Raw genomic sequence first — 57,671 nt, 5'->3', positions numbered from 1 at the left:
ATCGTATTCGACGTCGGAAACCAGCGGGGCGTCATTTTGGTAGTACGCGTCGCGGTGGGTGCGGATCTGTTCGACCAGCTGTTCATAGCGGGCCTTGTCAGCTTCCGGCGGAGCATTGGTGGTCTCAACGGGGGTTACGGCATTTTCACTCACGTATCCAATTGTGCCCCACCAGCTGCCAGAATCGCAGGCTTGAAAGCTCAGTTCTCCTCTGCGTCCGGCTCCGGATTTCCGGCAGCAACGACGTCGATCACGATCACCGCGATATTGTCCCGGCCACCGGCTTCCAGGGCCGCCCCGGTCAGTACCCGCACTGCTTCGCTGCGGTCCTTGAAGTTCACCAAGATGGTCTGCAGGATGTCTTCGGTCAGCTCGCCGGATAGCCCATCGCTGCACAACAGGTAGCGGTCGCCGATGCGCGGCTGCAGCACCGTGACATCGGGCTGGCTCTCGGCACCTGCACCCAGGGCACGGGTGATCAGGTTGCGGTGAGGATGATTGCGGGCCTCGGATTCGGTGATCTGCCCGGCGTCCACCATTTCCTGGACGGCCGAGTGGTCCCGGGTCAGCTGCTGCAGGGCTCCATCGCGCAACCGGTAGCCGCGGGAATCGCCCACGTTGACGAGCAACAGGTTGGGTATCTCTTCGGCAACCACCGGCAGGGGCGCCGTGCCCGGAGCGGCCGAGTCCTGGTGGTCCTTGAGCATTTCCGGGGTGATCTTGGCGATCACGTCGGTGTTGACCTTCATGGAAAAGCTGGAGGTCCAAGGTGGCACTGCGGAGATCGGCGCGGTGACATTGTCCCGGCCCTGGTCAGGGGCCTTGATCTGCAGCAGCGCGCACAAGGTGGTGCCTCCGCGGGCTTCCAGGGCATCTCGGATCCGGTCATCGGCCAATTGGACCTGGCGCTGGACTTCGGCGACGGTGGGCAGCTTGCGTACCGAGGTCTTGTTTGCGAAGGTGCAAATTTCCTGCATGGTTTCGACCGCGAGCTGGCTGGCTACTTCCCCGGCCTCGTGCCCGCCCATTCCGTCGGCCACCGCATAAACGATGTCATGCAGCAAGATGCGGTCCTGGTTCTCGGTGCGGCGCCGTCCAACGTCGGTCATTCCGGCGGCAGCCAAGTTGAACGGCACGGGTGTCGGTTCATTATTCATTAGTCAATCACCAGTCCGGCTCCCTCGCCAGGCGAGAGTTCGTAAGGTTGGATGTCGCCAAAGCCGCGCACGGCCGTAATTTCTTGGGCGGTCAGCACAAAGCGGGCATCATTGCGCAGGGTGTTTGCGGTCAGGGCATCGGTGAGCACCGATCCGGGTTCGGCCAGCGAGGTGAGACGGGCGGCCATGTTCACGGTCGGCCCGTAGATGTCGCCGAGCCGGGACAGCACCCGGCCCCAGACCACGGCTCCCCGGGTTTGCGGGAACAGCTCGTCCTTGGCCAGTTCGCGGGAGAGCGACAAGGCAATGAGCGCGCCAGCCTGCGGGGTTTCCGCCACGTAGAGCACTTCATCGCCGATGGTCTTGACCAGGCGCCCGCCGCCAACGGAAATGATTTCCGCGCATTTTGCTTCGAAGCGCTGCACCAGCTGGGCGAGGGTTCGCTCGTTCATGCGGCGCGAGAGCGAAGTGTAGGAGACCAGATCCGCGAAGCCCACGGCTCGGGCCAAGGGCAGCGGCGTTCCACCGTCTGCCTCCGGGCTGTCCTGCTTGTAGGCGGCGACACCGGTTTCCACGCGCAGTGCCATGCGGTGCACTGCCGAGTTCAGCTGCCGGCGCCAGGAGTAGAGGAGCAAATCCTCAATCGCCGGAATGATGTCGGGCAGCATGCTGAACAGCTGGCGGCGGGCCTGGCGGTCGGACATGTTCTGGTTGGCGATCATGTCCTCGACCAGGGCCTCGATTTGCCAGACGACCATGCGGTCGGTCATCTGCCCGACCGAGCGCATCAGCGAGATCGCTGTTTCCTCGGTGAGCTTGCCTTCGCGCACCATGTCCACCATGGTGCCCAGCGCGGCTTTGTCGGCCTTGGTGAAGAACACCTCGTCATCGCCGAGTTCCGGGAAGCCGATGGCGCGCCAGAGCTTGCGGGCGGAGTGCAGGGAAATTCCGGCTTCGGCCGCTACCTCGCGGCGGCGGAACTCGCGCTGGCCGCCGATAAGCCGGTGTTCCAGCGAGGCGACGTTATCGCGCACGGCATCCGGGGTGTGGGCCGGGATGCGCAGCGGGCCCTCCATGGCCTGGGCCAGTTCGAAAATTGGATCGGACTGGTCGGGGCTGTCGGCGGCAGGATGCTGACGAGCTTCGCGGGCGGCCTGCGCGGCCGACTGCGGGGAGTCGGCCCGGGGTGGATTGTTGTGCTCGGTGCTCATGCCCCCATGCCCTCACTATTCGTCGTTTCGGTATGTGCCGCGTCCCGGCTTCCGCGCAGATTAGCCATGGCTTCCATGGCCAGCGAACGGAAAAACGGGACGGATGGAACGTGCGCGATTCGCACATATCCCTGGTTCAAGACGATATCCAAGGTTCCGGCGCGCGTCATCGCATTGTGCTGCTTAGCGTAGGCGACCAGATCGCGAACCGTAAATAATCCTACAGATTGCAGCTGTCCCTGGCTGTAGGCGGACCTGTACATGATCCGTTCGCTGGTCAGCACGATCAGGCTGCGCGTCCAGCGGATCCACGGAACGATGCTCCAGATCAGCACCAAGGCGGCCCAGAGAACCACGGCCACGACCATCCACACCTCGGCGTTGTCGGCCAGCCAATCGGAGAGGTCATCACGCGAGAGGTAGCCAATGGCGAACGTGCACAAGGCGGTGAGGATGAGAAAGGCGCTGATTGGCTGTCGCAATACTCGGGAGTGCTCACGAGTTTTGATAATCACTCGCTCCCGTTCATGTAGCGGCAACTTCATCGCTTAGGTCCTCGCCCCTCCTGTCTGGACACAGTTCTTCGGTCTGTGTATTCAATAATAGTCCCGGTGCTAGGCACGATGCTGGTTAGGCATACTTTCCATCGGCGCGCCGCACGTGGTGCACGTCCCCGGCCAGCACATTGATCCGCTGCCCCGTCCGGTCCTCCAAAACCAGTGCTCCGTCAGGCGCCAGCTGGACTGCGGTGGCTTCCAGGGTCGAGCCGTCAGGGAATTCGACCCGCACCTCGTGGCCCAGGGTGGCCAGTTTTTCACTGACCATTTCGCGCAGGGACCGGCCCTCGAATCCCGGCAGCGGCACCTGAACGGACCCCGAGACCTGGCGGAAACCGCGATCGAGGTTCACCAGTTCCTTGAGGTACTCGGCCAGCAATTGGGTGCGGTCGATGGCGTGCGAACTGGCCAGCCGCAGCGAAGTGGCCGTGGGGACCGGAAGTTCTTCGCGGCTCTGGTCCACGTTCATCCCGGTGCCAACAACCACCCCGTATCCGGAGCCGGCCGGAACCATTTGAGCCAGGATGCCGCAAATCTTGAACTCCCCGGCCAGCAGGTCATTGGGCCATTTGATGCGGACCGGGACTTTGGCGACGCGTTCTGCAGCTCGGCTCCAGGCCAAGGCGGCCAGCATGGTGTACCAGGACAGCGCTTCGGTAGGGACGCTCGCTCCGGGGGCCATCATCACGCTCACGGTGATCGAAGAGCCAGACGGCGTCACCCAGGCGCGGCCGAGCCGGCCTTTCCCTGCTTGCTGGTGCTCCGTGTAGTACACGCTCAGATGGCCAGCCAGGCCCTGGCTGGCCAGATCCGCCAATTCGGCATTCGTTGACCCCGAGGTCTCTTTGAATTCCACCGCTCCGAGCGAAAGCTGCTTCGTAAGCTGGGCAAAACGCGTGGGGTCAATGGCTGCGCGGGCGGCGCCCTGGGAAGTGTCCATAGCTAAAACCCTATGGCACCGGCACGCCGATCCGCTCTTGGCGAAGTTTCCTTAAAGGAATATGTCCTCGACCAGCGGCACGTCGGGGTTGAGCGAATATTTCTCCAGATCCGCCACGCCAGCCAAGTTCAGCACCTGCGAGTCGGTGAAGAAGTTGCCGCTGAACTTTTGGGGATCGCTGCTCAAAATGGCCATGGCGGCATCGGCAACAATTTGCGCATCGCGGGCGCCCTGGATCATTTTCTGCCCACCGGGCAGATTGCGGATTGCCGCGGTATCAATCAGGGTTTCTGGCCACAGCGAATTCACTCCAACGCCTTGATCCTTGAGCTCTTCGGCCAATCCAAGGGTGGTCAGGGACATGCCGTATTTGGCCATCGTGTAGGCCAGGTGCTCCCCTGCCCAGCGCGGGTCCAGATTCAGCGGTGGCGACAGCGTCAGAATATGGGCATGTTGCGAGGCACGAAGGTAGGGCAGCGCGGTTTTGGATAGCAGGAAGGTTCCGCGCACGTTGATGTCCTGCATCAAGTCATAGCGCTTCATGTCCACTTGCTCGGTCTTGGCCAGGTTAATCGCCGAGGCGTTATTCACCACGATGTCGATGCCGCCGAAGGCGGCCACTGCTTCGGCCACTGCGCGTTGCACGTCCTCGTCGATGCGCACGTCGCCCACCACGGCCAGGCCGCGTCCGCCGGCCTGGTTGATTTCTTCAACGGCGGTGTGAATGGTGCCTTCGAGGCTGGGATGCGGGTCGCTGGTTTTCGAGAGCAGCACGACGTTGGCTCCGAGCGCTCCGGCTGCTTTGGCTATGGCCAATCCGATGCCGCGGCTTCCGCCGCTCATCAAGATGGTGCGGTTCTTGAGGCTCGCCGCGACCGGGGCGAGTTCAGTGCGGGGTTCACTAGTCATGTGATACAGGTTACGCGAACTCCCCCGACTAAGCTACTCTTCAGTAACTTATTCTGGCGTGCCACCCACTGGATATTGGCCCATTTTGTAAGTTTCCTACAACCAGAAGTCCTGTTTACCCAGCTAGACTGACTTGGATGGCATTTTTCTTGTGCTATTCCTACACATTAATGACAACTCGAGGGAGTCGAAGGCATGACGCAGGGCAGAACCGAGGCAGACGAAGCAATCGACCTGTCCACCACCGCCGGCAAGCTTGCTGAATTCCGCCGCCGCCAGAAGCTCTCCGAAGCACCTAGCGGCCAGGCAGCAATCGAAAAACAGCACTCCCGCGGAAAGCACACCGCCCGTGAACGCATCGAAATGCTCATGGACGAGGACTCCTTCGTGGAATTCGATGCCCTCGCTGTTCACCGTTCCACTGCCTTCGGCATGGAAAAGAAGAAGCCAATGGGCGATGGCCTGGTTTCCGGCTACGGCACCGTTGATGGCCGCCTTGTCGCCGTCTACTCCCAGGACTTCACCGTCTACGGCGGCTCGCTGTCCCAGGTCAACGGCGAGAAGATCGTCAAGGTCCAGGAATTCGCGCTGCGCAATGGCTGCCCGGTAGTAGGCATCCTCGACGGCGGCGGCGCCCGCATTCAGGAAGGCGTGGCCTCCCTGGCCATGTTCGCCGACATCTTCCGCAACAACGTCCACGCCTCCGGTGTGGTCCCGCAGATCTCGCTGATCATGGGCCCATCGGCCGGTGGAGCCGCGTACTCCCCTGCGCTGACCGACTACGTGATCATGGTTGACAAGACCAGCCACATGTTCATCACCGGGCCAGATGTCATCAAGACCGTCACCGGCGAAGAAATCGACATGGAAACCCTCGGCGGCGCGCGCCAGCACAATGCCAACACCGGTACGGCAACGTACCTGGCCAGTGACGAGGAAGACGCTGTGGAGTTCTGCAAGGAACTGCTGGACTTCCTCCCATCCTCCAACCTTTCCGATGCCTTGATCGCCGAGTTCGATGAAGAGCTGGAAGTCACCGCGGATGACCTGGCATTGGATACCTTGATTCCGGATTCCGCAAACCAGCCTTATGACATGCGCAAGATCATCGAGTCCGTCGTCGATGACGCGCACTTCTTTGAAATGCAGTCGCTGTACGCGCCGAACGTGATGATCGGCTACGCCCGCGTCGAGGGACGCACCGTGGGCATCGTGGCCAACCAGCCAATGCAGTTCGCTGGCACCTTGGACATTGCCGCCTCGGAAAAGGCAGCCCGCTTTGTGCGCAACTGCGATGCCTTCAACATCCCGATCCTCACCTTCGTGGACGTGCCTGGCTTCCTGCCCGGCAAGGACCAGGAATTCCAGGGCATCATCCGCCGCGGCGCGAAGCTGCTCTACGCCTACGCCGAAGCCACCGTGCCGAAGTTGACCGTGATCACCCGCAAGGCCTACGGCGGAGCGTACATCGTGATGGGCTCCAAGAAGCTCGGCGCGGATTTGAACCTGGCCTGGCCAACCGCGCAGATCGGCGTGATGGGCGCGCAGGGCGCAGTGAACATCCTGTACCGCCGCGATCTTGCAGCGGTGGAAGCCGAAGGCGGAGACGTCGAGGCGCGCCGCAAGCAGATCATCGACGACTACGAGGCCGAGCTGCTCAACCCGTACCAGGCCGCCGAGCTGGGCTACGTGGATGCGGTCATCGCCCCGAGCGACACCCGTGTGCAGCTGGTTCGCGGATTGCGCGCACTGCGCGAAAAGCATGCAGTGCTGCCACCGAAGAAGCACGGCAACATCCCGCTGTAACCAGGGCCCGCACCGCCTATTCGAATACTAACGAGGAGCAAAGCCAATGGAACAGGACACCGCGACGCCTGCCGCCCCGCAGATCCAGGTGACCAAGGGCAATCCCAGCGCCGAGGAGCTGGCAGCAGTCACCGCATTGCTGTGCGCCTTGGGCAGTGCTCCTGCCGAGCAGCCCGACGAAGCGGCACCAGCCAAGAAGCGCGTAACGCGCCTGCGCAAACGCCGCGCGCTCACCCCGCGCCTGGGCTGGGCCATCGGGCGCCACTAAGGGCTCTTTGCCGATGTTGCAGACCAAAAGAGATGGCTTGTTGTTCCCCGCTCGGGGAACAACAAGCCATCCTTTTTTGAAGCGCTGCACGCGGCCTATTCGTCGTCCGGGATCCCGGCCTCAAGCATGTCCAGGTCTGCCCGGGTGACCAAATGCGAACTTACCGCATGCTCAACGAGCCGCGCCTTGCGATTGGTGGCCAGTTTCCCTGGCCCGCCACGCAATCCGGCAATGCCGGCTCGGTCCAATTTGTCGCAGACATTATCGAGCTTGCGATTGAACTTGGTGATGCCCCAGCCAAGGCGTTCGGCCGCCGCGGCGCTGGTAGGGATGGCACTGAGCCCAGTCCCGTCGCGTTTCAGCATCGGTTCGCTGAGGGCAACGATCAAGGCCCGTTGCGCTTGGGTCAAAATCACCGGCCCGATGGTGGTCTCCCCATCGCTGTCGCTATCAACATGATCTTGCCGGAACGCCGGCTGGGCCACATGGATGGACAGTTCATAGGTGGTCGGTCCGGCGGTAAAAACCACCGATACCCGGTTCAGCACCAGGGGCAGGCTGGACTGCGGGGAAAGCCAGGCTTGCAGCCCACCGGTCCTATCCGCAATGGTGGCGGTCAGGCGGGTGCCAATATTGTTCAGCCACCACAGGCCAGCATGTTTTGAAATGGTCAGGAACTGGCGGTGAAGGTAGGGGTTTTCATCAATTGCCAAGTCGCCTTCGCGTCCGATGACAAAGGTCTTATCCTCTACTACTGGATAGTACTGGCCGCAATATTCGACGTAGAGCTCGTTCAAGGATTCCGCCTTCTCTCCCGATCATTAACCCGTACAGAACTTTGAAGCATCCGAGATGCGGCCGTCATCGCGAACCAGTTTGACCTCGATGCACGTCTGCCCGCCCTCAGCAATAGCGGTCGTAGCACTGGTTGACTTGGTCTGCTGGACTTCGCCCTTATCCGTTGCCGTGATGGGCGCCCACCGGTAGAAATCACCCTGGTTAGGTTCCGGGTTTTCCCAGCGGAAAGTCACTGTCTCACCCACCGTAGAGTACTTGAAATTTTCCACCATCGGCACGGTGCCGCCCAGCAGGGGATCTTTTGGATCGCCGGAGGCTGTGATGGGAAGTCCGCCTTCGGTGGTTCCTTCATCCTGTGGCAGCAGCCGATTTACCGCCACTGCACCGCCAATCAGCAAAACCAGGATGATCCCGACAACAATAAATATTTTCGGGAAACTCCTAGCTTCATTTTCCGCCACTGGCGCGTCGGCCTGGTCCCCAGCAGGCGATTGCGAGGATTCCGAGGCGTTGCTGGGGGCAGCAACAAATCGCTCGGCAACCTTGGGCTTGGCGGGCCTGCTGCTGCCCGAATCCTTGGGACGCTGCCCCGGAACGAAGGAAATCATCGGGCCTGCCGACAGCGGACGCTGGGCGTCGCTGATCGAGGTGACGCTCCGGACGCGGGTTGCCTCCCCTTCCTCTTCAGGAGCTGCCTCAGCAGCGGGATCTTCCATCACCTCGAACTCGGTGATTGAAAAACCCAATTCCATTTGGATCCGTTGCAAGGTCCGCGCCAGTTCGGCGGCCGTGCCAAATCGGCTTTCTGGATCCTTGGCCATGGCTACCGCCAGGGCCTGATTCAGCGAATCCGGGATGTCGGCCCGGGTCAACGCCCGCAGCTGGGTGTTGCAGATTCGCTCGATGAGGACTGCTTGCGAATTGTCCTGTCCGGGATGCACAAAAGGCGAGTGCCCGGCCAGCACCGTATAGATGGTGGCGCCCAGCGAGTAGACATCCATGCGCACCCCCGGCGGGAGGCCCTCTTCAAAGGCTTCAGGTGCCGACCATGGCACGGACATCCCGGCAGCATGGGACCCCACGGTGCCCGAAATGCCAAAGTCGGTCAACGCCGGACGGTTGTAATCGGTGGTCAGCACGTTGGCCGGCTTGATATCTCGATGCACAATGCCCGCCAAATGCGCCGTGTGCACCGCAGAGCAAAGCTGGATTGCCAGCGTCAGCGCCTCATCAACGCTGAGCACGCCGCGGCGGTACCGGGCATCAAGGGAGGGACGGGAGCAATACTCCATCGCCAGGTACGAGCGGCCATCGTCGGTGGTCTCAGCCTGGTAAATGGTCACAATGTACGGATGCGACGAGAGCTGGGCCATCAAGTTGGCTTCAGTTTCAAAGAGCTTCCGGGCATCGTCCTTGCTGACATCAGCCAGGAGCACCTTGATGGCCACCTTGCGCTGGGGCCGATGCTGTTCGTAGAGGTACACGTCGGAGAAGCCGCCGGTACCCAGTGGCTTGACCAGGGTGAAACCGGGGATCTGCGGCGCGGGCGACGAGGGGCGCCGTGGGCTCACGGCAGATCCTCGAAACGCAGGCTGACACCATCGCCGAGGTCCGCCACATCTCCGCTTTTCAGCATGACTTCCTGGTTCTTCGAGAGGCGTCGCGGTGCCTGGCCCTCACGCAAGAGCATCGTTCCATTGGTCGCGCCCAGGTCAACGAGCTGCACATGCCAGCCTTCCAGGCGCACCAGCAGGTGAGAGCGGGAAATATCGCCGCTCGGGCTGTCAATCTGCAGCAAGCGCGGTGGATTCGGTTCGTTGACCGCCGAGGCGCTGGGCTGGCGGCCCAGCACCACGGAGCGGTTCAGTTCGTGCGAATACTCGCGAATGCCCCCGCGGTCGCGCACCGTCATGCGGCCCATGGCTGGCTTGCGAACCTGGCGCGCCGGACCGGACAGGGTTGCCCCGCAGGTATGGCAGGTGGAGGCCGTCGGCGGGTTGGGGTGGCGCTGTTCGCAGGAGCGCGCCAAGATGTACTCGGTGGGTCCGGAATGGCTGTCATCGCCGGCCTCTGGTTCCGGTCGTGGCGGGGTTTGCGGCTTCATGGCCTTGATCCCGCGAATGATCGTGTGCTCATCCGCCGCGGAAGCCGAGGTGGCGGCAGCACGAGATTTGATGATCGTATCCAGATCGTCGCCGTCACCGGTTTCGTATTCGGTGCCGGTTGCTCCTCGGATGCCCAGCAGCTGGCTAGCCAGCGAGAATTCGGCGGAGTGCAGGTGCTGCTCGTAGTCCTCCGGGTCCTGGGTCTGTTCGTTCACCCCGGAAGCGGTGTGCCCGCGATCCGAAGAGGGAATGAAGGTGTCTTCGTTGTCGGCGTCCTGCGCGGCAACCTTCTTGCCTTTGGCTCCTGCATTCTCTGCGGCAAGCGGCCCCTGGGCAGCGGGCGCCGCTGGCTTTGGAGCCTGGCTCGGGCTTGCGTCGTTGGCGGGTGCAGGCGCCCGGACGGGCGCAGGCATTTGAGCTGCGACGGGAGCGCTAGGCGCATCAGGTGCTTCAGGTTTTGGCTCTTGTGCAGCAATTTCTTCCGTGGCCGGAGCCGGATCTGCTGCTGCCGATGGGGCCGGCTTGCTCTCCGCCACCGGAGCCTTGGCAAGCGCCGGGGCTTCCGGCACCTCAGGCTTCGGAGCCTCGGGAACGCTCTTCTCCTCGGACTGCGCAGGAGCGGCCGTCGGGGCCGGCTTGCTCTCCGCCACCGGAGCACTGGCAGGCACCGGGGCTTCCTGTGGCTCGGGCTTCGAAGAGCTTGCAACACTCTTCTCTTCGGACTGGGCTGGAGCCGCTGGCGCTGGCTTCCGGTCCGTTACTGGAGCACTGGCAGGTGCCTGGACAACCTCTGCCTCGGGCTTCGGGGACTCGGCAACGCTCTTCTCCTCGGACTGGGCTGGAGCCTTGACCGCGCTCGAGGCAGCAGCTGCAGAAGCGGAAGCCGATGCAGTCGCTTCTTGCTTGGCACGATCCGCTGCAGCCGGGGATGGGTCTTGGCCACTATCCCACGACAGTGCTGAAACACGAACAATGCCTTCTTGGATTGGCAACGCCTCGGCCTTGGTGGAAATTTCGGCAGCAGCGCCCAGCGTCCAGCCTTGCGAGTCAGCCAGTTGGCGCTCAGCCCAGGTGGCAATGCCGGTGCCACTAACCAATTCTTCGCCCTTCAGGCTACGCGAGCGCAATTCGAGGCTGCCGCGCAATACAGTGTGCGGTGCGGCTTCCCGAGAGACCAGGGCAAAATTTGGCAGGGATGCGATATTCATCTGGTAAATGGACAGCAGCTCGGAGAGCAACGACTCGACGGTTACGGCATCTTGGAGCTTGTCCCAGAAGTCGGTAACTTGCTCGGTGCTGGTGTCAGCAGGCAGAAGTACGGCATGCTCGTCATTGACCAGGGCGTACCATTCGCCGGGGATGTAACGCAGGCTGTTCATGATGTCTCCTCTGTGTGGCTCATGGTCGATAGTCGCGGGACGGTCACTTCGACGTCGTCTGGATGCCCGTATTGAACATCGGCTACGATCACGCTGATATTATCGCGTCCTCCGGCGGTGAGAGCTGCTTGGACCAATTCTTCGGCAGCCTGTTGCGGGTCCGGGAAGTACGCCAGAATCTCTCCTATTTTTTCATCGCCCACTTCGCTGCTCAAGCCATCTGAGCACACCAGGATCCTTTCCGTGCCCGCAACGGGCAATAGCCAGAAGTCCGGATGGCTATCGGCATTGATGCCAAGGGCACGGGTAATAACGTGGCGGCGCGGGTAATTGGCAGCTTCGTCCGGGCTCAGCTGGCCGCTGTCGACCATTTCCTGGACTTCCGAGTGATCGATGCTGACCTGTTGCAGCTGGTCATGCGACCACAGATAGGTACGCGAGTCGCCGACATTAAAGACCAGGAGCTGGGGCTGCGCCGCTGCTGTGCTGGCCTTTTCATCCACCAGCACCGCCCCGGTGAGGGTCGTTCCGGCCCGGCCAGCTCCCACCTCAATGATCTGCTGATCGGTGCGCTCAAGCAGCGCCCCGAGCTGGTCCGGATCAATGCGCTCAGGCACGGTGCCCAGCCCCTCGCCAAGCAGCTTCAGGCACATGGCGCTGGCTACTTCGCCGGCTTCATGCCCGCCCATGCCATCGGCGATGGCGACCAGCCGGTCGGAGGCCAGCACGCTGTCTTCATTCAGCGCACGGCGCAGCCCGCGATCGGTGGCATAGCCGTATCTGAAGCTCGGGACAGTGCTGGGCGCCGGGCCGTTCAAGGTTGCTCCACGTGGAAGTACCTGTCGCCCAGGTAGACGGTCTGCCCGGCCAGGGCCTGTTCGGGTTTGCCCGGTTCCAGTGCGCGAACCGCGCCCTGTGCGTCAACAATGGATGAGCCATTGGCCGAACCGCGGTCGGTGACCCAAATGCAGCCGGCACCGGGCTGAACAAGCAGGTGGGTTTTGGACACGCTGCGCTCGGGATCATCCAGGACAACCAGTCGCACTCCGATGTCGCCCTCGCCATGCGAGGGGTTGCGACCGAGCAGAATAGTGCCATCGAGCTCGATGCACTTCTGGTCATCAAATTCCAGGTGCAGGCCCGCAGGCGCTGCGGAACGAATTCGGGTGTAGCCTTCTTCTTCATCCGCGTCTGCGCCCGAAACGTGCTGGTCAGAGAGCTCGGCCTGCGGTTGAGGTTCGGGCTGTGGTTCTGGCTGTTGCTCTGGTTCTGGCTGTGGAGCCCGGACGGCCCCTGGAACCGAATCGATGACGGCCACTTCCTTCTCCACCGGACCGTCGGCATTCTGCACCGGGACGCTGGTGACCGCCGGAGCCTGCTCAGCCGCTGGCTGTCGGACATTGGCCACCTCCGAATCCTGCTCTGCAGCTGGCTGCGGGGCAAATGATTCTGGCCCTTGTTTGCCGCCAGTGCTCAATGGGTCACGTCCGGCCTTGATATCCAGAACCAATGTGCCTGCGGCCTTGTCGTGCCATCCCTGCTTTTTTCCATTGGAATCGAACTGGTTGGAAATGACCATCAGGATGGAACCTGCCAGGGGAATGATGCCGGCGACAGCAATCAGCAAGCGCCGGCCAATGGTTTTGCCCCACCCGGGGGCACCGCCTTCGAGGTTCGTAGTGCGCACGCCCAGAACGAGGTTGCCCGGGGTCTTGCCAGCGGTGGCTTCCCACCACCATACGAACACCGTGTAGGCCAAAGCGAGCAGGGCATACGTGGCATAGATTCCCATGATGTCGCCCATGACTTCTGGGACCGTGAGGGCTTGGAGCATCTTGGCTGAGATCATCGGCAAGAAAATCACCGAGAGGATCAGCACCGGCACCATGTCCACCAGCCATGACAGCAGTCGTTGGGTGGTTGTGGCGTCCACCAAGTTCATTTTCACTGCCATGGGAATTTCCTACTCTTCCGTTTGAATGTTCTTGCTGTGATGACCGTCTTGGCCGCCAATTCATGGATCAGCGAACGCGGCGAGAAGTTCACCCGCATCCGCCTGAAGAAGCTCAGCGGCTCTTGCATCTTGCGGGTATGCGCCATCACTTCATCCCAGTACTTCTGTACCTGTTCCTCGGTTGGTTGCTCGCGAGAGAAGTTCGCGGCGTCGGCCTGTTGGGACAAGGTGGCTACCGATGATGCCAGAGCGGGGAATCCGGTGGCAAGCACCGCAGCATTTTCCCTGCGGGTCGCACCGTTGGCCGTGGCTATCCGGTGGTCGGTGGCGTAGCTCAGCAGTTCCTGCCAGCCCCCGCTCATGCGTTCAGCCCGGTTTCCGGTACCTGAGCGTTTTTTGCGGCGTTGAAGTTTCAACAGCGCAATCAGCGCCAGCGGCGAGAGCAGTATCAGCAGGGAGCCAAGCGAAATGCCTGCCACCTTGATCACCATGCCCCAGCGTTCCCAGAAGCTCTTGGGTTCTTCCTCGATTTCCTGGGGCTCGGGTGCAGTCTGCGGAGGCAGATCCGCTTCATCCTGGGCCGGCGGAGGCGGCTGCAGCACCTGGGGCTGCGGCACCGACTTCGGCTCCTGCTCTGGCGGGGTAGGCTGCTCATCCTCATTGGGCGTGGGGTTGAAAGCTACCCAGCCCTCCCCCTCGAAGGCGATCTCCACCCAGGCGTGCACATCGGAACCGGTCAGGTTCACCGCTTGGTCAGGACGGTATTCTTCGGGATAGAAGCCCATGACCACACGCGCTGGCATGCCCTGCTCGCGCGCCATCAAAGCCATGGCCACCGCATACTGCTCATCGTCGCCAATCATCTGGTCGGCATCCAGCAGGCTGGTGATGCGCCCGGCACCGTGTCCGGAAAGGGAAGGGACCTGGTCCTCGGTTCCATTGGAGAAGAATCCGGTTCCTGACAGCGTCGCTTCCAGGCCGCGCGCCCGTTCCAGGTCGCTGCGTGCGGACCCGGTAAAGTCCGCAGCCTTGGCTCCAGCTATCGCTGGGACGTTGGCCAATTCCGGCATGCGCAATTGTGCAAAGTCCAGCTCGGCAAGCTGTTCATCCGTTGACTGGGCCGGGAATTGCACCTTGGCCGTGTAGGAATCGCCCTTGCGCAGTCCCGTGGAACTCAGCACGCTCTCGGAGGTATCGGAGTAGAACAGCGATCGTGCCAGTTCGTCCTCGCGGGCTCCGGTGATGTCCATGCCCAGCAATTTTCCGCCGGCAGGAACCCACACTCCGTCATAGTCTTCGATTTCAATGTCCAGATCGGCCGTTTCGCGCCCATCGGCTGAATCGGTGGAACGGATATCGCTGGCATCGCCTACCGGGGAGAAGCTTCCGCCGGCGGCCGGGTCCACGTTCGACACCATGCCGTTATAGGAATCCAGCGCCGCCAAGCGGATGCGCTGGCCTTTGGGAAGGCCTTTAACGGTCAAGAGGGTGTCATCGGCCATGGTTTTCACATATTTGCGGAAACGGGTCAGCGGGCTGGGGTAATCGTAGAGATCCACCGGGGGTTCCAGCGCATCGCGCAGCACTTGGCGGGGGGTTTCCGGGGCCAGGATCGGGGTGGCTGCCGCGGTGATGGTTCCCGCGCCGGCCAGTACTAGTGCCCCGGCGATCACACGGCGCACCAGCAGCTGCTGGCCGCCGCGTGATTCTCCGTGCCCGGCCTCCAGCCCATTAAAAGCGCCGGTAATCCGCGAAGACATGAAAGTTCGCCACGCCAGCCAGCCCACCAGCACGGCAATCAAGGCCACGCCGCGGGCAATCGGCAACGGCACGTCGCGGGTGCCGAAGGCAATTCCCAGGATGAACATGACCAAAAGCGGGATCAGCGTCCAGTACGGCGAGCGCAGCCGCCAGGCAACGAGTCCGGCCAGCACTGCGGTGAGCAAGGTGGAGAAGAACGCCACAATGAGTACCCCGCCGTAGGTTCCGACCGGCGGGGCGACGGTGAGCATGTCCTTCCAGCTGAAGACCAGTCCGGCCAGCAAGGTGCGCAGTGACGATGCGGTGGGCAGAACGCCGAAGGCCGCTTCACGCGGTGTTGCCAGCGGGGTGCCCAACAGCAGGTAGAGCAGCGCAAAGATTCCGACGGTGCGCCAGGCGCCCCAGCGGAAATAGACATTCGCCCAGGCCAGGGCAAGGCCTGCGAGGATGCCGCCGGCAGCAGCCAGCATGAAATTGGGGCTGGCGCCGTAGGCATCAAGCAGACCTAGGGCGCCGAGCAGCAGCGCCAATGCCAGGCAGGCAGCATCGACGCCAAAACGCCACAGCGGGAGCTTATTCATGCCACCGCCTTTCGCAGCATCAAACCCAGTTCATCAAGTTTTCCCAGGCTGAGAACGGTCAATTCGCCAATATTCGAACGGGTCGGCTCGATCCCCGACTCGCAGCGGATCGCGATGGCCCGCACCCCGACGGGCACGTGCATCCAGGCCGCGCGCAGGGCCTTGGCGCTGGTGCGGGTGCCGGTCAGGAAAAACACCACCGAGGCGCCTGGCACGGTATCGGCGGTATGGCGTACAACGTCCACGAGATTCTCGCGCAGTACCGGGGCGGCTTCAATGCGGGTCAGCCCGTCCATCATCAACCGGCCGCTGTCGGTGCGCACCGGCCCTTCCTGGGTGAGGATGGCCAATTTGCGCTGCTCGGCTACAGCCTGCTGGCCTATGGAGGCAGCCACCGAAACCGCCAGCTCGAAGTCTTCTTCGGCGTGCGCTTCGGAGTACTCCTCCAAATTGGTAGAAAGGCTCAAGGCCAGGTGGGAGCGGCGGGTTTCCTCGAACTGCCGCACCATCAGCTGGCCGGTGCGCGCCGTGGATTTCCAGTGAATGTGCCGGCGGTCATCGCCGGGCTGGTAGTCGCGCAGTGCATGGAAGGAGACGTCCGAGTTGGACAGATCCGAGGTGGGCATGCCTTCGAGGTCGCGGATGAAGCCTGCGGAGGAACCATCGAGCCCGGTGGTTTTCGGGTGGATGAACAGCTCGTAGGTTTCGGTCCACTTCACCTGGCGGCGCAGAATCGCGAAGGGGTCCTGGCGCACCGAGCGCACCGGTCCGACGTTGAGCACCTGGCGCCGTTGGGTGGGAATGGTGAAGAGTTCTTCATGTTCCTGCGCAGTAGCCAGGCGCGGGATCCGGAAGGCGGTGGCGCCATGGCCCACCGGCAGTTCCATCATCACCGGGGCTGCACTGCGCGATGCCTTGTTGGAGACCTGCAGTGCGCCGACGGCGCGGTCCCCTACCGCGACACGGGTGCGGTGGAGATCCAGCTGGACGCTGAAGTCGTTGCGCCCAAGGATGAAGCCGACGGCGGCCAGCAGCAAAATGGTGGCCATGAATGCGCCGAGGACCGCTTCCTGCCAGCCGAAGACGGCGCCGAGGATCCACAGGAGAATCGTGGTTCCCAGCACAGCGAAGCCCAAAGGGGAAATCACCGAGCCCAGCGGGCCGAGGAACCGGTCGCTGTAGGTGCGCGCCTTGGTGGCGGCGGGGCGCAGATATTCGCGCAGGACCTGCAGCGCTTCGCTGGCCATGCTCAGCGATTGGCCTGCCCTGCGGTTCAGTGCGCTGCGCCGGGAGGAACGCCTGGCTTTTCGGTTCATTAATGCGCTTCCTGGCCGGAGCCGGAGTCCTGGTTTTCAGCTGCCGCCACCGAGTCTTCGCTTCCGCGGCGGGTCGGGGCGGGAACCTTGGCGAGCACCGAGGTGATGACCTGGGATGCGGTGGTGCCGGTGAACTCGGCTTCCGGATCCAGGACCAGGCGGTGGGTGAAGATGTGCGGGGCCAGTTCCTTGATGTCATCCGGGAGCACGTAGTTGCGCCCCTGGCTGGCGGCCCAGACCTTCGACGCGCGCACCATCGCCAGCGCGCCACGCACCGAGACGCCCAGGCGGGTTTCGGGTACCTCGCGGGTCAGCTCGCACAGCGCTGCCACATAGTCGAGCACCGCGGCATCCACGTGCACGGTGGTGGCCAGCTGCGCCATTTCCACGACGGCTTCGGTGGTGATCACCGGGCGCAGGTTGGCCGAACGGTCGCGCTGGGCGCTGCCCGAAAGCAGGGCCACGGTGGCGGCGCGATCCGGGTAGCCGATGGAGGTCTTGATCAAGAAGCGGTCCAGCTGCGCTTCGGGCAGCCGGTAGGTGCCGGCCTGCTCGATCGGGTTCTGGGTGGCGATCACCATGAAGGGGCGGGCCTGCGGGTAGGTCACGCCATCGACGGTGACGCGTCCTTCTTCCATGACCTCCAGCAGCGCTGACTGGGTCTTTGGCGAGGCGCGGTTGATTTCATCGGCCAGCACGAGGTTGGCGAAGATCGGGCCATGGTGGAATTCGAACTGGCCGGTGCGCTGGTCGTAGATGGTAATGCCGGTGACATCCGAGGGCAGCAGGTCGGGGGTGAACTGGATGCGCGAGTTGCTGCCCTTCACGGTGGCGGCCAGCGAGCGGGCCAGCATCGTCTTGCCGGTGCCCGGTGCATCTTCGAGCAGCACGTGCCCCTCGGAAAGCATGGCGGCTAGCACCAGCTTGATGGTCTGGTCCTTGCCCAAGACGGACTGGCCCACATTGGAGACCAGGGTGGAGAAGGTGTCGCAGAACCAGCTGGCCTGCTCGGTGCTCATGGTCGTTGGCATAGTGCCCTTTCAGTGCATAGCGCTGCGCTCGCCGCGCGTGGCTAGAAGGTGGTCTTGTTGGATTCGGTTCCGTCAATGACTGCGTAGTACGGCTCGGACCAGCCCGGCTCGATCACGCAAGGCAGGTCCGCGGAGGCCCGGCCATCGCCATTGACGTTGAAGGTCACATTGTTATCGGAGAACATTCCGCCGGAGTGGTAGCACTTGGCCAGATAGGTATGTGTTCCGGGCGCGAAGTTGTAGAGCTCCACGTGGTACTTGTAGCAATCCGGATCGCAGGTGGAATTCGAGTAGCCGTTGTAGTTCGGCCCCTTGGACAGGGTCACCGAACGGGCCGGCTTCGGGTTCGTCGTCTCCGTCTTGGACCAGGAGCGCGACTGGCCTTCGGTATCCGTAGCTGTGACCTGGATGGTGCGGTCGGTCGAGTAGCCCAGCCCGTTCACTTGCTGCGTGCCATCGTTTTCAGTGCCGTTCCCGCCGATGGTGACGGTGTGGCTGACCTTGCGGCCATTGTTTCGGCCGGCGTCCGGATTCCAGTTGAAGGTGATCCAGTCGTTGCCATGCGATGCGGTGATATTCGCGTTATCGCGCAACGGGCCGTAGGCGCTTTCCTTGTTGCTGGCCGGGCTCGGCGACGCCGCGCCGGCAGCGTTGAGCGCCCGGACCCGCCAGGTGTGGGCGTTGCCGTTCGATCCGGTGTCGATCACCGCACCGGGACCGCCAAATGATTTCCATGCCCCGCCGTCGGTGGAGTACTGGTATCCGGTGATCTTCGAGCCGTTGGATCCAGGAGCCTGGAAGTTCAACTGCACCATCCGGTAGGCGCCGGTGGCCTTGGCGGCCACCGATGAGATGGTCTTGGGCCGCCCGTAGGGGGTGACCGCAGCCGAAGGCGAGCTCTGCGCAGAGGCGCCGACCCGGTTGCCCGCGGCGATGGTGAAGGTGTAGGAGCCGGAGGTGCTCAAACCTGTAACGCTCTGGCTGCGCTGGTCGGCGGAGATCGATCCAACGGTCTTGACCAGGGCGCCCGACTTGAACACGCGCAGGGTGTACCCGGTGATCGGCGCACCGTTGTTTCCCGGTGCAGTCCATGCCAAGTTGACCACGCCGCCGTCCACCGCGGATTCCTTGCGGGCCGCGGTCGGGGCCGATGGCTTGAACGGCTTTCCGGCGGGGGTTACCGCCGCAGAATAGGCGCTGAAGGCCGAAGGCTTTGCGGCCTTGTTGACCGCGCGCACCCGGACTTGGTAGTCGGTGCCGTTTTTCAGGCCTTTCCAGATGTAGGAGGTTCCGGTGATTCCGGTGACCTGGGTGATCCCGTTGCCTGGGGCCGGGGAGATTTCCAGCGTGTAGCTCTGGATCGCCGAACCGCGGCTGACCGGCGCGGTCCACTTGAACGCGGCTTGCGTATCGCCGCTGGTGCCGGTCGGCGCAGCAGGCTGCTCCGGCTCGACATCCGGGCGCGCATCAGCGGACTGGGCGGAGGCCGGAGATTCGCCGACCGCATTGGTGGCGGTCACGGTGAAGTTGTAGACCTTGTCGTTGGTCAAGCCGGTGATGGTGCAGGTGGTGGTGGCGCACTGCTGGGTGTGCCCGCCGCCGGTGACGGTGTAGTGCATGATGGCCGAGCCGTTATTGGCTGGCGGATCCCACTGCAGCACGACCTTTTCGTCGCCCGAGGATTGCACGCGTGGCAGTCCCGGTGCTTCCGGAGCGCCCTTGACGTTCAGGGTAACGGTGCCGATGACGTTGCGGGCCACATCCTCGGTGACATCGCCAATGGTGTACTCCACGCGCATCGTGCCCACGAAGTCGTCCTTCGGGGTGATCGCCACCTTGTCCCCCTTGACCTCGACATTCCCGGTGTCCTGCAGCGCGCGGGCATTGATCAGGCGCAGCGGGCCCTGATCGGCGTACGGGTTGTGGTCATTGGCCAGGACCTCGACCACTTCGGTTTTGCCCTGTGCCGCATCGGCGACGTTATCGGCTACTGCCACCGGCAATTCGCGGTTGGATCCTGTGACGGTCACCCTCATATTCGCTGCCACCGGCGGGTTCACCCCGTCGCTGACCGTGACCGAGACGGTGCCGCTGGTGCCCTTGGGCGTGGACGCGTCGGCGCTGACCTTCAGCGTGTGGCCATCCACCAGCTGGGCCTCGACACCCTGGATATCCACCGAGCCGACAGCGAACTTCAGCTTCGGGACATCTTCTTCATTGGCGTCGTTGGCGGCCATGCGAAGATCCAGGAGGGCAGGTTCCTCGCCCTGTCCGACGGACAGCGAGTTGGACTGCAACGTTGGCGCGAAGTTCTTCTCGTCGGGCTGCTTCTCTTCCTCTTCTTCCTCTTCTTCCTTGCTTTTGCCGTCCTCGTTCTGGTCTTCTTCTTCGTCGCTATTGTCCTGGCCCGGGGCCGGGGTGACGTTGACCGGTACGGTGAGCTTGGACTTCAGGCCCTTTTCATCGTCGGGTCCCTCGCCATCGGTCACTTCAAAGCTCACAGTGGCCGAACCGTCGAAATCGACCGGTGCGCGGAAGGTGAGTTCGGTGGCGGATTTGACCAATTCGCCATCGTTTTCGGGCATGGAGGTCACCGATTCTTCGGTGGTCAACCGCGGGCTGCGCCCCTCGCGGACCAGAACGAGGTCTTCGAGGTTCAGCGGCAGGGTTTCACCTGCCTGCACCTCGAGCTTCAGGCCGCTGCGCAGGATCGGCCGGGCACCAGCGGTTCCCGGCACATGCACGAAGGCAGTGGAGGTCAAGCCATCGGCGTCTTCCAATGAGTAGGCGATGACCTGGGGCTGTTCACCGGCGGTGACAGCCAGTCCGTCATCGGTCACCCGGGCGCTGCGCGGGTTATCCGGCAGGCTGACCTTGAGTTCATCTGCGCTGCCATCGGGGTCCTCGTCATTGCGCAGGATATCCACGGTGATCTCATCGTTTTCGATGACTTGCTCCAAGGACACGCGGTCGTCGCGGGCTATGGGAGCAAGCAGCTGAGCTTGCGGATCGGATTTGATGCTCAGCGTTCCGGCCGCGGTGCCGCCACGGCCGTCGGAAATCATGTAGCGCACCGAAATGCTGCCGTCATCCGGTGGCGAGGTCAGCAGGACACGGCCATCTGCAACACTCACATCGGCCCCTGCTTCACTGGAAAGCTCGCTCATCAGCGCGATCGGGTCCCCATCAGGGTCGGTGTCATTGTCCATGACGTCCACGGCCACGGGGCGGTCCGGGCGCACGGTGAGGAAGTCGTTGACCGCGACCGGGGAGTTATTGGTTTCGGCCAGCGGGGCCACGCCAATCTTGATGGTTCCGGTGGCGCGGGCGCCGAGGCGGTCTTCTACGACGTAGCTGAATTCATCCGTGCCCGAGGCATCGGGATTGGCCGTGTAGTCGATGGAGCCATCGCGGATCTTGGCGGTTCCCAGGCGCGGCGAGTCGCCGAACTGCACCAGGGACACCGAGTCGCCATCGGGATCGATGTCGTCGATTGGCACCTGCACGTTGGTGCTGGATCCGGCAAATACGCGGCCGGTGACCGGTTCCGGATTTGGCGGGCTGTTCTTTTCCAAGTCGCTGGCTTCGGCCGCAGGCTGGATATTGAAGGTAACGGTGGCGCTGGTTTCCTGGCCATCGGGGCCAGCGACCGTATATACGGCAGAAACCTGCTTGGCCTTGCCGCCGAAGTCGCCTGCGCGGAAGCGGACAGTGTCATCGGCGACGGAAATGATGGAGCCTTCGCCCAGCCCCTCGGTTTCTTCCAACTTCGGGCGCAGGGTGAGCTCTCCGCCATTGGGGTGTATGTCGTTTTCCAGCACCTTGACGGTGGCCACGTCGTTTTCACGAACGGTCACCGTATCCGGGTTGGCCTGCGGAGGGTCCATGCGTGGGGGCGCGGGAATCGGGATGACCCGGATGGACCCGGTGGCTTCATGGCTGCCGTTGGAGACGGTGTAGCTGATTGTGGTGGGGTCGGTCAGGCCACGCACGTCGGTAATGCGCACAAAGGTATTGCGTTCAATGCTCGTGGAGAACGGCTTGTCCGTGGCGCTTTGCACGCCGGTGGCCACCAGCACGCCGCCGGCCGGGTCGGAATCGTTGCCCAGGACATTGACCAGCACGTCTTGGCCTGCCGGCAGCAAAGCGACATCGCGCACGGCAATCGGGTCGGCGGCCTGCTCTTCGGGTTTCTTCACGTCGATACGGGCCAGGCCCGGAGCACTGGCCGGGCCGTTGGTGGCCATGTATTCCACGTAGTAGGTTCCGGCACGCTCGGCCTTGACGGTGACGGCTCCGGTTTGGGCGTTGGAGGCCAGTTCCAATCCGGGCACGTCATCAACGCCGGCCAGACGCAGTCCATCCCCGGTGGGGTCGGTGTCATTTTCCAGCGGGCTGAAGCTTGCCGATTCACCGATATTGGCGACGACGTGGTCGGTGGCGGTCACTGGCTTGATGGTGGATTCTGCCATCACCTCCACCAGGACGCGGCCCTTGGTGCTTTCCTGTCCGTCGGAGACCTGGATGGCGGCTTCCTTCTGTCCCAGCTTCTTGCCGTCATCCTGGAAGGTCATGGTGCCATCGGGCTGGACGCGGATCACGTCGTCGCCCTCGGAAGTTCCACCCAGCAAACGCAGGTCATCGCCTTCTGCATCGGTCCAGTCGGTGAGCAGGTTGTGGCTCACCGATTCGCCCTGCTGCACGCGCAGCACCGTGGTGCGTTGCTGTTCCGGTGCCTTGTTGGTGTCGTCGCCGACCACGTTGAGCTTCACGGTGGCGGTGTCTTGCCCGCCACGGCCGTCTTTGGTGGTGTAGTTGAAGCTGGCTGATCCCTTGGCATCGTCGGGGACCACAATCTGGAAGCCTGTGCCATCATGCACTGGCTGGATGGAGCCCAATGACGGGGAGGATCCTTCAACGGCAGCGGTCAGCAAGTCGCCGTCCGGATCCACGTCGTTGTAGAGCACCGGCAGCAAGGTGGTGCGCCCGGGGCGCACCGAGTACTGGTCATCTTCGGCGATCGGCTTCTTGTTTTCCTCGGTGCGGTTGGGCAGCTCGATGGCGTCGGTTATTTCCTTGGTTTCTTCTTCCTTGGCTTCGCCTTCTCCTGCCGGTGGTTCCAGGTCGCTCCAGTTGCTGACGATTTCCATGCCTTCGTTGGCCAGCCACACTTGGCCTGAGTGAACATCGTTGAGCACAACTACGTCGCGGTTGACGCGGAAGGCCAGTTCGGCGCCCTCGGTCATTTCTGGAATGAGGGTGCGCTGGTTTCCAGCGGGATCATCGCAGAATCGGACGTATTCGCCACTAGTCTGCCAGGCGGCGTAGGTGCAGGAGCCAACGCGCACTGGTGCAATCGGGGTACCGGCGGTGTCGACTTGTTCGTAGTTGGTGTCCTTTCCGGACAGGGAGACGGTGGCCAGCGATTGGTCCAGGGCAATTGCGACGTTATCGGAGTCCGGTCCCGGGGCCTGGATGCGGGCATTGGCTGCATTCTCCAAGGTGGCCTTGCCGCCCTCGGAGGTGACCAGCTCGCCGCTGGCGTCGTCGAAGACCACAGCGGTGTCTCCCACGGCGGAAAGCTGCGGCTTCTTCATGGACGTCAGCTCGGAGATTTCAAGCTGCTCGCCGGCGACGGCCGTGCCGTCGTTGTCCAGGGTGAAGCTGGAAAGGATGCCTGCGGCATAATCTGCCGCCCAAATGGTGTCGTCGGCGCCCACTACGGCTCCGACTTCGCCTTCGGAGTCAATCAGGGGTTCAGCGCCTTCGCCTTTGAAGTCGCCGATATGTTCCAGGGAGCTGGCTTGCACCGTGCCGTGTTCTGCATCGGTGACCGCGACGACGGATGAGCCGAAGGAGAAGGTCGAGTTCGCGGGCAGGTTGTTGTCGCCGGCAAATTGAACCATGGATGGGTCAATGGTGGTCAGTGATGCCTGCTCCAGATTGCGGACCATCACGTTTTCTTCGTGCTGGACCAGGTCGTAGCTGGCCAGTGGCGTAGCTACGCCGCCATCGATGGTGCGCGACTGGTAATTGACGTGGCCAATTTTGCCTTCGGACTGGTTAACCACCCAGACGCCGCCGTCGTTGAGTTCAACGTCAGCGGTTTCGAAACCGGGGTAGATAATGGCCCCGGTGACGGCGAGGGCCGCAGCTACCGGTATGGCAGTTGCTTTGAAACCGGTGCTTTTCAGCATGCCGGTCCAACCGGATGAGGCAGTTCTGGCCATTAAAGGTCATTCCTTGAATTGCTGGTACGAGTGCGCGCCGGCTGATGGCTTTTAATCACCGATTGCATAGTCAACGCCACCCAATTCTATCGATGCGATAAAAAGCGCGCCATGGTGACTTCTCCCCATGCGGGTGACTAGGCCGTTCGCTCACGAAATATTTTAACGGAACCTGCGGATATCCAGGTTTGGGGGTTCCACGGCAAAACTCTTCAACAAATCTTTCATATCAACTACTCTTAGCTACATGACATCTTCCGCACCGCACCGCGAACCATCAGCGATCGACAAAATCGCCGAAGAGTTCTACTGCAAAAGCCTCGAGCTCACCCCTGAATGGGGTGTCTCCCTTGGCCTTCCCGGCTATGAATCCGCCTATGGCGATTACTCCCCCGCTGGCACCACCGGGCAGATCCGGCTCCTGAGCGACACCCTCAGTTCCCTGGCCAATGCCGTACCCGTTGATTCCGTGGACGAGGTCACCCTCGATGCCATGACTGAGCGCCTCGGGCTCGAATTGGAAATCCTGTTCACCGGCCGCACGGAATTGAATAACATTGCCAGCCCGGCCCAGGAGATCCGCTCGATCATCGATTTGATGCCTCAAGAGTCAGCGGAGGATTTCGCCTTTATCGCCCAGCGGCTCGAAAACCTGCCGGCAGCCATTGACGGATATATTGCATCATTGCGTGATTCGGCAGCCAACTCGATGGTTCCCGCCAAGCGTCAGGTCCGGATTGTCACCACCCAATCGATTGACTACGCCAAGGACGGCGGATTCTTTGATCAGCTCGCTGTCGCTGGCAGTGCCGTTGACCCCGCCTTGGCCCAGCGCCTGGAACGCGGTTCCGAAGGCTCGAAACGCGCCTATCGCCGTTTAGCCGAATATCTGGATGCCGAGCTTCTGCTTCAGGCCCCGGAACAAGACGCAGTGGGGCGCGAATACTATGCCCTCATGTCACGGCGATTCCTTGGCGCAACCGTCGACTTGGAAGAGACCTACGCCTGGGGCATTGCCGAGCTCGATGGCATCATCGCTGAACAGCAGCGTGTCGCCCAGCAAATCAAGCCGGGCTCGACCATCGACGAGGCGAAGCGCGTACTGAACGAGGATCCGGCCCGGAAGCTCAACGGCACCGATGCCTTGCGCGAGTGGATGCAAGGCAAGGCCAACCAGGCCATCGCCGATTTAGCGGGAACGCACTTCGAAATCCCGGCGCCGATGGACCGCATCGAATGCATGATCGCCCCGACTCAGGACGGAGGGGTCTACTACACCGGACCGTCCGAGGATTTCACCCGTCCCGGGCGCATGTGGTGGTCAGTGCCACCAGGAGAGGACCAGTTCACCACTTGGGCCGAGCTGACCACGGTGTACCACGAAGGCGTGCCAGGACATCACTTGCAGATTGGCACGGCACAGCTGCAAGCCGCGACCTTGAACAGCTGGCGCCGGTTGATGTGCTGGGTTTCGGGCCAAGGCGAAGGGTGGGCGCTGTATTCAGAACGGCTCATGCACCAGCTCGGCTATCTCGATGACCCGGGCGACTACATGGGAATGCTCGATGCACAGCGCCTGCGCGCAGCTCGAGTTGTTTTTGATATCGGCGTGCACCTCGGATTGCAGATGCCGCCCCAGTGGGGCAAAGGCGCCTGGGACGCAGTGAAGGGCTACGAATTCCTGGAGCGGAACCTGGATCTTTCCAAGGGCCAGCTGGACTTCGAATACAACCGCTATCTGGGCTGGCCGGGGCAGGCCCCCTCATACAAAATTGGCCAGAGGCTGTGGGAACAAATCCGCGATGAGTACGCAGCCACGGAAGGCGATGCCTTCTCGCTCAAGGATTTCCACACCGCTGCCCTGAAATTGGGATCGGTTGGCTTGGATACACTCAAGCGCGCACTGCTGAAATAACCCGGATGGCAAAAACTGGGCCCGACTCACATCGGGCCCAGTTTTTCATCCCTGGTAGCTGGAAATCTGGATCAGGTTGCCACAGGTATCGTCGAATGTAGCGACAGTGACCGGGCCAGCCTCGGTAGGGTTCTGGGTGAATTCCACTCCCAAGCCGATCAGGCGCTCGTATTCAGCCTGGACATCATCAACTGCAAAGGACGTCACCGGGATCCCGTCGGCTTTTAGCGCTTCGCGATACGGGGCAACGGCTCGGTGTTCAGCCGGCTCAAGCAGAAGCTCCGTTCCGCCTTCTTCCTCGGGTGAAACAAGTGTCAGCCAGCTGAAGGGACCCATGGGGATGTCGTGCTTGACCTTAAAACCTAGAACGCTGGTATAGAACTCTTTGGCTTTCTCTTGGTCGGAGACAAAAACGCTGGTGATGTATACACGCATTGGCAAAAGTCCTTTAAGTTGTTGCCTAGCCGCTAGCGGCGCCGCCAATTGGATTACTTGCGACCATGTCCAACTCTTCCATATCAATTCCGAAGGTCAAGTGGGACTCGGGTCCGGGTTTTAGCGGGAGGAGCACAAATGGGACTTGCATGATTGTCTATTGAAAAACGATAGAAATTGATTGAGAATCAATGCATGTCTAGTTTCGCAATCCCCTTGCTTCGAATAGCCCTAGCCATCATGATCTGCGGATCGGTGCTCGTTCAGCTTCTTGTGCTCCCTATTTACATCGGCGAAGTCGTAGCTCAGCACCCAGAGGCCTCCACCCTGGCTACGCCATACAGATGGGTCGTCACCTTGGGCATCGCATGCTTTCAGGTTTCCTTCGTTGCAATCTGGGCACTGCTGAATAAAGTTCAGAAACAGGAAATTTTCTCCCGGCAGGCACTGCCATGGGTCGATACATTCATCTGGTCCACCACAACGACCAGCCTTCTGGTGATGGCACTGGGGTTCCATCTCTTGAATGTCATCAAGGCTGGCGGACCGGGCGTGGTGCTGGCGGTTGCTGGCGGCGCGGTGATCATGGCTGCCTTGGCCTTGCTCATGCTGGTCATGCGCGGACTCCTGGTTTCGGCAACCAAGCTTGACGCGCAGTCATCGAAGCCGGCCTGATTGCACAACCGGTGCCGCAAGCCGTATGCCATATGTTGCACCCGATAATCCACTTGAAGCGCAGGACCGCATCTTGACGCTGTTCGCCAGAACGTTTTTTGTTGGCGACCGGACATGACGATTCTTTGCGGAATATCACTGAAATCCACCGCTGCCCAGCGCCAATTCGGTGGGCAAAAACACATTCGGGCCAGATTTGTCATTTTGCGTAACATCGACTGCGCTCGGCGGTGAAACCCCGCCTAGCCTTGAAAGCATGTCAAACGCCGCACCTTCATCTAAACTTCCCCGTTGGATGACCAGCTTCGGGCCGCAAATCATTGCCGCGCTGATTGCAGGTCTCATCCTGGGACTCGTAGCCAAGTACACCGGCAGCACCGCCGAAGAACCCAATGGCTTGGGCCGCGCCCTTTCGATTATTGGATCCAGCTACGTTTCATTGCTGCGCACTGCTGTCATCCCGCTGATTTTCTTTGCGGTAGTAGCTTCCATTGCCAACCTTTCGAAGGTCACCAATGCAGCCCGGCTAGCCTGGCAGACTCTCCTGTGGTTCGGCATTACCGCACTGGTCTCGGTAACCATTGGCATGATTCTGGGTGTTGTTTTCCAGCCCGGAGCAAATACCGGGCAGGAAGCTCCAGCGGACTATGAAGGCAAGACCGGCGACTGGCTCGGATTCTTGACCGGCCTGGTTCCTTCGAATTTCCTTGGCCTCGGTGCCAGCACGTCGCTTGACGACGGAGCAGCCACGACGTCGGTCAGCTTCAACGTATTGCAGATCCTCGTGGTCGCCATCGCTGTTGGCGTCGCGGCCCTGAAGGTCGGCAAGGCCGCCGAACCATTCCTGGCATTCTCTGCCTCGGCCCTGGCTATTATCCAGAAGGTCCTTTGGTGGATCATCCGTGTTGCCCCTATCGGCACCGTTGGCCTGATCGGCAACGCAGTGGCCACCTACGGCTGGGACACCATTGGCGCGCTGGGCAAGTTCACCGTGGCCATCTACGTTGGCCTGGCACTGGTTCTCTTTGCCTTGTACCCGGTCCTGGTACGCAGCCACGGCCTGTCGATCAAGCAGTACTTCTCCGGCGTTTGGCCAGCTGTTCAGCTGGGCTTCGTTTCCCGCTCCTCCATCGGCACCCTGCCGCTCACCCAGCGAGTGACCGAACGAAACCTGGGTGTTCCTTCGGGATACGCTTCGTTTGCCGTTCCACTGGGAGCCACCACGAAGATGGATGGCTGCGCAGCAATCTACCCGGCGGTTTCGGCCGTATTTGTCGCCCAGTTCTTCAACATTGATCTGAGCATCACCGACTACGTCTTGATCGCTATCGTTTCGGTGCTCGGCTCCGCAGCTACCGCTGGCACCACCGGTGCTGTCGTCATGCTGACGCTGACGCTCTCCACCCTGGGCCTGCCACTTGCCGGTGTTGGCCTATTGATGGCCGTTGACCCGATCATCGACATGGGTCGCACCGCGGTGAACGTTGCCGGACAGGCGCTGGTTCCAACCATTGTGGCCAAGCGCGAAGGCATTTTGGATCTGGACATGTACAACGCCCCTCGCAATGGCAACCCATTTGCCGACGAGTCAGCGTTGGCAGAAGATTCAATCGCGGAACCTGCCACCGCTCAGTAGCCTTGACTCAAGGCCAGCAGGCGTCCGAGCTCCTTGGCTCGGGCGCCTGCTTGTTTAACTGCACCAGCGAATCCCGGCGGCAAGAAAACAGCAACTTGCACAGCGTGCAAGTTTGCACGTAGTGTAAGTATGTGACTTCTCTCAGCACCGGTACCCGCCGAGAACAAAATAAACGGGCGACAAAACAGGCCATCGTCGACGCCGTTGCGCAGCTTTTGCGCCAAGGCGCCGATTCCGCGCTGACAGCTCACCAAATCGCCGACGCCGCGGGGATTTCACGGCGCACCCTGTTCAACTACTTCCCCACTGTGGATGCCATCTATTCCTATCCCCTGCATCAGGTGCTCGACTCCATGGTGGAGTCCATGGGCATGGCTTCCAATTCGATTCCGCTGCTTGAGTCGATCATCCAAGCGCTGAAATCAGATGAAGTTACACAGCAGCTAGGCCAGGTGGCGCACTTTGGCGCTTACGTCATTGGGAATGACGCCAATGGCTGCATCACAGCGAACGTGAACGAGTGGCAGCAAGCCACCATGGACGTTCTTGAGAAGCTTGGGCACAGATATCCCCAAGCCGACAGCTTCTCCATCCGGGTCCTCACCCATGCGCTTCTGGGAGCCGGCCAAGCCGCCTTTGATGAATGGATGGAACACATCCCAGCCAATCAAAACCAGAGCATGGACATCTCGCCAGAACTGCTTGCCACCTTCCACACGCTGGTCACAAAGGCCATGCACACCCTGGAACTAGGCTTCAACCATTTCCCGCTGACCAACACCTGCACTAGCACCTCGAAGGACATCTAAGCTCATGGCATCAATCCTTTACCGCCTGGCACGATGGGCGCACCGCCACCGTTTGCGAGTCATTTCGATGTGGCTCGCGGCATTCATCTTCATCGGCGTTTGTGCCAGCTTGTTCATGGGACAGCTTTCAAATACGTTCACGCTTCCTGGCACGGAAACCCAGCGCACACTGGACCGCATGAAGGAAGAACTCCCGGATCTGGCCGGTGGTTCAGGGTCGATCGTCTTCCACGAGAGCACCGACAAGGCACTGAGCGAAGGACAGCAGAAGTCCATCGCCGAAGCGCTGGAACAGCTTTCCTTGCATCCGCAGGTTGTCGATGCAATGAGCCCGTTCGACCTGCAAAAGCAGCTCGATAAGGCGCAACCAGAAATCGACAAGAATGAGAAGAAACTGGTTGATGGCCAGAAGAAACTCGATGATGCCAAAAAGCAGATTGCTGACGGCAAGGTCCAGCTCGAAGACGGCCGCAAGGACCTGACCAACGGTTGGGCCCAGTACTTTGACGGCGAGAAGAAGATCAAGGATGCCGAGCCGCAGATAGCAGCTGGCGAAAAGAAGCTGGCCGACAGCGGCGCACAGCTGGATGCCGGCCAGAAGAAGCTTGACTCGGGCGCCTCGCAGCTGACTGCCGGCGAAGCCAAGTACAACGATGGCCTTGCCAAGTACAAGTCAGGCAAGAAGACCTACGACTCCGGCCAGGCTCAATACAACGCCGGTGAGCAAAAGCTTGATGCTGCGCAAAAGGAAATCACCAGCGGAGAGCAAGAGTACAAATCCGGCATGCAGCAATTGCTTGGCGGGGCATCTCGCTCGGAATTTGAGTCCTCGCTTGCCTCGGGCAAGGCCAAGGCGACGACTGGCCTGAATGAAGCAGAGGACGGCATGGCGCAGGCCAAGGCCGGGATCGCCCAGGCAGAATCTGCCATAGCCGCGTTGGGCCCGCAGATCCAGTCCACCGAACAGGCCATTGAACAAGCAAAAGCCGATGGTAATGAACAAGCCGTAGCTGATTACACCAAAACCCTGAACCAGCTCAAGACCTCTCTGGCCGAAGCAGAAAAGGGCAAGGCCACGGCCGAAGCTGGACTCTCGAAAGCCCAAGCCGGCAAGGACCAGGCCACAGCCGCTCTGGCGAAGATCGCCCAGGGCGAGGCCGGGTTGAAGCAGCTGGATGCTGCGCGCAAGAAGCTTGATGATGGCCAAGCCCAGGTAGATTCCGGTCGCAAGGAGCTGAAAGCCAACAGCAGCAAGCTCAGCGCAGCTAAAACGCAGCTCGCCAGCGCCAAGAAACAGCTGGACCAGGCGAGGTCGGAGATTGATGCCAACAAGGCCAAGCTGGCTCAAGGCCAAGCCGAACTGGATGCCGGACGAGCACAGCTGAATGCCGGGCAGAAGGAATTCGATCAGAAGAAGGCCGAATTCCTCAAGGGCAAGGCCGACTTGGCCAAGGCCAAGGAGAAGCTCGAAGCCGGCGAAACAACCATCAAGGAAAAAACCGCCGAGCTGGAACAGGCCCAAAAGGACGTTGAAAAGGGCCAGAAGGACCTGGAAGCTGCCCATGCTGAGTTGCAGTTTGCTGCGCGCCAGGTAGGGGCCAACTCCGACATGCGATTTGTCTCCGAAGACCAGAGCACCGCTGTCTCGCAAGTGAGTTTCAAGATTCAGACCGATGCGCTGACGCCCGCTGACCGCGAGCAGATCAAGGCCATTGCCGCCGGCCCGCAAGCCAATGGGGTCGAAGTCCTCTTCTCCAAAGAGATCATGCAAGACATGTCCCAGGTCTTTGGCTCATCGGAAATCATTGGCGTGGTGATCGCCGCTATCGTTCTGGTGGTCATGCTCGGCACGTTGATTGCCGCCGGCTTGCCGCTGCTCTTGGCCCTGCTGGGCGTGGGAGCCGGTGTGGGGACCACCATGGCCTTCTCATCGCTGATCGACATGGCCTCGATTACCCCGGCCCTGGCGCTGATGCTTGGCCTTGCCGTGGGTATCGACTATGCGTTGTTCATCATCCACCGGCACCGCACTCAGTTGCTAGCCGGAATGGACGTGGGCGAATCGATCGCGCGCTCCGTGGGCACCAGCGGCAACGCGGTGGTCTTTGCCGGCTTGACCGTGATCATCGCCTTGGCTGCGCTGGCTGTGCCGGGCCTTCCATTCTTGACCGTGCTGGGCCTCTCGGCAGCCTTCACCGTCTTCTGCTCGGTGCTGTTGAACATCACCCTCCTGCCAGCATTGTTGTCGCTGGCCGGCAGCCGGCTGGTTTCCAAGCGCGCCCGCCGCAAGGCTGCAGCGTTGGTGGAGAACCCGGTCATCAAGGAACCATTCTCGGCCCGTTGGGTGCGCATGGTGACCAAGGTGGCTGTACCGGTGACCTTGCTGGTGGTCATTGTTCTTGGAGCCATTGCGCTCCCGGCGACCCAGATGCGTACCGCCCTGCCTGATGGCAGCGCGGAACCTGCGGACTCGCAGGCTTTCCAGGCCTTTGAACAGACCAGTGACAAGTTCGGCGCCGGCTACAACGGGCCGTTGCTGGTCCTGGCTGATCTGCCCGAGAACCTGACCAAGCGCCAAGCTGAGTCCAAGGCGCTGGATGTCGCCGACAAGCTTCGCGACTATGACGGCGTGGTTGCCGCGATCCCGGTCGCCTTGACTGAGAACCACCGGCTGTCAGCGATTCAGGTCATCCCAACAGATGGCCCGTCCTCGGAACAGACCGAAGCCCTGGTTCACCAATTGCGTGAAGATTACTCGGAGTTCTCCGAGGCCACCGGAGCAGACATCGCCGTAACCGGCCAGGTTGCTGCCCAGATTGATGTCTCCGAGAAGGTTACGGCCGCGCTGGTGCCCTACCTGAGCATTGTGGTTGGCCTGTCGCTGATCCTGCTGTTGCTGGTCTTCCGCTCGATCGTCGTTCCCTTGCTGGCCACTGGCGGCTTCCTGTTGTCCCTGGCAGCAGCCTTTGGCGCGAGCGTCATGGTTTACCAATTCGGCTGGTTCTCCGGCTTCTTCGACGTCAATGTTCCTGGACCGCTGCTCAGCTTCCTGCCGATCCTGCTCACCGGCATCCTCTTCGGCCTGGCGATGGACTACCAGGTATTCCTCGTGTCGGCGATGCGCGAACGCTACGCGCATGGCGAGCCAGCAAAGGATGCGGTCCGCTCCGGATTCTCCATGGCGGCCCCGGTAGTCACCGCGGCGGCGTTGATCATGATTTCGGTCTTTGCCGGATTCGTCTTCTCGCACCTGGCCATGATCCGACCGCTGGGCTTCGCGTTGGCCTTCGGCGTGCTCTTCGATGCGTTCATCATCCGCATGACTCTGATCCCGGCAGTGATGCATCTGCTGGGAGACAAGGCCTGGTACCTGCCGAAGTGGCTGGATAGGATTCTTCCGGACGTTGATGTGGAAGGATCGAAGTTGAATGAGCTGCTTGATTCCGAGGAATCAGCCTCTGACGATGACTACGACCAGGATTACACCAAGGAGAACGCCACCGTATGAGCACGCAGACCCGGACTCCCGCCCGGCTAGTACTGGCCTCCGCCTCGTGGGGACGCAAAAAAGTGCTCACCGACGCGGGCCTGCAATTCTCCACCCAGGTTTCGGCGGTGGATGAGGATGCAGTGCTGGCCACGGCTATTGCCCAGCACGGCCAGCAGTCCCCTGCGCAGACAGCCCAGCTGCTGGCCCGCGCCAAGGCTGAAGATGTCGCCCGCGCCGGGCATCCTGCCGGGACGATGGTGCTCGGTTGCGATTCGGTCTTCGAGCTCGACGGCGTCGCCTACGGCAAGCCTCATACCGAGCAGGTGGCCCGCGAACGCTGGAAGCAGTTGAGCGGCTCGACCGGCGTGCTGCATTCGGGACATTGGCTGATTGACACGGCCAATCCGGAACAGGCTCGAGGCCAGGTCTCCTCCACGGTGGTTCATTTCTCCACCGTCAGCGATGCCGAGATCGAGGCCTACGTCGCCAGCGGGGAGCCGTTGCCCTGCGCCGGGGCATTTACCATCGATGGCCTGGCTGCCGCCTTCATCGAGTCCATAGAAGGCAACTTCCAGAACGTCGTGGGCCTGGACGTTTTTGTTCTTCGCAGCCTGCTGGCCCAGGCCGGAGTCAGCATCGTGGACCTCTGGAAATAGCCGCTGGTAGCGCGCCTGGGAACCTAGTTCCTAGGCGCGCACTTCTTTGCTGGACAAAGTTGCCTCCAGGCTGAAGCCAAGCTGGCGCATCTGGTGGGTGTTGCACTGCCGGCACTGCAGATAGTGGACGATTCCGGTCGAGGTGTTGTGGCTTGATTGGATTTCCCAGCTGTGTTCATGTTCGCCGGATAAAACCGTCTGCCCGGTCATGGAAATGCATTTTGTCGTGGTCATGAAATCAGCATGATGTAATGTCCTTATGCAACTCAACCCTTACGGAGAATATGCGGTGCTCCTCGCTGCATCCTTGGCCAATAATTGGCCTGGCGATCGCGATGAGATTGAGCAACGCACCAGGGACGTGGGCATGACCATGCCTTTTCCCGAACGGCGCAACGACCATGGCGAAACCCGAGAGGTGATCGATGACTGGCTGCGCATCGTGGACGCGCCAACGGACGAGCAGCGTGCCGAACTGCTGAACCGGCAGATGGCCCGCGCCTCGGCATACCCCCGCATGGTGGATCACGACGGTGAAGGCTGGCATCTGCATTATCGCGATGACGGGCAGAGCTTGCCGCAGGTCTTGCGATCAGTCATCGCCGTGGGCACGGCCTTGCATCTGACCACCCGCGGCATGCAGCGGCTGCGTCGATGCGAGGCGGAACCCTGCACCCAAGTAGTGGTGGACGTGACTCGCAACGGCCGCCAGCGCTACTGCTCAGTGCGTTGCGCCAACAGGGCCGCGGTGCGGCGGCATCGAAATCGGCAGCTCTAGCTTCTACAAAACCACGATGTTTTCGTGGATGCGCATCCAGCCTGCCTGTTCCAGTTCTGCGGTATCCGCCCCCGAGCGCACCAGCATCATATTGGTCTTCGGCGTACTCACCTCAACAATGACATCGGAGCCACCGGTTGCACCGCAACCGCCGATGCTCCCCTGGCTGGAATCCTCCTCGAACTTATACAGGCAAGCGGTCAGTTGATCGGCCGAGGTCACGGCAAAGTAATCTGCACTGCCTTGGGATAAAAGCAGCCTCACCGACCCGGCATCCAGGCCCTCCAGCTGCTCATCAGCACCAGGCCATTGATCGGCTTCGCCGGCCGGCCTGTTCACAGCCGGAATGCCCAAGGTCTGGGAACAAGCGGTGATCGGCAGCAAAACGCCGAAGATGAGCGGTAGGGCCATGAGCATTCGACGTTTCACTTGCAAGTCCTTTACTGGAGGCTAGCTTCCACCCTAATCCAGAGGATGCATTCGCGCGAGAGCCGGTAGCCGTGGAAGATCGACGCAGATATTTTGTAGGATTCCTCCAAACTTTTCCAGCAAACACCCGGGTTTGACCGCTTAACTACATATAGTTCCCACAAAAACGATAGGCTCCTAGGTGAGAAACCCTATTTTTGAAGACAAGGTTCATGATGAATCCATTGACGAAGGTGCTAATCGCCAACCGCGGCGAGATTGCAGTGCGCATTATCCGTGCCGCACGCGATGAAGGAATCGAGTCCGTAGCGGTCTACGCTGACTCCGACCGCGATGCACTGCATGTGCGTTTGGCTGACGAAGCCTACGCACTGGGAGGCACCACCGCCGCCGAGTCGTACCTTCGCATTGAGAAAATCCTGGATGCCGCAGAGCGCTCCGGCGCAGACGCCATCCACCCGGGCTACGGCTTCCTCTCGGAAAACGCCGAATTCGCCCAGGCCGTGATCGACGCTGGCCTGACCTGGATCGGCCCATCGCCGCAGTCCATCGACCAGCTGGGCGACAAGGTCAAGGCCCGCCACATTGCCGAAAAGGTTGGCGCTCCCCTGGTCCCTGGAACCAAGGATCCGGTGGCTTCGGCGGAAGAGGTCTACACCTTCGCCGATGAGCATGGCCTGCCACTGGCTATCAAGGCCGCCTACGGTGGCGGCGGGCGCGGCATCAAGGTCGTTCGCAACCGCGAAGAAATCGGCGAGCTCTATGACTCCGCAGTTCGCGAAGCAGTGGCCGCCTTCGGCCGCGGCGAATGCTTCATCGAACGCTTCCTGGATGCACCACGCCACGTGGAAACCCAGTGCCTCGCGGACGCGCACGGCAATGTCGTGGTCGTCTCCACCCGAGACTGCTCGCTGCAGCGCCGCAACCAGAAGCTGGTTGAAGAAGCACCAGCGCCATTCTTGAGCGAAGAGCAGATCACCCGCCTCTACGAGGCTTCCAAGGCGATCCTGCGCGAAGCCAAGTACACGGGCGCTGGCACCTGCGAGTTCCTGGTGGGCCAGGACGGCGTGATTTCCTTCCTTGAGGTCAACACCCGCCTGCAGGTGGAGCACCCGGTGTCCGAGGAAGTCACCGGGCTGGACCTGGTCCGCGAGCAGTTCCGCATCGCCCGCGGCGAAGAACTCGGCTACACCGATCCAGAAGTTCGTGGCCACTCCTTCGAATTCCGCATCAACGGCGAGGATGCCGGTCGCAACTTCATGCCAACCCCGGGCACCATCACCAAGATGAATCTGCCTTCCGGTCCAGGCGTTCGAGTTGACTCCGGGATCGAGCAGGGCGAAAGCGTCTCGGGGAACTTCGACTCGATGATCTCCAAGCTGATCGTTACCGGCAGCACCCGCGAGGTCGCTGCCGCGCGTGCGCGCCGCGCGCTGGAAGAATTCCAGATCGAAGGCATGGCCACCGTTCTGCCATTCCACCGGGCCGTGATGAGCGACCCGGCTTTTGTTCCTGCCGAGGGCCCCTTCAAGGTCCACACTCGCTGGATCGAAACCGAATTCAATACCGCCATTGCACCTCACCCGATGCCAGGGGCAGAGACTGAGGCCGAGGACAACGAGCGCACCAGCGTCACCGTTGAGGTTGATGGCAAGCGCTTGGAAGTGACTCTGCCGTCGTCCCTGGGCTCGATGTCCTCCAATGGCGCGGAACGCGCTGCGGGCAAGAAGAAGCGCAAATCCAGCCGCAAGGCTGCTGCAGGCTCCAGCGCCAACAGCGCCGAGCTGCGCTCGCCAATGCAGGGCACCATCGTCAAGGTGGCCGTGGAAAACGGCACTGAAGTTGCCGAGGGCGACCTGATTGTCGTGCTGGAAGCCATGAAGATGGAACAGCCAATCACCGCCCACCGCGATGGCGTGGTCAACGGATTGGCAGTAGCTGCCGGCGAGACCCTGTCCTCGGGCGCTGTGATCGCCACGATCGACGAAGCCAGCTAGAGGCCTTCACCAAAAGCTGCGGGTTGCTCCCAGTGCATTTGCACGGGGAGCAACCCGCAGCTTTTTTGTGCGCTACGGTGCGCCGCTCATTCGGCGGTTCTTCCGTGCCGGGTCCAATGCTCCATGGAAGTTCTTAGATGGTCTGGCATTAGCAAGAATTTCGGCTCGAGTTCTTCCCACCCTGGCATCTTTGCCTTCCTCGCATAGCCCTGGTGAACAGCATCAATTTCCCGTTGTTCATTCAGTCCGCCGCCGTTCTCCCCCACCAAGCTCAAATGATAGATCCACACGGTGCCATCGGCCTCAACATGGCGGAACGTGGCCTCGAACGCTGCACGCTGCTCGGACAAGGTGGCCTCGCACTCCTCGTAGCGCTCATTCAGGGTATTCATCCATGCTCGGAACGTCTCGTCATGTCCGTCGAGAATCCGTGAGCGGCTCAATTCCAAGCGCATTCCCGGCGGCACCGAGGAAGGCATGGAAAATCCCGGGAAGCCTCGTGGCGTCGGAGTAAATTCGATGCTGGGCTGGTCCTCTTTCATGGCCTGGTCCTTTCTGCTCCTGGGATTTTCCGCCGGTGAAAGCTACTGGCGAGCAAGCCAATCAGTGAAAGTTTCTTGCCCGAGACGAGCGGAGCTATCTGGAAGGATTCCGCCATTACGCATCGCCTTGCCCATGGCTCCGGGAATCGGAACTTCAATGATCCTCGAGTTTTTCCCCTGGTGTTTCAGATACTGGGCAAAAAGCTCTGGCATTTCTTCTTTCTTCGGACCGGCAAGGTCCTGCACCACTCCCTGGGCCGGCGCGAGGGCCAGTTCAATCAGGGCGGCCGCAACTTCGGCACCTGCGATCGGCTGCAGGCTCATTTTCGGGGCCATCTGCACCGGTCCTGCGCCTAGCCGGTCGATATTCTGTCCCACGAATTCGTGGAATTGGGTGGCGCGCAAGATCGTGTAGCCGCCTTCGAGGATCTCCAGCATGCGCTCTTGCGCCGCCTTGCCGGCATAGTATCCAGAGTCGATCTGCGCAGCGCCCACGATCGAGAGCGCCACGTGGTTTTGCACGCCAGCCTCGCGCCCGACACGTATGAGGTTCGCGGTGGACTGCGTGAAATAGCGCATTGATGCGGAGGCACTTGTAGTCGAAGAGCCAGAGACGTCAATGACCGCTTCGCAGTCGACCAGCCACTGCTTCACCGAGTGGTAGTTGGTCAAATCGCAGCCTGCTGACCGTGCGAGCACCACCGGCTCATGGCCCAGGGCGGCGAGCTTTTCCACGACTTGCCGGCCGAGAACCCCGGTTCCTCCTGCAACTGCAACGCGCATGATTGCTCCCTTTCGAAAGATTCGGCTTACCCGCCCATACTTGCACACTAATTTTTAGATGCAATAGGACAAGGCCTGGCAGATCATCTGATGATCTGCCAGGCCTTGCCCAAGTCAATGCGCAATCTTTTTACTCGATGTACTCTTCCAAGTCGACATCCGAGGTGTCGCGAGTCAGGAACAGCGCGACCAAAGTCAGCGCGGCACCCAGGGCCAGGTAGATTCCTACGCCCATGGTGTTGCCGTCTCCGGCCTTCCACAGGGCCACTGCGACGAAGGAGGCAGGAGCCGCACCGATCACCGAGGACAAGTTGTAGGCCACAGCCGACCCCGTGTAGCGCACGTTCGATGGGAACAGCTCTGGAAGGTAGGCGGCCATCGGGCCGAAGGTCAGCCCCATCAGGGTGAAGCCGATGATCAGACCTGCCATGGCGGCAGCCTGTCCTGGTCCGAAGAACAGGGTCCAAGCCAGGCCGAAGACCAAGATGCCGGCCGAAACCCAGATCAGGAACTTGCGGCGTCCGAATTTCTCGGCCAACGGACCGGAAACCACGGTGAAGATGCCGAAGAAGACTACGCCGATGATCAGCATGGTCAAGAAGGTCGGGCGTTCAATGCCCAGGCCTGGAACGAATCCGGCGGCGTCGAAGGCCTTGCCCTTGGCTTCCGCGGCGGCCGTGGCCTGCTCGACGCTGGCAGGCTGGGTGCCGTAAGTCAGGGTGAAGGAAGTCATCAGGTAGAACAACACGTAGGTTGCCAGCATGATGAAGGTACCAGCCAGGGTTGGCCGCCAGTGCTTCTTCATGGTGACCGCGAATGGCGACTTGACGACCTTCTTCTGATCCAGGACCTTCTGGAAAGACGCGGATTCAACCAGCTTCAGGCGGACCCACAGGCCGATGATCACCATCACCGCGGAGAAGAAGAATGGAATGCGCCAGCCCCATGCCTGGAACTGCTCCGGGGTGCTCCAGGTTTGCAGCGCTACGAACATCAGGTTGGCAATGATGAAGCCAATCGGAGCTCCCAGCTGCGGGAAGGTGCCGTAGATGGCACGCTTGTTCTTCGGGGCGTTCTCGGTAGCCAGCAGCGCGGCTCCGGACCATTCGCCGCCCAGCGCCAGGCCCTGGGCGAAGCGCAGGAGCACCAGAGCCGTCGGAGCCAGCACCGTCCAGCTGCCGGCCGCAGGTGGCAGGAAGCCGATGAGGAAAGTGGCAATACCCATCAGCAGCAGCGATGCAACCAGGGTTCCCTTGCGTCCCAGCTTGTCGCCGTAGTGGCCGAAGATAATCGAGCCAAGCGGGCGGGCGACGAAAGCGACACCGAAGATCGCAAACGAGGAGAGGATCGCGTTGATGGCGGTGGCGTTCGGGAAGAACAGCGCCGGGAACACGAGCACCGACGCGGTGGCGTAGGCGTAGAAATCGAAGAATTCGACCGTAGTGCCGATCATGCTGGCAAACAGCACGCGTCCGCGTGAGTTCTCCTTTGGCACCACCGTCTGGTTAGCCTGCGACATTGAGGCTGCTCCTTAGAGTGGAAGTACGAGTGAGTCGTTCATTTATGAATGTCACAATCTTAAACCTCAATGACCAGTATTCGGATATTGATGTCCACTATTTGGACACTCAACGGCCAGTTAGTGATTGCCAGCGCGCCATTCCCCTCCTAACTAGCGGGAATTTACGAGTTCACATAATGAGACGTGACTAGCTTGAACGGGAATTCAACTTATACCAAATAGCCGCCCAAATGTGAATGCCATCATAATATCCCAGCAATGCGCAGTTAATACAGCAACGGCGGCATCTGGCGTGAAAACGCCGATGCCGCCGCTGCTGAAAGCGGTGATTAGCTGTGACGGTGCAGGCGGCGCGCCGCCTCTGCCAATGAGCCAGACAGCGATGGGTACACGGTGAAGGTTTCAGCCACATCATCCACGTGCAGGCCGTTCTGGACCGCGAGGGCCAGGGAGTAGATCAGTTCACTGGCTCGTGGAGCTACTACCACGCCGCCAATAACGGTGCCCGAGCCCTTGCGCGAAACGATTTTCACGAAGCCGTGCTCCACGTTCATCATCTTTGCGCGGGCGTTGGCATTCAAATCAACCTTGATGATATTCGCCTGGTACTTGCCTTCTGCTACCGCACGCTGGGTCACGCCAACGGTTGCGATTTCAGGAGACGTGAAAACGTTGGACGCCACCAGGTCGAGGTTCAAGGGCTTGACCGAGTCACCGAGCAGGTGGGCTACGGCAATGCGGCCCTGCATCGCGGCTACAGAGGCCAGTGCAAAGACGCCGGTGCAGTCACCGGTGGCGTAGATGTTGGTGGCGGTAGTGCGTGAAACACCATCGACCTTGATATGCCCGGACTCGGTAAGCTGCACGCCAGCTTCTTCCAAGCCGAGATTTGCGGTGTTCGGGATGCCGCCGACCGCTACCAGGCAGTGGCTTCCTTCCAGCACGCGCCCGTCAGCCAGGGTTACGAAAACCTTGTCGCCCTTGCGCTCCACGCCATCCGCGCGAGCCTGGGATACAACGTTGACGCCGTTTTCCTTGAACGCGTCTTCCAGCACGCCAGCCGCGTCGGCATCCTCGCCAGGCAACACGCGGTCGCGCGAGGAGACCAGGGTGACCTTGGCGCCGAGCAGGTTGTAGGCCGAGGCGAACTCGGCACCGGTAACACCGGAACCGACAACGATCAGGTGCTCTGGCACCTCGTTCATGTTGTAGATCTGGGTCCAGTTGAAAATGCGTTCGCCGTCAGGCTTGGCAGTGGACAGCTCGCGCGGGTGGGCGCCAACCGCAACCAGGATGGCATCAGCGTCAATGGTCTGCTCCGAGCCGTCCGGGTGGGAAACAGCCACGGTGTTCTGGTCGAGCAGGCGGCCTTCGCCGATGACGATGCGAACGCCATTGCGCTCCAGACCGGTGCGGATATCCGAGGACTGCTCCTTGGCAAGGTCCAGCAGGCGGTGGTTGACGACGGAGAAGTCGGTCACTGCCGAGTCCAGCCCATCAACATGGACGCCAAAGGCCTCGGCCTGCTTCACGCGGCGCACAGCGTCGGCGGTGGCAATCAGGGTCTTGGACGGCACGACATCGGTCAGCACAGCTGAACCGCCCATGCCGGCACGCTCTACCACGGTGACATTTGCGCCCAATTGGGCTGCGCCCATGGCAGCTTCATAGCCACCAGGTCCGCCACCGAGAATAACTAAACGGGTTGCTTCATTCGTACGATCTGCGCTCACAAATTCTATTGTTCACCATGTCGGTTCAATGCGCACATCGAAAGCCCTTTGCTGGACGTGATATTGATTCTGAAGCACTAGCTTCACCTGACAAAGAGCCCCGCTACCGGTAGCGTATTGCCCGTGACTGATATGCAAAATGACCCACAGGCCCTAGCCGCACAAGCTGCACAGGCAATTGCCGAGCAGACCAACGTTGAAAAACACGATATTGCGCTCGTGCTGGGCTCCGGATGGGGCCAGGCCGCCGAACTGATCGGCGAGACCACCCACACCCTGGATGCCGCCACCATCCCCGGCTTCCACGCCCCGGCCGTACCTGGCCACAAAGGCAGCATTTCCTCGATCCTGACCGCCACCGGCAAGCGCGTGCTGGTCCTCGGCGCGCGGACCCACTACTACGAAGGCCGTGGCGTGCGCGCTGTGGTCCACCCGATCCGCACCGCTGCGGCTACCGGTTGCCAGCAGCTGGTGCTGACCAACGGTTGCGGCGGCTTGAACGAGAACTGGACTCCGGGCACCCCGGTCATGATCTCGGATCACATCAACCTCACGGCCACTTCCCCATTGGAAGGCGCCACCTTCGTCGACCTGACCGACCTCTACTCCTCGCGCATCCGTGAGATCGCCCGGGAGGTGGACCCGAGCCTTGAGGAGGGCGTCTACGCCCAGTTCACCGGGCCGCATTACGAAACCCCGGCCGAGGTCCAGTACGCCAAGACCATCGGCGCCGACCTGGTTGGCATGTCCACCGCGTTGGAGGCCATTGCCGCGCGCCACGCAGGCATGGAGATCTTCGGCATGTCCTTGGTGACCAACCTGGCAGCCGGCATTAGCCCGGTACCGCTGAGCCATGAAGAAGTCATCGAAGCCGGCCAGGCCGCTGGCCCGCGCATTTCCCAGTTGCTCGCACAGATCATCGCCAAGCTCTAAGCGGCACCGCGCAGCACCGGGAATCGCCGGCGTTCTTCTCCAAAGGAAAACAGTGAATCATACACAAAAGATCCAGCTCCTCGATGCAGCTGGCAAATGGGCTGCCCAGGATCCGGATCCGGAAACCCAGGCCGAGCTGCAACAGCTCATCGAGCGCGTCGCCCAGGGCGACGCCCGGGCCTTTGATGACATCGCCGACCGGTTCAGTGGCGTGCTCGAGTTCGGCACGGCGGGCTTGCGTGCCGAACTCGGAGCTGGCCCGATGCGCATGAATCGGGTTGTGGTCATGCGCACCGCAGCGGGCATCGCCCGTTTCCTCAGCGAGAAGGCCGCCGGCCAGTACACCCCCAAGGTGGTCATTGGCTTTGACGCGCGCTTCAACTCGGATATCTTCGCCGAGGACTCCGCAGGAGTTTTCACCGCAGCGGGATTTGACGTGCTGCTGATGCCTTCGCCATTGCCCACCCCGGTGCTGGCCTGGGCCGTGCGCGAATTCTCTGCCGAAGCAGGGGTGATGGTCACGGCCAGCCACAACCCTCCCCGCGATAACGGGTACAAGGTCTATGTGGGCGGACGAATCGCCAATGACTCGGGACGTGGAGCGCAGATCGTCTCCCCTATCGACGCGCAGATCGCCGGCCTCATCGACCATCGGCAACCGGTAGCCCAGATCGAGCGCGCAGCCTCCGGCTGGGAAGTTCTTCCTGCCCTCGGCACGGCAGGGGACATCGAAGCTGCCTACCTTGCAGCCATCAACCCGGTGATCGCCGCGCCAAAGAGCGAAGAGGACCCCCGCAAGAACCTGCGCGTTGTCGTCTCAGCCATGCACGGAGTGGGCGGGCACACCATGAAGCAGGCACTGCTCAATGCCGGATTCAACGACATCCACATGGTTCCCGAGCAGGAACAACCAGATCCGCTCTTCCCCACCGTGGCCTTCCCCAACCCGGAAGAACCCGGAGCCATCGACTTGTCGCTCCAGCTGGCGCGCAAGGTCGACGCGGATCTGGTCATCGCCAATGACCCGGATGCCGACCGCTGTGCCGCCGCAATCCTCGACGGCGGATCGTGGCGGATGCTGCGCGGCGACGAAGTGGGATGGCTGCTTGGCGACCAAATTGCCAAGAGCTTGCCGGAAGGCAAGAAGCTGGCCAATTCGATCGTTTCCTCGCGCATGCTGGCGGCCATCGCCAAAGATGCAGGGCGCGAGCACGAAGAAACCCTGACCGGTTTCAAATGGATTTCGCGAGTAGAGGACTTGGGCTTCGGCTACGAAGAGGCCCTGGGCTACTGCGTCGCCCCCGACTTGGTCCGCGATAAGGACGGGATTTCCGCAGGAATCGTCTTGGCCGATTTGGCATCCCAGCTCAAGGCAGCAGGCAATTCGCTGGCCGGCCGCCTTGACGAGTTGGCGGCAAGGCACGGGGTGCACGTGACCGATCAGCTATCGCTTCGCTTCACCGATCTGGCCCAGATCCCTGTACTGATGGATCGCTTCCGCCATCAGGCCCCCGAATCATTGGGCGGTTCCGAGGTTTCCGAGGTCACCGACCTGTCTGCGGGCACTGACAAGCTCCCGGCCACCAACGCCATTATTTTGCATACCTTCTGTGGTGCACGCGTGATCGTTCGCCCATCAGGGACCGAGCCAAAACTCAAGTGCTACTTGGAAACCATTGAACCGGTTGACGACATTCACGGCGTACCGGCGGCCCGCCAACGAGCCACCGAACAGATCCAATCCATCAAGAAGGAATTGGCAGCCTACCTGAATGCCAACTAGGCTTGCCCTTTCGAGACTTTCATTTGAATTGCTTGAGATCTTAATTGTTAGAGGAAAAGATGACTGAACTTACCGCCCGCGAAATCGCTGGCTACATAGATCACACCCTGCTGGCGCCAAATGCCTCGCGGGAACAGATTGTCCAAATCTGCGATGAAGCCAAGAAGTACGAATTCAAGTCGGTTTGCGTGAACCCGCTGTGGGTTTCCACCGTGGCTCGCGAGCTGGAAGGCACAGATGTCCTGACCTGCTCGGTGATCGGATTCCCGCTAGGCGCCTCCGCTACGGACACCAAGGTCTTTGAAACCAATCATGCTGTGGCCGATGGCGCCAACGAAATCGATATGGTCATCGATATCGCCGCAGCATTGCGCGGGGATCGTGATGCCCTGGTCAACGAGATCTTTGCCATTGCCCAAGCCGCCCATGAAGGCGGGGCCATCTTGAAGGTCATCATCGAAACCTGCCTGCTCACCGAAGAAGCCAAGGTGCTGGCCTGCGAGGCTGCCAAGGCCGCGGGTGCTGATTTCGTGAAGACTTCCACCGGTTTCTCCACCGGCGGAGCCACGGTTGAAGACGTGGCTTTGATGCGCCGCACCGTGGGACCGGAATTGGGTGTCAAGGCCTCCGGTGGAGTGCGCAGCGTGGAGACCGCTCGTGCCATGATTGCCGCCGGTGCTACTCGACTGGGATCTAGCTCCGGAGTTGCTATCCTAGAAGGAGAGCAAAGCGGTTCCAGCTACTAGGACATCGCACCTATCTGTTTCCCAAGGAGAAAAAGTGTACTCGAACGGCAAGAACACTGCCCATTCCGGTGAAGGCCGCCTTGTCGGCAACATCATCAACTTTGTGATCTTCTTCGTGATGTTCGCAGCCGGCATCTACACTCTGGGCTACTGGGAATTGGACACCGCTTGGTGGCCAACCTTGGTGGGCTTCGCACTGATGTTCCTGGCCTTCGCCATTCCAATGCACCTGATGGGCCGCGCGGAAAAGTCCGAGGATCTGGTTGCAGCCAGCACTGCAAGCCAGAAGTAGCTTTCAGGCTTCTCGCGAAAGGTTGTCAGGCCCGCTGGGCCTGGCAGCCTTTCCTGTTTAACCGCGTTCCCTGCCCCGGGGCATAGCCCGTATAAACTGGGCCCATGAGTGAGGCGTGGGAACAACGGGTGGAAACCTACTGGAAAACTAGCGCAGGGAAAAACGCGGATCAGCTTCGTGAAGAGCTTGGGGAGCTGCTCCAAGGCCGCGAACCCATGGATCCGCGGGTGCTCTTTGAAATTGCTTCGCTGCATGACTTCCTGGGCGAAGAAGAACAGGCGGTTCTGCCTTATCAGCAGGCCTTGCAGGCCGGGCTAGGCGGTCAAAAGCAGGAAGAAGCGCTCATCCAGCTGGCAAGCACCTTGCGCAATCTGGGACAGCCTGTGCAGGCCATGGCCTTGCTGGAACAGATTCCGCACTCATCGCCTCTTCATGCAGACGCCCAAGGGTTTTTAGCATTAGCCCTGCTTGATGCCGGCCGCAGCGCCGAAGCGGTGTGCATCGCCATCACCGCGCTGGCGCCACATGCCCGGCTCTACGGCCGGGCACTGGCTGCCTACGCCCAGGACCTTGCCGTCCCAGGCGCAGAACAGCGCTAGTGCCCGCCACGGCTAGGCAGTTGTCGGGGCCGGGGTCGGCTCGAAGATCGCGTAAAGCAGCTTTTCAGCCCATTCAAGGATCTCTTCATCCGCCAAATCACGACCGCCAATCGGCGAGGTCTTGGGCTTGGGCATGAAGATCGAATTCAGCGCCGGCTTGTTTGCCGATCCAGGGTACAGCCGTTCCAGGCGCACCTGGCGTGATGCCGGAAGGTCCTCGATCTTCGCTGGCGACAGCTTGATATTGTTGCCGATCTGCTGGATATCGTGCAGCCCCACAGCGCGTGCGCGAATACGCAGCGCGGCAACCCGCATGAGGTTCTCCACCGGCTGCGGCAACTTGCCATAGCGGTCCACCAGTTCCTCCCGCACTTCGGCGAGCGCCTCGGTGGTTTCCGCCGAGGCGATATTGCGGTAGGCCTCCAGGCGCAGCCGTTCGCCGGGCACATAGTCGTGAGGCAGGTGGGCATTGACCGGCAGGTCGATCTTCATCTCGGTGGCTTCCTCTTCGCCCTCGCCCTTGTAGTCGGCCACGGCTTCGCCCACAAGCCGCAGGTACAGGTCGAAGCCCACACCGGCAATGTGCCCGGACTGCTCGCCGCCGAGCAGGTTGCCCGCGCCACGCAGTTCCAGGTCCTTCATCGCCAGCTGATAGCCGGAGCCGAGCTCGTTGTGCGCTGCGACGGCTTTCAGCCGCTCCAGGGCCACTTCGCCCAGCGGCTTCTCGACATCCCAGAGGAAGTAGGCATAGGCGCGCTCGCGGCCTCGGCCCACGCGGCCACGCAGCTGGTGAAGCTGCGAGAGGCCATAGTTGTTGGCCCGGTCCACGATCAGCGTGTTGGCGTTGGAAATATCCAGGCCGGTTTCGATGATGGTGGTGGAGACCAGGACGTCGAACTTCTTCTCCCAGAAGTCCTGGATGATCCGCTCCAGCCGCGATTCGCTCATCTTGCCATGGGCCACTTCCACGCGTGCTTCAGGGACAAGCTCGCGCAGTTCGGCGGCCACCCGGTCAATGGAGCTCACACGGTTGTGCACAAAGAACACCTGTCCATCGCGCATGAGCTCGCGCTTGATGGCGGCGGAGATCTGCTTGTCGCTGCGCGGACCCACATAGGTGAGCACTGGATGGCGCTCTTCCGGAGGCGTTGCCAAGGTGGACGTCTCGCGGATGCCAGTCAATGACATTTCCAAGGTACGCGGGATCGGGGTGGCGCTCATGGCCAGCACATCCACATTGGTGCGCATCTTCTTGAGCTCTTCCTTGTGTTCGACGCCAAAGCGCTGTTCCTCGTCGACTACCACCAGTCCCAAGTTCTTGAACTCGACATTTTTGGACAAGAGCCGGTGCGTGCCGATGACGATATCCACGCTGCCATCTTTCAGCCCGGCCAGGATCTCCTTGGATTCCTTGGCGGTCTGGAATCGCGAGAGGGTTTTCACGCGTACCGGGAAGCCGGAATAGCGTTCGGTGAACGTCTGGTAGTGCTGGGAAGCGAGCAACGTGGTGGGCACCAATACAGCGACCTGGCGGGAATCCTGCACCGCCTTGAAGGCAGCACGCACCGCAATTTCGGTTTTGCCAAAGCCCACGTCGCCGGAAATCAGCCGGTCCATCGGGATTTCCTTCTCCATGTCGGATTTCACCTCGTTGATGGCGGTGAGCTGATCCGGGGTCTCGATGAAGGCGAAGGCCTCTTCCAGTTCATGCTGCCATGGGGTGTCCTGCCCGAAGGCGTGGCCGCGGCTGGCCATGCGCGCCGAGTACAGCTTGATCAGGTCGCCAGCGATTTCCTTGACCGCTTTGCGGGCCTTGGACTTGGTGCTGGCCCAATCCGAGCCGCCCATCTTGGACAGGGTCGGGGCTTCACCGCCTACATAGCGGGTGACCATGTGCAACTGGTCCATCGGCACAAAGAGCCGGTCCCCCGGCGCCCCGCGCTTGGAGGACGCGTATTCCACCACAAGGTATTCGCGCTTGGCGTCCTTGCCTGAACCGTTGACCTTGCGCGCCATCAGCTCCACGAACTTGCCGATGCCGTGCTGCTCGTGGACGATGTAGTCCCCTGCTTGCAGGCTCAGCGGGTCTACGGCATTGCGCTTTCGCTTGACGGTGAGCTTGCGGCCCTTGCGATTCGGGTAGGCGCTGGAACGCCCCAGCAGGTCGGCCTCGGTCAGCAATCCGAGTTTGAGCTCTTCGAAAACGAACCCGCGTCCGGCGGTTGCCTGGGTGATCTCAATCAGGCCCGGGGTTGGCGCCTGGGCGATATTCTCCACGCGATGGGCCGGGATGCTGAACTCTGCGAACAATTCAGCAAGGCGCTGTGCCGGGCCTGGGCCCTCGGTAGCCACCACGAAGCGCCATTGGTCCTTGACTCGTCCTGCGATGAATTCCATCATCGCTTCGATATCCCCCTGGTAGCCGTGGGGTTCGCGGGCCGGGATGCGAATGGTCGAGGCCCCCAGATCGAGTTCTTCATCCGCCCCCATGGCTGTCAGCGCCCACCAGGAAACCTTGGCTGCCTTGGCGTGGTTCAGGGTTTCTGCCAGTGACGCAAAGTCGCCGGTGGCGAGCTTGCGTTCGGAGTTGGCGGTGTTCAGATCCAGTGGCGCGCTGGCGCCGTCAGAAGCCGAGGCCCAGGCGGCTGCCAGGAATTCCGCGTTGGTGGCGTTGAGGTCCTGGGCGCGGGCGCGAACCCTTTCAGGCTCCATGATCAGGGCGATGGATGACTCTGGCAAAAGCGAGAGCAGAGGAACCATCTTGTCCACCAGCAGCGGTGCCAGCGATTCCATGCCTTCTACAGCGATGCCGCCAGCAATTTTGGTGAGCATTTCCTCGGCGGCGGGGAAATGGTTTTTCAAATTGGCTGCCCGGCTCATCACCTGTGGCGTGATCAGCATTTCACGGCAGGGGGTGGCAATGATTTTCTGCGGCCCTGCGTCATCGGTGGAGCGCTGATCGGCGATGGCGAAGTAGCGCATCGAATCGATCTGGTCGCCGAAGAAATCGATGCGCACCGGGTGGTCAAGGGTTGGAGGGAAGACGTCGATGATGCCGCCGCGGACCGCGAATTCGCCTCGGTGGGTCACCATGTCGACGCGGGCGTAGGCGGCGGCGGCCAGATCCTTGATGACCTGGTCGAAACCTGGTTCGGCGTCGAGTTCCAAGGCGACCGGGCGCAGTTCTCCCAGGCCTGCAACCAATGGCTGGAGCACGGCGCGGATTGGCGCAATCACTACGCTGAGGTTTTCATCCCGCTGATGCAGCCTGCGCAGCACCTCCAGCCGGCGCCCCACGGTGTCGCTGCGCGGCGAGAGGCGTTCGTGCGGCAGGGTTTCCCACGATGGGAATTCGGCAATCTGCTCTGCAGGGACATAGGCGCTGAGCGAGCTGGACACTTCTTCTGCTTCGCGTCCGGTCGCGGTGACAATGAGCGTCACCCCTGAATGATTGCTCTCGTGCAGTGCCTGGCTGATATGGGCCGAGAGGATAGCGCGCATGCCCTGCGGGGCCGCGATCTCCAGGTCTTCGCTTCGCGTGGAGAAGCCATTGGCTGCACTGTGCTGGATGCGGCGGAAGGATGGCTCCTCGCGCAGGAAGTCATGAAGTCCATTCAGGCTCATGGGGATTTCGTATCCTCTCGTGCAGGCGCTTGGAGCAGTGCGCCCAGTGGTGGATCTGGGCGGAAACGACACCACGAACACCGACCGCAAATGTTTTCCGCGGCCGGCTCAACGCCAATATGTTGTTTTAGGTGCAGTCCTAGCCTACCTAATACATCCCACCGGATAGGGTTATTAGTGTCCGTCCCCGGGCGAGCAATATTTGCTTGCCCGGCCAGCCAAATTTCCAGATTGGGATTAGCTTTTATGGCATTGAATGCAAGCACTCAGATCAGCCACCCTGCACAGCAGGTTATCGCTACCTTGAGCGATCGTGGCTTCGCCGAGCATCTGACCAAGGTTGCCAACGGCACTTTGAATGAATTCACCGTGGATGGCGATATCGCTGGTGCCTTCACCTTGACGACGGTCCGCTCAGTGCCTACCGACCGAGTCCCGGATATTGCGCGAAAGTTTGTTGGCTCTTCCATCGAGATCACCCAGGTGGAGAAGTGGAGCGCACCAGATGCTGCCGGAAGCCGGTCTGCGACAGTGCAGATCACCGTTGGCGGTGTTCCAGTGTCAGTCAGCGGCACCGAGCAGCTCACCGGCCAGGGGGAGGTTTCCGAGCTCGCTGTGGATGCCAAGGTCTCCTCGTCGATTCCTTTTATCGGGGGCAAGCTGGCCTCCGCCGCCGAGCCGTACATCGGCAAGGCCTTGAACCTGCAGGCTTCCCAGGTCAGCGCTTGGCTTTCAAAGTAAGCCGTAGCAGCTGAAGCTTGATCCCCATAGATCCCCGGATGTGCGATTTTCGCAATACGCCCGGGGATTTGTGGTCCCCCGCGCTGATCGCGATAGGGTGGAAACAGGTGTGCCGGGAAGTCTGGTCGGCGAGAAATATTCATTTAACGAAATAAGCGAGTTAAACGCATGAGCCAAACTCCGTCTTCGGGTTCCGGCAAGAACCTGTTTTCACGCCCAAGCTACAAAGAGTCAGTGCGCATCGGAGATATCCTGCGCAAGGAGACCGTCGGTGGCATGGTGCTCATCGCCGGCGCCCTGCTGGCCTTGATCTGGGCAAATACTCCCTTGCGCGAATCCTATTTTGCGCTTCGCGATTTCCACTTTGGCCCGACCCTCTTCGGTGTCGACCTGAACCTGTCCATCGGCCACTGGGCTGCCGACGCGCTGCTTGCGGTGTTCTTCTTCCTCACCGGCCTTGAGCTGAAAAAAGAATTTGTCATCGGCGACCTGCGCAATGTCAAGACTGCTGCGGTTCCCGTGGCCGCTGCCTTTGGCGGCGTGCTGGTACCAGCCCTGATTTTCATTGCAGTGGCGGCCGGTTCCGGGGGCGGTGCGGAACTGCTTCGCGGCTGGGCCATCCCGACGGCTACCGACATTGCCTTTGCGGTTGCCGTGCTCGCCGTAATTGGTTCAGCACTGCCTGCGGCGCTGCGCATCTTCCTGCTGACGCTGGCGGTTGTGGACGATTTGATCGCCATTGTCATCATTGCTGTGGTCTTCACCGATGAGCTCAAGCTGTCCTACTTGGGGCTCGCGCTGATTCCGATCATCCTGTTTACCGTTCTGGCCCGCTACCTTGGCAAGTTCTTCGCCAAGCATGCTTGGGGCGCCTGGGTCATCTTGTTGCCGCTGGGCATCATCACCTGGATCTTCGTCTTCGGTTCGGGCATTCACGCCACGATCGCTGGCGTGGTCCTGGGCTTCTGCGTCCCGGTCAAGCGCACCGATGGACGCGAAGGCGTCGGCTTGGCGGAACAGTTCGAACACCGTTTCCGTCCGTTGTCTTCCGGTTTTTGCATCCCCATCTTCGCCTTCTTTGCCGCGGGAGTGACCGTGGTTTCCTCTGATCCCGGCAGCGGCAATGTCTTGGCCGACCCGGTCTTCTGGGGCATCGTCCTGGGCCTGGTTATCGGCAAGCCGATTGGCATCATGGGCTTCACCTGGTTGCTGACCAAGTTCACGAAAGCTTCCTTGGACAAAGACGCCCAGTGGGGCGACCTGCTCGGCGTGACGCTGCTGGCGGGCATTGGCTTCACGGTCTCGCTCCTGGTTTCCGAACTGTCCTTCGGCTTGGAATCGCCGCACTACGAGCATGCCAAGGTGGCAATCCTCAGCGGTTCGTTCCTCGCTGCGATCCTCGGCGCCCTCTGGCTGGTGCCACGTAACCGCCGCTACAAGGTGATCAACGAGCGCGAGACGCGCGATGACAACAAGGACGGCGTTCCCGACGTCTATCAGGATGAGGACAACAACTAGGTTTCGGCCCATCTGGCATGCATTAAAAGACTGTGGCGCTTGACCTCCGCGAAGGAGGGCAAGCGCCACAGTTCTATGCAGGCTGGCTACTTGTTGGCACCGAGCATCGCCGCTTCAGCGGCAACCCACGCCAGCATCGCGCACTTGACGCGTGCAGGGAACTTGGAGACGCCCACGAATGCGGCAGCATCCTCCAGCACCTCTTCATCCGGCTCGAAGTTTCCCTTGGAGCGCATCATTTCGCGGAAGATCTCCAGCTTGTCCAAGAACTCGTCCTTGGTCATCTCTGGAAGCATCTCGCTGAGCACCGAAGCGGAAGCCATGGAGATGGAGCAGCCATCGCCTTCCCAGCTCATGGATTCAAAATGGGCTTCATCGTTCAACTCCACGCGGACCCGGATCTGGTCGCCACAGATGGGGTTGTGCTGGTGCGATTCACCGTGCAGGTGCCCCGCGGTGGCCTCCACCAGCGGCGAGCCGATGCGCCGCTTGGAATGATCCAGGATGACCTGTTGGTACAGCTGATCTAATTCGTTCACTTAGACTCCAAAGTATTCGCGCACGGTGCCCAAGGCATCGATAAGCGCCTTGATGTCTTCTTCCGTGTTGTACAGATAAGTGCTTGCCCGGGTGGTAGCAGTGACGCCCAGGGCGCGGTGCAGCGGCTGGGCGCAGTGGTGGCCCACACGCACGGCGATGCCTCGCGAATCCAGGTACTGTCCGACGTCGTGCGGGTGCACGCCGAGAACTTCAAATGGCACGGTGCCGATGCGAGGGGCATCGCTCGGACCGAAAACCCGGACGCCGTCAATCTTGGACAGGCCTTCATAGAGCATTGCGCCGAGGTGCTCTTCCCACTGCGCAATGCGGTCCATGCCGATCTCCTGCAGGTAGCTAACCGCAGTGGCCAGTCCGTGGGTCTGCGCAATGCGCTGGGTTCCGGCTTCGAATCGCTGTGGAGCAGGCAGGAATTCCGCGTGTTCCATGTCTACAACGGTGATCATTGAACCGCCGGTGAGGAATGGCGGCATGGCGTTCAGCAGTTCTTCGCGGCCGTACAGGGCGCCGATACCGGTCGGGCCGAGCATCTTGTGGCCGGAGAAGGCCATGAAGTCCACGTCGAGTTCCTTGACGTCTACCGGCAGGTGCGGCACCGACTGGCAGCCATCGAGAACGGTCAAAGCGCCGACCTTGCGGGCCGCATCGACGAAACGCCGGGTGTCGGTGATGGTTCCCAGCACGTTGGAAACGTGGGTGAATGCCACCAGCTTGGTTTTCTCGGTGACCAGTTCATCCAGCAGGTCATAGCGAAGTGCGCCGTCTTCGGCTACCGGGACATAGCGCAAGGTAGCACCGGTGCGGAAGGCCAGTTCCTGCCAGGGGATCAGGTTGGCGTGGTGCTCGATTTCGGTGGTGAGGATTTCGTCGCCCGGTCCGATGCGGAAGCGGGCTGCTTCTTCGCCCCCTCGCCCCAAAGAGGCATTGGACATCGAGTAGCTGATCAGGTTCAGCGCCTCGGTGGCATTAGAGGTCCACACCAGCTCGTTGGTGCGTGCTCCGATGAACTTGGCTACGGTCTCGCGCGCCTCTTCATAAATTTCGGTGGCTTCAACGGCCAGGGTGTGAGCGCCACGGTGCACTGCGGCATTGGCGTTCTCGTAGAAGTGCTGCTCCGCTTCATAGACGCAGCGCGGCTTCTGGCTGGTGGCTCCTGAGTCCAAGTACACGACGTCGGTACCGTTGACTTGGTGCTCCAGAATTTCAAAATCTGCCTTGATGCGCTGAACCTCAACGGCACTGAGCGATACCTGGGCTTCTGGCTGACCGGTCATCGTCTGCACGTGGTCCTCCGAATAATTGTCATGGGCTGCCCGGCAGTCTTGGCGATCAAGCGCCAATGACGGATTAGGCAAGGTGTACATTGGGTAATTATTCCACTCCGGAGCAAGAAGCACATCTAAGTTTGGCCTTAGTAAGTAACACCTCAAACGGTGCCATTAACAGATCAAGGACCGCGGTGAGCCGGTTGGGCCTTCCCGCGATCCTCGATAATGCATCCGTGCGCTGCACGGCAGCGTCCTGCGAATCAGCTGGTATGAAATTTGGTTTGTGCCGCTTCAAGCCCTGAGCTCATCAGCAGCTCAACTGCGTCAGCACAGTTATCTATCAAGAACGGGAGATCTTGCTTCTCGGTCTTGGAGAAATCCTGCAAGACCCATTTAGCCGTATCCATGCGCCCTGGTGGACGTCCAACACCCGCGCGTACACGCAGGTAGTCTTTGGAGCCCATGGCCTTGGAGATATCGCGCAGGCCGTTATGGCCGCCTTCTCCCCCGCCGCGCTTGAGCTTGATGGTGTCAAAAGGAATATCGATTTCATCGTGCACAACGATCAGGCGATCAACGCCGATTCCGAAGAACTTCGCGGTATTGGCTACCGGGCCGCCGGAGAGGTTCATGAAAACCATCGGCTTGGCCAGCACGATCCGCGGACCGCCAACCCCCATGCGCCCCTCGACTACCTGCGAACGGGAAGAGTGCGTTTTGAATTTAGAGCCGATCCGATTGGCCAGCTCATCGAGCACCATCTGCCCGATATTGTGTCTATTGCCAGCGTAGCCGGACCCGGGGTTCCCGAGTCCGGCTACGAGCCAAGTGCCATCACTCATGATGCTTAGCTAATGCCTATTTCGCTGGAATTAGGCAGCGATGATCAGGTCAAGGTGATCAACGGTGCGGTTCAGCGCGTGGATCTGGATGTCCTTGATGGTGGTCTTGACGGTCTTGCCGTCGACGTTCAGAACCAGCTCAACACCGCGGTCGCGAACGGCCAGGGTGGTTTCGCGGGCTGGAAGCAGTACGTGCTGTGGCTCGGAGCCTGCACCGTAAACAACTGCTGGGATCTGGCCATCGCGGCGAGCCTGGCGGGCAGCGCCCTTGCCGAAATCGCTACGTACAACGGCGTCAAGGTTGACAGATGCCATGATAATTCTCCTTAGGAAATGAATGCTTCGTTAAGGCCCTTGCGTGGACTCGGGAAGCATCCAACATCTAGGAGATGAAAGAGCTTGTCCGGCCTTGTCGATAACGGTCCCACCATCTCTGGTGTTTCCCTCGCCTGGGCACAGTCAACAATTCTACCAGCTGTGATCACCAACGAGAAAACCTGTAGCGAACGCCACTAAACCCGGTCTTTGCTCACCGGTCCTGGAAAACAAAAGTATCGGCCAACGCAAACCCGTGGGTGTCATCGCAGCGATAGCCGCGCAACCACATCACGTCTTCCACCACCCGCAGATAGAATCCTCGCGGAAAGTCCTGGTCTCCCAGCGCTGCGGAAGCGATGGTCAGCGAATCATCCGGTTTCTTTCCAGCGCTGAGCACCGAATCCCTTGAAGCCGCTTGATCCAGGAATTCCAGGCGCAAATAGGGTCCGGCAATGGCAGGGCACAACTGCAGTCCCAAGCCGATCGCGCGCTCAAATATCTGGGGCAAAGTTGCTCCGGCGTCCAGCCCCAGCTGTTGCAGGTTGCGGCTAACCAGTTTCAGTGTGCGGACTGGCGCTATACCGTCGAAGATCTCATGGGCCAGCAGCGCCTTCGCGTACTCATTGAGCTGCACGCCGGCCTCGGTCATTCGCTGCTGCAGGTCGGCACGTTCAAGCCCGCCGACCGCGACCTGCCGCGTTCCGAATTCCATGCTTGGCCTTCCTGGAAGTTGATCTGCCTTATTGCTGGTATTGGATGCCCCTTCAAGGTGCATTTTCTTGGGCGGGATACGTGGGAATCTGAAATCATTGAAAACTCGCAGAATTGTCAGTTTCCGAAGTGCTCAGCACTGCGCCGAACCGTCCGTAAAGGGAACCCTCTACGGTGCAGATCTACTTCATCATAGGCTAACCAGAGATGATTAAGTGGTTCACTTCTGCTTGGCGGATCAGGGGTGAACCACTTTGGGAATCTCAGCTGCTAATGGGCGCACACAACTACTGAGCGCTAGTAATTAGTTCCCATGGCCGTCCGTACTTCATCAAGGGTTTGGTTGGCTACAAAGTTTGCTCGTTCATTTCCGCGTTGTAGAACCTGGCTGATATACCCCGGATCCTTAGTCCAGTTCGTTTCGACGTTCTCGGTGGCCCGCCAGAAAATCGTTAATGGCATCCGCCGTCAACTGTTTAAGCGCACCACTGCCAGAATCTCCAATCCTCTCGGCAATAGCTTCGGGTCTCTCTCCTAAACACAATGCAGCAGTGGATAGCAATGCTGATACTCCCGGACGTGTTTGCGGATCGAAAGTAATTCTGCGATCCGAATCTGTGGTCGTGCGGCGGACAACTTGGACAGTTTCATCTGGCGACATTCCAAGCGAAATTGCGTTGCCATAACTCTTAGACATCTTGCGCCCATCTAGACCAGGTACCTCTGGAGTCGATGTCAGCAATGCTTCTGGCTCGGGGAAGACAACGCCGTAGCGTTCGTTGAATCTACGGGCGATGACTCTGGTCATCTCAATGTGAGGGAGGTTGTCTTTTCCTACAGGAACCAGATTTCCCTTGCAGAAAAGAATATCGGCCGCCTGATGAACTGGATATGTAAGTAACAACCCACTCAATGCTCTACCTGAAGCGGCCAGTTCCGCTTTTACCGTCGGATTGCGATGCAATTCCGCCTCGGTGACAAGACTGAGGAACGGCAGAATCAATTGATTCAACGCAGGAACTGACGAATGGGTGAAAATCGTAGTTTGTTCAGGGTCCATGCCTGCCGCTAGATAATCCAGAATGGCACTGTGCACGTACTCCCGCACGTGAGGCATCGTTTCGCGATCAGTGATCACTTGGTAATCAGCAAGAATCAGGAACGATTCGACTCCTGCTTTTTGGAGCCGAAGGCGCTCCACGATGCTGCCGAAGTAATGCCCCAGGTGCAATAGTCCTGTGGGACGTTCCCCGGTAAGAACACGATATTTTTGGGGATCGTCAGAGATGGCTTGTGTCAACTCGGTTGAGCGCAGCTTTGCTGTCGCAAAAGAACTCATGGTTTTTCCTCTATCTGAGCGGGGAAGGCTGCACAGAGCTACGGATAGCGGAGAGAAAAACTTCGCGAGCTGCTGGACAGCCCGCGGACATGATTGAACCGGCTGTTAGTACAGCCACCACCAAGACATGCGGTTAAGGTTCATGGTTCCCATACTAAACCACGAGGCAGCAATCAATGCTTCGATGACATCCTGCCGATTAACGCCGAGTTGATGACAAATTTTTTTGCGTCTCGTAAGCCGATCCCTTTACGGACGGCTACCGGGGCAGGGCGAGCTGAACGGGGCACCTTCGATGCCAGATTGTCGAGCGGGGTCTCAGATGCTGAGTGGAGAGCTGGGCCTCTGGTGGTACCCCTCTTGGACGTGTGAGTAGTCTCGTGCTGTTGTTACTAAGCCGGAATCGTCGAATGAAAGTACTGTGCACCCCGAAACCGTCATTGGTTTGTCCTGGATAAACATGACGACCCAATACTCGACGGAGGCTGACCTGCCATCCACAAGTGGTTCACCGAACCATGTCTCTGCCGGTTTAGTTTCTTCTGCAAAGCATTCCTCCAGATAAGCGCGAAGGGCACTCGGCCCATGCAATGGCCTAAACATCGATGCCCAGTGGACACCGTTCTCAGCCTGCAGCTCGACAATTGCGTCTGCGTCCTTGAGCGGCCATGCCTTGGCCCATGTCCTCGCCCAGCGTTGTGAAGCTTCGATGGTTTGCATGTTAATTTCCTCTTGACTTAGATGAGTGGTGGCTGTTTTTTCGAGAGCATGAGCAGCTCAGTTCCCATAAGACAGGTAGTTGTTTGCAATGATACTTTCAGCCGAGCGGACTTGAAGCGTAGGTTGTTCTAGCATTGCCCTGTGCTGATTTATGCACGTTGCCCCGTAGACCGGTCATTCACCGGTACAGGTGCAGCCGACTTAGACAACTGTCAAATTTGCTGTCAGATTCCGAAAAATATAAAAGTTACAGGGACAGATGTCCCGTATAGGGAC

General features: G+C 60.7%; 45 protein-coding genes and 2 pseudogenes (1 of these 47 running past the window's edge). 17 read left to right on the top strand and 30 right to left on the bottom strand.

From position 1 onward, the window contains the following. The 6 genes from ligA to AC6CHO_RS15485 form a co-directional block, all read right to left on the bottom strand. Positions 1–153, bottom strand: the start of a protein-coding gene (ligA, locus tag AC6CHO_RS15510; protein ID WP_498216298.1) for an NAD-dependent DNA ligase LigA. The gene continues 2,124 nt to the left of window position 1, outside the view; 153 of the gene's 2,277 nt are visible here — the first part of the coding sequence; its start codon is at positions 151–153; its stop codon lies off the left edge, out of view. Between the two features lie 47 nt (positions 154–200). Then, positions 201–1,157 carry a PP2C family protein-serine/threonine phosphatase gene (locus AC6CHO_RS15505; protein WP_498216296.1) on the bottom strand — a complete coding sequence of 319 codons (957 nt, stop codon included), beginning with the start codon at positions 1,155–1,157 and terminating at the stop codon, positions 201–203. Next, positions 1,157–2,368, bottom strand: coding sequence for an adenylate/guanylate cyclase domain-containing protein (locus AC6CHO_RS15500; protein WP_498216294.1), 1,212 nt, complete (start codon positions 2,366–2,368; stop codon positions 1,157–1,159). The genes AC6CHO_RS15505 and AC6CHO_RS15500 overlap by 1 nt, the downstream gene beginning before the upstream one ends. Then, the gene (locus AC6CHO_RS15495; protein WP_498216292.1) at positions 2,365–2,913 is read right to left on the bottom strand and encodes a hypothetical protein; all 549 of its coding nucleotides are present in this window, start codon (positions 2,911–2,913) and stop codon (positions 2,365–2,367) included. Before AC6CHO_RS15495 ends, AC6CHO_RS15500 begins: the two co-directional genes overlap by 4 nt. Before the next feature lie 85 nt (positions 2,914–2,998). Next, positions 2,999–3,865, bottom strand: coding sequence for a biotin--[acetyl-CoA-carboxylase] ligase (locus tag AC6CHO_RS15490; RefSeq protein WP_498216290.1), 867 nt, complete (start codon positions 3,863–3,865; stop codon positions 2,999–3,001). 51 nt (positions 3,866–3,916) lie between these two features. Further along, positions 3,917–4,774 carry an SDR family oxidoreductase gene (locus tag AC6CHO_RS15485; RefSeq protein WP_498216288.1) on the bottom strand — a complete coding sequence of 286 codons (858 nt, stop codon included), beginning with the start codon at positions 4,772–4,774 and terminating at the stop codon, positions 3,917–3,919. Between the two features lie 195 nt (positions 4,775–4,969). Between AC6CHO_RS15485 and AC6CHO_RS15480 the strand changes: the two genes are divergently transcribed. Both AC6CHO_RS15480 and AC6CHO_RS15475 read left to right on the top strand, forming a co-directional pair. Beyond that, positions 4,970–6,580 (top strand): acyl-CoA carboxylase subunit beta, encoded by a 1,611-nt coding sequence (locus AC6CHO_RS15480; protein ID WP_498216286.1) that lies wholly within the window; start codon positions 4,970–4,972, stop codon positions 6,578–6,580. A 46-nt stretch (positions 6,581–6,626) separates the two neighbouring features. After that, entirely contained in the window at positions 6,627–6,848 is a 222-nt protein-coding gene (locus tag AC6CHO_RS15475; RefSeq protein WP_498216285.1) for an acyl-CoA carboxylase subunit epsilon, read from the top strand. A 95-nt stretch (positions 6,849–6,943) separates the two neighbouring features. On the opposite strand, the gene AC6CHO_RS15470 is transcribed toward AC6CHO_RS15475, so the two are convergent. Genes AC6CHO_RS15470 through AC6CHO_RS15430 form a run of 9 tightly spaced genes read right to left on the bottom strand, consistent with a single transcriptional unit; the run spans position 6,944 to position 24,003 of the window. Further along, the gene (locus AC6CHO_RS15470; RefSeq protein WP_498216283.1) at positions 6,944–7,645 is read right to left on the bottom strand and encodes a hypothetical protein; all 702 of its coding nucleotides are present in this window, start codon (positions 7,643–7,645) and stop codon (positions 6,944–6,946) included. 24 nt (positions 7,646–7,669) lie between these two features. Then, positions 7,670–9,217 (bottom strand): serine/threonine-protein kinase, encoded by a 1,548-nt coding sequence (locus AC6CHO_RS15465; RefSeq protein WP_498216281.1) that lies wholly within the window; start codon positions 9,215–9,217, stop codon positions 7,670–7,672. Further along, positions 9,214–11,130 carry an FHA domain-containing protein gene (locus AC6CHO_RS15460; protein WP_498216279.1) on the bottom strand — a complete coding sequence of 639 codons (1,917 nt, stop codon included), beginning with the start codon at positions 11,128–11,130 and terminating at the stop codon, positions 9,214–9,216. The genes AC6CHO_RS15465 and AC6CHO_RS15460 overlap by 4 nt, the downstream gene beginning before the upstream one ends. Beyond that, positions 11,127–11,948: a PP2C family protein-serine/threonine phosphatase gene (locus AC6CHO_RS15455; protein ID WP_498216277.1), complete on the bottom strand. Its 822-nt coding sequence runs from the start codon at positions 11,946–11,948 to the stop codon at positions 11,127–11,129. The genes AC6CHO_RS15460 and AC6CHO_RS15455 overlap by 4 nt, the downstream gene beginning before the upstream one ends. Next, on the bottom strand, positions 11,945–13,084 hold the full coding sequence (locus AC6CHO_RS15450; protein ID WP_498216276.1) for an RDD family protein: 1,140 nt from the start codon (positions 13,082–13,084) through the stop codon (positions 11,945–11,947). The genes AC6CHO_RS15455 and AC6CHO_RS15450 overlap by 4 nt, the downstream gene beginning before the upstream one ends. Then, on the bottom strand, positions 13,075–15,426 hold the full coding sequence (locus AC6CHO_RS15445; protein ID WP_498216274.1) for a transglutaminase-like domain-containing protein: 2,352 nt from the start codon (positions 15,424–15,426) through the stop codon (positions 13,075–13,077). Before AC6CHO_RS15445 ends, AC6CHO_RS15450 begins: the two co-directional genes overlap by 10 nt. Continuing rightward, the gene (locus AC6CHO_RS15440; RefSeq protein WP_498216272.1) at positions 15,423–16,742 is read right to left on the bottom strand and encodes a DUF58 domain-containing protein; all 1,320 of its coding nucleotides are present in this window, start codon (positions 16,740–16,742) and stop codon (positions 15,423–15,425) included. The genes AC6CHO_RS15445 and AC6CHO_RS15440 overlap by 4 nt, the downstream gene beginning before the upstream one ends. Further along, positions 16,742–17,761 carry an AAA family ATPase gene (locus AC6CHO_RS15435; RefSeq protein WP_444660612.1) on the bottom strand — a complete coding sequence of 340 codons (1,020 nt, stop codon included), beginning with the start codon at positions 17,759–17,761 and terminating at the stop codon, positions 16,742–16,744. Before AC6CHO_RS15435 ends, AC6CHO_RS15440 begins: the two co-directional genes overlap by 1 nt. A gap of 53 nt (positions 17,762–17,814) precedes the next feature. Beyond that, positions 17,815–24,003: an Ig-like domain-containing protein gene (locus AC6CHO_RS15430; protein WP_498216270.1), complete on the bottom strand. Its 6,189-nt coding sequence runs from the start codon at positions 24,001–24,003 to the stop codon at positions 17,815–17,817. 247 nt (positions 24,004–24,250) lie between these two features. Between AC6CHO_RS15430 and AC6CHO_RS15425 the strand changes: the two genes are divergently transcribed. Further along, a complete protein-coding gene (locus AC6CHO_RS15425) occupies positions 24,251–25,918 on the top strand; it encodes a DUF885 domain-containing protein (protein WP_498216268.1) in 1,668 nt (555 codons plus the stop codon). A 45-nt stretch (positions 25,919–25,963) separates the two neighbouring features. Here the strand turns inward: AC6CHO_RS15425 and AC6CHO_RS15420 are convergent, their stop codons facing one another. Then, a complete protein-coding gene (locus AC6CHO_RS15420) occupies positions 25,964–26,353 on the bottom strand; it encodes a VOC family protein (protein WP_498216266.1) in 390 nt (129 codons plus the stop codon). 195 nt (positions 26,354–26,548) lie between these two features. Between AC6CHO_RS15420 and AC6CHO_RS15415 the strand changes: the two genes are divergently transcribed. The 5 genes from AC6CHO_RS15415 to AC6CHO_RS15395 all read left to right on the top strand — a co-directional run bounded on the left by AC6CHO_RS15415 (position 26,549) and on the right by AC6CHO_RS15395 (position 33,619). Continuing rightward, on the top strand, positions 26,549–27,028 hold the full coding sequence (locus tag AC6CHO_RS15415; RefSeq protein WP_498216264.1) for a DUF2975 domain-containing protein: 480 nt from the start codon (positions 26,549–26,551) through the stop codon (positions 27,026–27,028). 256 nt (positions 27,029–27,284) lie between these two features. Beyond that, positions 27,285–28,664 (top strand): dicarboxylate/amino acid:cation symporter, encoded by a 1,380-nt coding sequence (locus AC6CHO_RS15410; RefSeq protein ID WP_498216262.1) that lies wholly within the window; start codon positions 27,285–27,287, stop codon positions 28,662–28,664. Between the two features lie 131 nt (positions 28,665–28,795). Beyond that, positions 28,796–29,473: a TetR/AcrR family transcriptional regulator gene (locus tag AC6CHO_RS15405; RefSeq protein ID WP_498216261.1), complete on the top strand. Its 678-nt coding sequence runs from the start codon at positions 28,796–28,798 to the stop codon at positions 29,471–29,473. Between the two features lie 4 nt (positions 29,474–29,477). After that, the gene (locus AC6CHO_RS15400; RefSeq protein WP_498216260.1) at positions 29,478–32,981 is read left to right on the top strand and encodes an MMPL family transporter; all 3,504 of its coding nucleotides are present in this window, start codon (positions 29,478–29,480) and stop codon (positions 32,979–32,981) included. Continuing rightward, a complete protein-coding gene (locus tag AC6CHO_RS15395) occupies positions 32,978–33,619 on the top strand; it encodes a Maf family protein (RefSeq protein WP_498216258.1) in 642 nt (213 codons plus the stop codon). The genes AC6CHO_RS15400 and AC6CHO_RS15395 overlap by 4 nt, the downstream gene beginning before the upstream one ends. A gap of 30 nt (positions 33,620–33,649) precedes the next feature. Here the strand turns inward: AC6CHO_RS15395 and AC6CHO_RS15390 are convergent, their stop codons facing one another. Further along, complete coding sequence (locus AC6CHO_RS15390) at positions 33,650–33,853, bottom strand: hypothetical protein (protein ID WP_498216256.1); 204 nt, start codon at positions 33,851–33,853, stop codon at positions 33,650–33,652. A 25-nt stretch (positions 33,854–33,878) separates the two neighbouring features. Between AC6CHO_RS15390 and AC6CHO_RS15385 the strand changes: the two genes are divergently transcribed. Continuing rightward, positions 33,879–34,397 carry a CGNR zinc finger domain-containing protein gene (locus tag AC6CHO_RS15385; protein ID WP_146277860.1) on the top strand — a complete coding sequence of 173 codons (519 nt, stop codon included), beginning with the start codon at positions 33,879–33,881 and terminating at the stop codon, positions 34,395–34,397. A gap of 3 nt (positions 34,398–34,400) precedes the next feature. Here AC6CHO_RS15385 and AC6CHO_RS15380 read toward each other — a convergent pair whose 3' ends face one another. Beyond that, a complete protein-coding gene (locus AC6CHO_RS15380; RefSeq protein ID WP_498216254.1) occupies positions 34,401–34,826 on the bottom strand; it encodes a hypothetical protein in 426 nt (141 codons plus the stop codon). 215 nt (positions 34,827–35,041) lie between these two features. On the opposite strand from AC6CHO_RS15380, the gene AC6CHO_RS15375 reads away from it, so the two are divergent. Next, positions 35,042–36,823: an acetyl/propionyl/methylcrotonyl-CoA carboxylase subunit alpha gene (locus AC6CHO_RS15375; RefSeq protein ID WP_498216367.1), complete on the top strand. Its 1,782-nt coding sequence runs from the start codon at positions 35,042–35,044 to the stop codon at positions 36,821–36,823. Between the two features lie 86 nt (positions 36,824–36,909). Here the strand turns inward: AC6CHO_RS15375 and AC6CHO_RS15370 are convergent, their stop codons facing one another. The 4 genes from AC6CHO_RS15370 to AC6CHO_RS15355 form a co-directional block, all read right to left on the bottom strand. Beyond that, positions 36,910–37,365 (bottom strand): DUF6176 family protein, encoded by a 456-nt coding sequence (locus AC6CHO_RS15370; protein WP_498216252.1) that lies wholly within the window; start codon positions 37,363–37,365, stop codon positions 36,910–36,912. Between the two features lie 42 nt (positions 37,366–37,407). Beyond that, on the bottom strand, positions 37,408–38,148 hold the full coding sequence (locus AC6CHO_RS15365; RefSeq protein WP_444660626.1) for an SDR family oxidoreductase: 741 nt from the start codon (positions 38,146–38,148) through the stop codon (positions 37,408–37,410). A 130-nt stretch (positions 38,149–38,278) separates the two neighbouring features. Beyond that, a complete protein-coding gene (locus tag AC6CHO_RS15360; RefSeq protein ID WP_498216250.1) occupies positions 38,279–39,667 on the bottom strand; it encodes an MFS transporter in 1,389 nt (462 codons plus the stop codon). A gap of 332 nt (positions 39,668–39,999) precedes the next feature. Further along, positions 40,000–41,412, bottom strand: a complete 1,413-nt coding sequence (locus AC6CHO_RS15355; RefSeq protein WP_444664755.1) for an NAD(P)H-quinone dehydrogenase — start codon at positions 41,410–41,412, stop codon at positions 40,000–40,002. A 123-nt stretch (positions 41,413–41,535) separates the two neighbouring features. Here AC6CHO_RS15355 and AC6CHO_RS15350 point away from each other — a divergent pair, with 123 nt between their 5' ends. From AC6CHO_RS15350 to AC6CHO_RS15330, 5 genes are all read left to right on the top strand, one after another. Continuing rightward, a complete protein-coding gene (locus tag AC6CHO_RS15350) occupies positions 41,536–42,336 on the top strand; it encodes a purine-nucleoside phosphorylase (protein ID WP_498216365.1) in 801 nt (266 codons plus the stop codon). 52 nt (positions 42,337–42,388) lie between these two features. Then, positions 42,389–44,119 (top strand): phospho-sugar mutase, encoded by a 1,731-nt coding sequence (locus tag AC6CHO_RS15345; protein ID WP_498216248.1) that lies wholly within the window; start codon positions 42,389–42,391, stop codon positions 44,117–44,119. A gap of 59 nt (positions 44,120–44,178) precedes the next feature. After that, a complete protein-coding gene (deoC, locus tag AC6CHO_RS15340; protein ID WP_146277854.1) occupies positions 44,179–44,865 on the top strand; it encodes a deoxyribose-phosphate aldolase in 687 nt (228 codons plus the stop codon). Positions 44,866–44,899: 34 nt separating this feature from the next. Further along, positions 44,900–45,157 carry a hypothetical protein gene (locus AC6CHO_RS15335; RefSeq protein WP_498216246.1) on the top strand — a complete coding sequence of 86 codons (258 nt, stop codon included), beginning with the start codon at positions 44,900–44,902 and terminating at the stop codon, positions 45,155–45,157. Between the two features lie 104 nt (positions 45,158–45,261). Then, positions 45,262–45,756, top strand: coding sequence for a tetratricopeptide repeat protein (locus AC6CHO_RS15330; RefSeq protein ID WP_498216245.1), 495 nt, complete (start codon positions 45,262–45,264; stop codon positions 45,754–45,756). A 12-nt stretch (positions 45,757–45,768) separates the two neighbouring features. Here AC6CHO_RS15330 and mfd read toward each other — a convergent pair whose 3' ends face one another. Beyond that, positions 45,769–49,380 (bottom strand): transcription-repair coupling factor, encoded by a 3,612-nt coding sequence (gene mfd, locus AC6CHO_RS15325; protein ID WP_498216244.1) that lies wholly within the window; start codon positions 49,378–49,380, stop codon positions 45,769–45,771. Between the two features lie 246 nt (positions 49,381–49,626). Between mfd and AC6CHO_RS15320 the strand changes: the two genes are divergently transcribed. Then, positions 49,627–50,121 carry a DUF2505 domain-containing protein gene (locus tag AC6CHO_RS15320; RefSeq protein ID WP_498216242.1) on the top strand — a complete coding sequence of 165 codons (495 nt, stop codon included), beginning with the start codon at positions 49,627–49,629 and terminating at the stop codon, positions 50,119–50,121. A gap of 168 nt (positions 50,122–50,289) precedes the next feature. Further along, positions 50,290–51,639 carry a Na+/H+ antiporter NhaA gene (nhaA, locus tag AC6CHO_RS15315; RefSeq protein WP_498216240.1) on the top strand — a complete coding sequence of 450 codons (1,350 nt, stop codon included), beginning with the start codon at positions 50,290–50,292 and terminating at the stop codon, positions 51,637–51,639. An 86-nt stretch (positions 51,640–51,725) separates the two neighbouring features. Here the strand turns inward: nhaA and sufU are convergent, their stop codons facing one another. The 7 genes and pseudogenes from sufU to AC6CHO_RS15280 form a co-directional block, all read right to left on the bottom strand. Continuing rightward, entirely contained in the window at positions 51,726–52,178 is a 453-nt protein-coding gene (gene sufU, locus AC6CHO_RS15310; protein ID WP_498216239.1) for a Fe-S cluster assembly sulfur transfer protein SufU, read from the bottom strand. Then, positions 52,179–53,471, bottom strand: a complete 1,293-nt coding sequence (locus AC6CHO_RS15305) for a SufS family cysteine desulfurase (RefSeq protein ID WP_444664757.1) — start codon at positions 53,469–53,471, stop codon at positions 52,179–52,181. It lies immediately after the preceding gene. A 254-nt stretch (positions 53,472–53,725) separates the two neighbouring features. Then, a complete protein-coding gene (gene pth / locus AC6CHO_RS15300; protein WP_171918728.1) occupies positions 53,726–54,307 on the bottom strand; it encodes an aminoacyl-tRNA hydrolase in 582 nt (193 codons plus the stop codon). 42 nt (positions 54,308–54,349) lie between these two features. Continuing rightward, a pseudogene (locus tag AC6CHO_RS15295) lies at positions 54,350–54,622 on the bottom strand (50S ribosomal protein L25); the annotation flags it as partial. A gap of 214 nt (positions 54,623–54,836) precedes the next feature. Beyond that, positions 54,837–55,337, bottom strand: a complete 501-nt coding sequence (locus AC6CHO_RS15290; protein ID WP_498216237.1) for a hypothetical protein — start codon at positions 55,335–55,337, stop codon at positions 54,837–54,839. Between the two features lie 296 nt (positions 55,338–55,633). Beyond that, positions 55,634–56,675: pseudogene (gene trpS / locus AC6CHO_RS15285) on the bottom strand (tryptophan--tRNA ligase). 318 nt (positions 56,676–56,993) lie between these two features. Beyond that, positions 56,994–57,395, bottom strand: a complete 402-nt coding sequence (locus tag AC6CHO_RS15280; RefSeq protein ID WP_498216235.1) for a nuclear transport factor 2 family protein — start codon at positions 57,393–57,395, stop codon at positions 56,994–56,996. Between the last annotated feature and the right edge of the window lie 276 nt (positions 57,396–57,671).

The sequence above is a fragment of the Glutamicibacter sp. GQ173 genome (genome assembly GCF_059759215.1).
This window is presented reverse-complemented; position numbering and strand designations above follow the sequence as displayed.

Excerpts from the sequence above, each read along its gene's own strand:
- AC6CHO_RS15505 (WP_498216296.1), bottom strand. The coding sequence starts at position 1,157 with ATGAATAATGAACCGACACCCGTGCCGTTCAACTTGGCTGCCGCCGGA.
- AC6CHO_RS15500 (WP_498216294.1), bottom strand. The coding sequence starts at position 2,368 with ATGAGCACCGAGCACAACAATCCACCCCGGGCCGACTCCCCGCAGTCG.
- AC6CHO_RS15495 (WP_498216292.1), bottom strand. The coding sequence starts at position 2,913 with ATGAAGTTGCCGCTACATGAACGGGAGCGAGTGATTATCAAAACTCGT.
- AC6CHO_RS15490 (WP_498216290.1), bottom strand. The coding sequence starts at position 3,865 with ATGGACACTTCCCAGGGCGCCGCCCGCGCAGCCATTGACCCCACGCGT.
- AC6CHO_RS15485 (WP_498216288.1), bottom strand. The coding sequence starts at position 4,774 with ATGACTAGTGAACCCCGCACTGAACTCGCCCCGGTCGCGGCGAGCCTC.
- AC6CHO_RS15480 (WP_498216286.1), top strand. The coding sequence starts at position 4,970 with ATGACGCAGGGCAGAACCGAGGCAGACGAAGCAATCGACCTGTCCACC.
- AC6CHO_RS15475 (WP_498216285.1), top strand. The coding sequence starts at position 6,627 with ATGGAACAGGACACCGCGACGCCTGCCGCCCCGCAGATCCAGGTGACC.
- AC6CHO_RS15460 (WP_498216279.1), bottom strand. The coding sequence starts at position 11,130 with ATGAACAGCCTGCGTTACATCCCCGGCGAATGGTACGCCCTGGTCAAT.
- AC6CHO_RS15450 (WP_498216276.1), bottom strand. The coding sequence starts at position 13,084 with ATGGCAGTGAAAATGAACTTGGTGGACGCCACAACCACCCAACGACTG.
- AC6CHO_RS15445 (WP_498216274.1), bottom strand. The coding sequence starts at position 15,426 with ATGAATAAGCTCCCGCTGTGGCGTTTTGGCGTCGATGCTGCCTGCCTG.
- AC6CHO_RS15440 (WP_498216272.1), bottom strand. The coding sequence starts at position 16,742 with ATGAACCGAAAAGCCAGGCGTTCCTCCCGGCGCAGCGCACTGAACCGC.
- AC6CHO_RS15435 (WP_444660612.1), bottom strand. The coding sequence starts at position 17,761 with ATGAGCACCGAGCAGGCCAGCTGGTTCTGCGACACCTTCTCCACCCTG.
- AC6CHO_RS15430 (WP_498216270.1), bottom strand. The coding sequence starts at position 24,003 with ATGGCCAGAACTGCCTCATCCGGTTGGACCGGCATGCTGAAAAGCACC.
- AC6CHO_RS15425 (WP_498216268.1), top strand. The coding sequence starts at position 24,251 with ATGACATCTTCCGCACCGCACCGCGAACCATCAGCGATCGACAAAATC.
- AC6CHO_RS15420 (WP_498216266.1), bottom strand. The coding sequence starts at position 26,353 with ATGCGTGTATACATCACCAGCGTTTTTGTCTCCGACCAAGAGAAAGCC.
- AC6CHO_RS15415 (WP_498216264.1), top strand. The coding sequence starts at position 26,549 with ATGTCTAGTTTCGCAATCCCCTTGCTTCGAATAGCCCTAGCCATCATG.
- AC6CHO_RS15410 (WP_498216262.1), top strand. The coding sequence starts at position 27,285 with ATGTCAAACGCCGCACCTTCATCTAAACTTCCCCGTTGGATGACCAGC.
- AC6CHO_RS15400 (WP_498216260.1), top strand. The coding sequence starts at position 29,478 with ATGGCATCAATCCTTTACCGCCTGGCACGATGGGCGCACCGCCACCGT.
- AC6CHO_RS15395 (WP_498216258.1), top strand. The coding sequence starts at position 32,978 with ATGAGCACGCAGACCCGGACTCCCGCCCGGCTAGTACTGGCCTCCGCC.
- AC6CHO_RS15390 (WP_498216256.1), bottom strand. The coding sequence starts at position 33,853 with ATGACCACGACAAAATGCATTTCCATGACCGGGCAGACGGTTTTATCC.
- AC6CHO_RS15385 (WP_146277860.1), top strand. The coding sequence starts at position 33,879 with ATGCAACTCAACCCTTACGGAGAATATGCGGTGCTCCTCGCTGCATCC.
- AC6CHO_RS15375 (WP_498216367.1), top strand. The coding sequence starts at position 35,042 with ATGAATCCATTGACGAAGGTGCTAATCGCCAACCGCGGCGAGATTGCA.
- AC6CHO_RS15370 (WP_498216252.1), bottom strand. The coding sequence starts at position 37,365 with ATGAAAGAGGACCAGCCCAGCATCGAATTTACTCCGACGCCACGAGGC.
- AC6CHO_RS15365 (WP_444660626.1), bottom strand. The coding sequence starts at position 38,148 with ATGCGCGTTGCAGTTGCAGGAGGAACCGGGGTTCTCGGCCGGCAAGTC.
- AC6CHO_RS15360 (WP_498216250.1), bottom strand. The coding sequence starts at position 39,667 with ATGTCGCAGGCTAACCAGACGGTGGTGCCAAAGGAGAACTCACGCGGA.
- AC6CHO_RS15350 (WP_498216365.1), top strand. The coding sequence starts at position 41,536 with ATGCAAAATGACCCACAGGCCCTAGCCGCACAAGCTGCACAGGCAATT.
- deoC (WP_146277854.1), top strand. The coding sequence starts at position 44,179 with ATGACTGAACTTACCGCCCGCGAAATCGCTGGCTACATAGATCACACC.
- AC6CHO_RS15330 (WP_498216245.1), top strand. The coding sequence starts at position 45,262 with ATGAGTGAGGCGTGGGAACAACGGGTGGAAACCTACTGGAAAACTAGC.
- mfd (WP_498216244.1), bottom strand. The coding sequence starts at position 49,380 with ATGAGCCTGAATGGACTTCATGACTTCCTGCGCGAGGAGCCATCCTTC.
- AC6CHO_RS15320 (WP_498216242.1), top strand. The coding sequence starts at position 49,627 with ATGGCATTGAATGCAAGCACTCAGATCAGCCACCCTGCACAGCAGGTT.
- nhaA (WP_498216240.1), top strand. The coding sequence starts at position 50,290 with ATGAGCCAAACTCCGTCTTCGGGTTCCGGCAAGAACCTGTTTTCACGC.
- AC6CHO_RS15305 (WP_444664757.1), bottom strand. The coding sequence starts at position 53,471 with ATGACCGGTCAGCCAGAAGCCCAGGTATCGCTCAGTGCCGTTGAGGTT.
- pth (WP_171918728.1), bottom strand. The coding sequence starts at position 54,307 with ATGAGTGATGGCACTTGGCTCGTAGCCGGACTCGGGAACCCCGGGTCC.
- AC6CHO_RS15290 (WP_498216237.1), bottom strand. The coding sequence starts at position 55,337 with ATGGAATTCGGAACGCGGCAGGTCGCGGTCGGCGGGCTTGAACGTGCC.
- AC6CHO_RS15280 (WP_498216235.1), bottom strand. The coding sequence starts at position 57,395 with ATGCAAACCATCGAAGCTTCACAACGCTGGGCGAGGACATGGGCCAAG.